The following is a 57,671-nucleotide window of genomic DNA, read 5'->3' as shown; positions in this document are numbered from 1 at the left end:
AGTGCATCCACCCCACAAGCATTACTGCAAATGGCTGATGTAGCAATGTATCGAGCCAAAACAGATGGTCGTGGTATTTTTAAAGTCTATTCTCCTGAAATGGGTAAAAAGATTAGGCGCTATCATTACTTGCTAGAAGAGATGCGTCTTGCTATTGCTAGCAGCAGTTTTCATTTGTCTTTTCAACCTATTGTACATGTAGATGATTGTGCAATTGACTACTTTGAAGCATTAGTTCGCTGGGATCACCCTGTTGAAGGCTCAATCACGCCTGACGAGTTTATCCCCATTGCTGAAGAGTCTAATCTGATACTAGAACTTGGTGATTGGATCATGCTGGAATCATGTAGACAAATGTCTGCTTGGTATAATGCGGGGATGAAGAAAGTGTCTATTTCTGTGAATATATCTGGCGTGCAATTAAAACATTACGATATTTATGAGTGGATCATGGAGAAGCTTGCCAAAACAGGGCTGCCTGCAAAAGCGCTGATGCTTGAAATAACCGAATCAACCTTAATCAAAGCAAGCAACAAGATTATTCAATCGTTAGAAAAACTCAGAAGCGAAGGGATCACTATTGCGATTGATGACTTTGGTACTGGTTTTAGCTCGTTAAGTACCCTTGCAGATTTACCTATCGATGTGATCAAACTCGATAAACTGTTTGTTGCGCAAGCTAACGATAACCTTAAATATAATGAAATCATGCACTCTGTCAGCGAGCTTGGCCGAAAACTCGGTCTTAAAGTTGTCGCCGAAGGAGTTGAAGAACTCGCTCAATTTGAACTAGTTAAATCGATGGGCATAAACAGTGTTCAAGGCTACCTAGTGAGCCACCCTGAGTCGTCTGTTAATGTTGGCCACAAAGTATTGCAAGATAACATTAACTTTATGTCTGTTACTGGAACAGGGGTTTGGAATATACAGCAACCGCTTTAGTAAGTTATACTAAACACATTATTCAAAGCCATTCCCTTGTTAATGTTAAAAAAAAGCTTACTTACAGTTTTTATCTTGTCAGTCACCATCATTGGAATACTGGTTGGCTCTTCTATTTATACCCTTTACAGCAAAAAACGTTTAACTGTGGACCCAAAACTGAGAGAAATCTCCGGTATTGAATTTGATAAGTTCAATCGACTTTGGGCCATTAATGACAGCGGTGACCAACCAAAACTATACCGTCTTAATGAAGATGGCTCTATAGCAAAAGAAATTTTAGTAACCAATGCTAAAAACATTGACTGGGAAGATATGACACAAAACAAATTTGGTCACTTCTTTTTGGGGGACTTTGGCAATAATAAAAACGATAGAAAATGGTTAACCATTTATAAAATAGAAAACCCTATCGATATCAAAAGCGACACCACAGAAGCAGAGATAATCAAGTTCACCTATCCTGAAATGGATGGCAGCCCTATTCAACCAGAACAACGTAATTTTGATTTAGAAGCCTTTGTAGCCCTTGGCCGACACCTCTATTTATTTACTAAAAATCGCACTGAGCCATTTGATGGTATTACAAAAGTGTATAAAGTTGGTGATCATGCAGCTAACTTTGATGCACAATTAATAGATTCGTTTCAAACTTGCACCACAATGGAAAAACTTTGTTGGATCACTTCTGCGGCTCTGAGCCCTGATAGAACCAAGTTAGTTCTACTAGATTCAACCAGCATTTGGTTATTTGAAAATTATCAAGGCGATAAGTTTTTTTCAGGGGATGTATCGCGCATTGACTTAGGCATTGTTACGCAAAAAGAAGCAATCACTTTTTACGATGACAACACAATTGTTTTTACAGATGAAGAATTTAAAGGCATTGGCGGTAATGCCTATGTGATAAAGCTCGATGAAGTCGAAAAGAAAGTCATTCGCAAAGCGCCCAAAACCAATCAATGACTAAGTGCGTTATTTAGAGAGCGCCTTTTCGATATCTACACCTAAAATCAGCACTCCCATGTGCTGATTTTCCTTATCAAATATGGGCACACTAAACTGTACCTGAAAGTGTTTAGTCGACTCATCGAACTCCACTGTATCAATGTAATAGTCATCATCTTGCTGGTACATATTTAAAAATTTGGCTTCATCACCCTGCCAATAGTCTGTTGTGACTTCACTGATAATGACATTTTTACCTTGTTTATCGGTGAGGATTATTTCTGTAATGACACCTTGCATCTGCTTTTGCCATACTTGTAAGAATTGTGAACCTTCAAGTTTTAGGTAGCGCTCTGCCAGTATAGATGTATTGTCACGGACTTGTTGCGCCCACTGATGATCAAGCTGTTCGAGATCTTGCTGCGCGAGTGGTTGCTGATTACTTTTAATTACTGCTTGCTGCACCTGTTCTGAATTCGCTAATTGCTGTATTTTTTCTAAAAGCCCTTGCACTAAAGTAAGTTTTTCAATTTTTGACAATACAAAGGGACTTTGTGAGCAACTACTTATGTGACTGTTAAAGGCATTTAAAAAGTCAGGAAACTCCTCGAGTGTTTTATTTGCTGCAAATAAACCCAAAGGCACATAACGATAGAATGTTTGCGTGTATTCATCTGGCTTTATCTGTAACTGCACAGCATTGAACTCAAACTCTTCTAAATCAAGCAAGATTCTATCTACCCGCTGCTTTTTAAATACTTTTATAAGCTCTTGCGTGGTGTTAACTTCGACTTCAATTTTCCGATTTGTTAATTGATACCAATCAGCCTGATGACTTCCTCTTACGACGCCATAACGAAGTTCGTGTTCGGCTATTGAAGCCGAATCTGCGTGGGTAAACCAGTACCAGTTTTCTAAAAACATCGGGGCAGAAAGCTCACCATACTCTTGCATTTGCGATAACAGGTTTGCGGTAAAGTAACCATCGAGCCGATTCAGCTGCACTTCCCTTTTAGCCCTTAACCAAGGTAACTTCTGCAAGTGAAATGGCACATTGATTTGCTTGAAAATACATTCAACATGCGTAATTGCGTTGTGTGGTGCGTTAATTGGTAAGTTAGTACCTAACTGAAAAGGCTGAGCTACAGTGAGTGACAGCAATAATGAAGCAAGCATCAATACAAGCCTAAATAACTAACGAGTAATAGTTATTATAGACAAAAGAAGCGGTTTTACCTGATTAAGGGTTAACGCTTAAACTTTGTCTCTAAAATCACAGACGACGTTGTTCGCTCTACGCCATCTAAGTTACCAATGTCATCTAATAGGTGACTCAGCTTTTCAAGGTTTTGTGCTTGCACAACAGCAATCAAATCAAATTCACCACTAATTGCGTAGAGCTGTGAAATAGCATCAATTTGCTTTAGTTCAAGATTCGTTTTGGTGGTCAGTTTTTGCTTCACTTTAATCGAAACGTGGGCAGATACCATTTGGCTCAAATAGGCATCACCATAGTCAACGCTATAGCCTTTGATCACCCCTGTTTCTTCTAATTTTAACATTCGGCTTTGAACAGTTGAGCGCGATAAATTAAGCGCTCTCGCTAGGTCAGAAATACTTGCACGCGCGTTGGTTCTTAAGATAGCTAATAGTTTTTCATCTTGTGAAGTTATCACTTTGACTACTCTTTTCGTTAATTTGCTTTTTATTTTAGTCATTTTTCACAAAATAGCACTGCAAATTTAAGTCCCTAACCCAGATAATAAGAAAAATAGATAAGAAAAATAATCTCATCGTGCTTAATTAGGCAGGAACGGCTTAACTGACCTATTTTTTGCAATTTAACTTTTTTCATACTAAGCCAGATTTAGGTGCAATAAATGCAAGTAACAAGAGAACTTTTTAACGACGTAATGGTACCAAACTACAACCCATCAGAGGTAATTCCTGTTCGCGGTGAAGGCTCACGTGTTTGGGATCAAAACGGTAAAGAATTTATCGATTTTGCAGGTGGTATTGCCGTTAATTGTTTAGGCCATTGTCACCCAGCTCTTGTCAATGCCCTAAAAGAGCAAGGCGAAAAAATTTGGCACTTATCAAACGTAATGACAAACGAGCCTGCACTTCGCTTAGCTAAAAAGTTAACTGACGCTACATTTGCAGATAAAGTATATTTTGCAAACTCAGGTGCAGAAGCTAACGAAGCGGCATTAAAATTAGCGCGTCGTTGGGCATTAGATGTACACGGCGAGCAAAAGAACCAAATCATCGCGTTTAACAAAGGTTTCCACGGTCGTACATTCTTCACTGTTACCGTAGGTGGTCAAGCTGCTTACTCAGATGGTTTCGGCCCTAAACCTGCTGCTGTTGATCACTGTGATTATAACGATTTAGCTGCTTTTGAAGCGCTTATCAGTGACAACACATGTGCCGTAATGATGGAACCACTACAAGGTGAAGGCGGTATCATTTCGCCAACGAGCGATTTTATCAAAGGTGTTCGCGCATTATGTGATAAACACAATGCTTTACTTATTTTTGATGAAGTACAAACAGGTGTTGGCCGTACAGGTGATTTATACGCATACCAAGGCTTAGATGTAACACCAGATATCCTAACAACAGCAAAAGCGTTAGGTGGTGGTTTCCCAATTGGTGCGATGATCACAACAGCTAGCATTGCAGAGCATTTAAAAGTAGGCACACATGGTTCTACTTACGGCGGTAACCCACTTGCATGTGCTGTAGCAGAAGCGGCTTTTGATACTGTTAATAGTGAAGAAGTACTTGCAGGTGTTAAAGAGCGTGAACAGCTTTTACGCGATGGCTTTGCAGCAATCAACGAAAAATACGACGTATTTAGTGAAGTACGTGGCAAAGGTCTATTATTAGGTGCAGTTCTTAACAGCAAATTTGAAGGCCGTGCACGTGACTTCCTAGTAGCAAGCACTAAACACGGTTTAATGAGCCTTGTTGCTGGTACAAACGTTGTGCGCTTTACGCCATCTTTAGTGATTCCATTAGAGGATATCAAAGAAGGTTTAGCTCGCTTTGAAAAAGCGGTTGCAGACGTTGTAAACGGTTAATCCTAGTTGGCGCATGCTTTAGCATGCGCCATTGGAGTGCACTTAATGCAAGTATTACGTCCTATAACAGCAAATGATTTTGCTGCGTTAAAACAAATTGCTGTTGAATCTGGTCATGGTTTTACCTCTTTACCGGTTGACGACAATTTACTACAAGAAAAAATTGAACGCGCTGAACGCAGTTTTGCAAAAGATATTAATAAACCACAAGACGAAACCTATTTATTTGTATTAGAAGACAGTGAAACGGGTGACGTTATCGGCACAACAGCTATCGAAGCTGCTGTAGGAATGTCGGTTCCTTTGTATCATTACCACCAAGGTAAAACTGTTCACCATTCACCTACTCTCAACGTATATAACACGGTTGATATTCTGAGTATGTGTAATGACTATACGGGTTGCTCTGAAATTTGTACCTTGTTCTTACGTGAGCAAAACCGCAAAGGCTTAACGGGTCGCTTTTTATCACGTTCTCGCTTTTTATTTATGGCCCAGCACAGCGAACGTTTTGCTGACACCATTATTGCAGAAATGCGCGGTGTAAGTGATGAAGACGGCCATTCACCTTTTTGGCAGTGGTTACAAGAACACTTTTTTAGCATTGAGTTCCCGCAAGCTGATCACTTAGTGGGTTTAGGCGATAAAGTTTTTATCAGCGAGTTAATGCCTAAGTACCCTATCTATGCCAACTTACTGAGCAAAAAAGCACAAGCTGTGATTGGTAAGGTTCATGAAAAAACCAAGCCTGCGCTCAAACTTCTAGAAAAAGAAGGGTTTGAGCACCGTGGTTATGTTGACCTATTCGATGCAGGGCCAACTGTTGAAGCAAAGCTTGGCAATATTCGTAGTGTTCGTGAGTCACAAGTGTGCCCTATCACGATTGGTGAGCTTGCGCATATCAATGAGCAAAGCTCAGATACATTAGCTATCTGCAACCATGGTGTGAATGACTTTAGAGCCACATTTACCAAACATGCTCATTATAACCACGCCAAGCACACCTTAATCATCAGCCAAGAAGTGGCAGATGCACTTAAATTAAAACAAGGGGATGCAGCACGGTTCTTCCGTTTGTAACCACTTAAGGAGTTTAAAATGAGTGTCACAACTCAACTTATCGATAACCAATGGCAAGCTGGCCTTGGTCATGATTTTAGTTCAATCAATCCAAGTAATGGTGAGGTTGTTTGGCAAGGTAAAACAGCCACGGCTGAACAAGTCGCTGATGCAATAAAAGCAGCTCGTAGTGCGCAGCTGGGCTGGGCTGATATGACTCTTGAAGAGCGTATCGTTATTCTTGAAAACTTTGCTGCAGAGCTTAAAGAGCACAGCGAAGAGTTTGCAACGATCATCGCCCGTGAAACAGGTAAACCGCTTTGGGAAACACGTACTGAAGTAGGTGCAATGACGGGTAAAATCGCCATTTCAATTAGAGCCTATAACGAACGTACTGGGACCACAAAAAACCCAATGCCTGGCGCTAAAGCGTTTATTCGTCATAAGCCACATGGTGTTGTTGCGGTGTTTGGTCCTTATAACTTCCCTGGTCACTTACCAAATGGCCATATTGTGCCAGCTATTTTAGCGGGTAATACAGTTGTATTTAAGCCATCAGAACTTACGCCTCATGTTGCTGAGTTCACCTTAAAGCTTTGGCTAAAAGCAGGCTTACCAGCTGGTGTCATCAACCTTGTTCAAGGTGAAGTAGACACAGGTATTGCTCTTGCATCTCACCAAGATATTGATGGCTTATTCTTTACGGGTAGCTCAAATACAGGTCACCTATTACATAAGCAATTTGCAGGTCACCCAGGTAAGATTTTAGCGCTGGAAATGGGTGGTAATAACCCACTGATCGTAAAAGATGTCGCAGATGTAAGTGCGGCTGTTCACGATATTATCCAGTCTGGTTTCATTACTTCTGGCCAACGTTGTACCTGTTCTCGTCGCTTATTCATTGAGAACTCGGCAAATGGCGATGCAATTTTAGAAAAATTAATTGCTGCAACAAAAAATATCAAAGTAGCCGACAGCTTCAGCGAAGATCAACCGTTCATGGGTGCAATGATCAGCGAAAAAGCGGCTTTAGGTATGGTTGCAGCTCAGCAGCAGTTACTTGATATGGGAGCAACCTCTCTTGTCGAACTTAAGCATCTTGAACCGGGTACTGGTTTTGTAAGCCCTGGTATTATTGATGTAACGGCCGTTAAAGATATGCCTGATGAAGAGCACTTTGGTCCTCTTATCAAGGTTTATCGCTACACAGATTTCGATAGCGCGATTAATGAAGCAAATAACACCTCATTTGGTTTATCTGCTGGTTTATTAAGTGATGATAGCGATGACTACCAGCATTTCTTAAAACGTATTCGTGCCGGTATCGTTAACTGGAACCGACCAATTACTGGCGCATCAAGCGCTGCACCATTTGGTGGTATTGGTGCCAGTGGTAACCACAGAGCAAGTGCCTATTACGCTGCTGACTACTGTGCATACCCTGTTGCTTCTGTTGAAGCCGAAAAAGTTAACTTACCACAGACCCTTGCGCCGGGCTTAATTATTGAATAATTGATTGGCGGCTCCGCCGCCTTAATTGAAGGAATTAAACATGCACACAGATGTAAACGCCCTATTTGAAAACTTATGGGACAACTATTTATCAGTTACGCCATCGGCGGTAAAAGTACATGAGTTACTTGGCTCAACACAAAAAGATGACGTGATTAACGATCACATCGCACTGCGTACTTTTAACCATGAAAAAATCGGTTTAGAAAAACTAGCTGCGCACTTTTTAGCAGTAGGCTACAAAGAATGCGGCGAGTACCATTTCGAAGCGAAAAAACTATACGCAAAGCACTTCGAACATTCAGATCCTAAGCAACCTAAAGTTTTCATTTCTGAATTACTTGTTGAGCAATGCTCAGAAGAATTACAAGCTATCGTTAACGACATGGTTGAACAGATTGACGAAGACGCTGTAACAGCGGATAATTTCCTATATTCAGGTACACACTGGCAAGTAAGTTCAGACACTTACAAAAAGCTGCTAGCAGAAAGCGAATACGCTGCATGGATGTCAGCATGGGGTTACCGTGCTAACCACTTTACTGTGAGCATCAATGAATTGGCTAAATTCGATGATATCGAAAGTGTAAACCAAGCACTTAAAGATGCAGGTTTTGCGCTAAATACATCTGGCGGCGAGATCAAAGGTTCACCAGAAGTATTACTTGAGCAATCTTCGACTCTTGCTGATGACAGCGAAGTTGAATTTAGCGATGGTGTTGTTGCCGTACCGAGTTGTTTTTATGAGTTCGCCCTGCGTTATGCAAAACCAGATGGTGAGCTATACACAGGTTTTGTGGCAGCATCAGCTGACAAAATTTTTGAGAGCACCAATGCTCGATAATTAGCACATACCAATTCGCTAAGTACAAATAAGCGAGTTGGTATACAAGGATATGTATGAGACTAATTGCGTTTATCGTAATTCTATTTACCCTAAACACAGCAAAGGCAACAGAAAAACCCAAGCTTACAATTTTGTCTCATGCATATTTTGCCAGCGAAGCAGATAAACTCAGTATTAACCTCCACCTTGCTGCGGTTATCAATCCAGCCCTTGCTGATGAATTCGATATAGACGTCGACTTTACTAATCATGCGCGCTTAATGAAGCGCTTATCTAGTGATGAAGCCAGTTGCACCTTCAACGCAATCAAAACCCCTGAACGGGCAGAGTCCATGGTATTTTCTAAAATACCCACCTATATGCATATGCAGCGTCAAGTCTATGCACTTAAGAGCACCTTAAAGTCAGGTTCTGCGCCTATTTCTGTCAATAAGCTTCTCAAAAACAAAGGTAGTTTTGGCATTATTGGCTCCACCAGCTACCGTGAACTCGATGATGTTTTTGCTAATAAACAATACAACGTTGCGGCTATTTATGGCGAAAATGCATTTTTACAATTAAGTCGACTATTACTCAATAAGCGTATTGATTACATTGTTGCTTACAAACAAGCACTTGAAGCGCACATACCTGCTCATGAACTAAGTCAACTCACATCAAGACGTATTGCTGAATACCCTGAATTTATTAATGGCTTTTTTACCTGCAGTAAAACCACGGCGGGTTATCGTGCCATTGCACTTATCGATGATTATATGAAAAGCGCAGAAATGGCAGCCTATATTCAGCAATTACACAGCCAAAGTAATCACCCTGATGACGCAAATGCCATGCTTGATATTTATTCAAAACGTTATGGAATACGCTTTGAAAACAGTAACTAAGTGACTATTAATTACTGTACAAAATTAATTCAAAAAATATTTAAAAAATACTTGCGCAAATAAAAAAGCAGATCTATTATCTCGCCGCTTCTTGATGATAGCCAATCCGAGTACATTACAAACCCAGTTTGTAGCAAGGCGATAGAGCAACTATCCAAGAGTGTATTTGATTGCACAGAACATACTGTGCGCTTAATAACACTCAACTGACTCGGACTTCCATTTTTTTCCGAGCAGTTGCTTAATTGCCGGAGAGTAAAATGGCTATTTCAACACTTACACAAGACTTAACAATCAAAGTACCTGCAGCATCGGTTGCTGCAAACGAACCAGTAGCACAACCATCAAACCAATTTATTGAACAGCTCGTTGCACAACATGGCGCGCCATTAATGGTGCTTGATTGTGAATCAGTTCGTCATCAATACCGTGCATTAAGCCGTGCGTTACCAGGTGTTGTTTTACACTTTGCATTAAAGCCACTTCCTCATCCTGCGGTTGTTCGTACGCTTTTAGAAGAAGGTGCCAGCTTTGATTTAGCAACCAGCGGTGAAGTTGACTTAGTCGCCAGCCAAGGCGTACCAAGTGACCGTACGATTCACACGCACCCAATCAAACGTGATCGTGATATCCGTGATGCACTTGAATACGGTTGCAATGTGTTTGTGGTAGATAACATCAACGAACTAGAAAAGTTCATTGCATACAAAGACCAGGCTGAGTTACTTGTTCGCTTAAGTTTTCGTAATGCGGAAGCATTCGCTGATTTATCGAAAAAATTTGGTTGTAGTCCAGCAATGGCCGTTGAAATCATTAGCTATGCGCAACAATTAGGTATTCGTATCAAAGGGTTGTCGTTCCATGTTGGCTCGCAAACAGCAAGCCCAGCTAAATATGTCACTGCCATTGCTGCATGTAATCAAGTGATTAACGACGTAGCCGCATTAGGATTACCTGCGCTTAGTACGCTTGATATTGGCGGTGGTTTCCCTGTGCCTTACAACAAAGACGTGCTGCCAATTGAGGAATTTTGTGCGCCAATCAATGATGCCTTAGCACAGTTACCAGAGACAGTTCGCGTAATTGCTGAACCAGGTCGCTTTATTGTAGCCAGTGCTGTAACCAGTGTTGCATCAGTAATGGGTCAAGCAGAACGTGATGGCAAGCCTTGGTACTATTTAGATGATGGAATTTACGGCTCATTCAGTGGTTTATTGTTCGATGAAGCCTCGTACCCTATCGACTCGTTCAAACAATCAAACGAACGTGTTGAGTCAGTATTAGCAGGCCCGACTTGCGATAGCATCGACGTAGTAAGTGAGTCAATCATGCTACCAAAATTAAACAATGGTGATTTAATCATCAGCCGTATGATGGGTGCTTACACATTAGCAACCGCAACAGATTTTAACTTCTTCAAACGTGCAGAAGTTATCGTACTGAATGATGTAGTTCATGTTGACGCACTCACCGGTTAATCGTTTCCTCGACTAAAAGCATGTAAGGCAACATGCTTTAACTCTTAAAATGCAGCTGCTCATTCCAGCTGCATTTTTTTATTTCTTTGTTAAAGAAAAAGTGGTTTGTAATCGTTTTCTAATTGTTCAAACGACAAGTTACCAATAAAACGGCCAAAGCTTAGCCAGGTTGCTAGGCCTCGTAAGTCTTTAAAGTGTGGTGGAATAAATTTAGGGTCTTCAATCACACCTAAATCATGTAATTGCGATATCAGTCTAAAATCATCAATTGAGATTTTACCGACCAATAACAAGTGCAATTGATCAATTCGACCTAACTGAATGGCAACTCGTATAAGGTTATACACCAACACGAAACCTTTGATATAAGCGATATCTTTTGTAAAAGGTAAGCCTGTTGCTGTGCTGCCTCGAAACACCCGCTGAGTAAGTGTATAACTGTCGTCTTTACTCAAACCTTGCGCTACATAATCACGATAAATATCAACAAACTCCGCGCCATCAATAACCTTAGTAATACCTTGAATACGGTTCACTAATTTTGCTAAACGTCGTGGCGTCGACTTTAAGGTAATAATTTCGGTCAATACCGCAAGGCCTTCTTGGGTCACTGTAGAGCTCGGTGTGCCTTTACTTAAACAAGTTAAATATGGCTGAGCATGACCATTTTGCGTGGTTCCGACATGGATCCAGCCTTCATGCACCTCAAGAATATCTAGCTCACGCTGAGAAAACTTAACATCTTGATTAAGTTTAATATTATTTGCACCTGCCGCAGCATCACTCACAATACCGTCACTCAGAATAACCTCAACATCGATGCCCGGCATCGTTTGAGTCACTTGCGATTCTAAAATTTTCACTGCATCTTGCGCATCTATGTTTTTTGGATCATCCGGTAAAATATCCGCATCAAGCATACTCTTTAACGGCTGTTCAAGCATGGTTGCAAGCTCAGAAAGTGAAGGCTCTCCAGCATGGAATAAATCTTTTGGATGACCGAACAGCTCAACAGACAAATCATGAAATTCAGGAGTACCACGATATTCAATCATACTAAGTACTGTTTTATATTCAGTGCACATCTTGCTCATGTATTGGGCAATAGGATTTAGTTGCCCTAACTGGCTGATGATATCGCGATTTAAATCAGAAAACGCGCGGCGCAACTCGCTTGGTACAAAACCAAGATCACGCTGTTGGTAATAGGCTTGATCAACCGATGGGTTCTTTTGGCATTTATGCTTAAAAAACTCTTCTTTGATTTGTTTATCCCAGTTGATCGCATCAAGGATACGAATGGGTGTTTGCAATGCGATTAATCGGTCAGATAACTCGCGTGTTTTTGCTAATAATGCCTTATCTATCATGCTCTAGGCTCACTGTAAAATGAGCCTTGAGCATAGGCTAAATTTGCATAATTACAAAGCAAAATTAAGCGGTTTTGAGCTAAAATTTAGCATGCTTAGAAACTATTTTTCCATCGTTGTAGAGAAGTAAACTGGGTACTGAATTAATGCCATTTTCGATAAATAAATCATTACCATAATCGATAGAAACCGGCATAGTTGCAGCGAATTTATCAACATATTCTTGCACTGCACTTTGATCAGTCCACAGCTGACTCACTTTAACCTCGACATCAATTCCTTGCTCTGCCAGCTTATTAACATGTTGCTGCGCTAGTACACACTGTTTTGCCATTGCAGGGCGCGTGTCGGCTAAGTACCAGTCACACCACGTAGCGGTGAACAGCACGGCTTTTTTACCCTGTTTCGGAATAACCAAAGGAGTCGCTTGGCCTTGCTTTTCGCCTAGTAAACGCGCTTTATCAACTTTGCCATTGTGTGATAACAAACGTAATGTGTTATCAAGCGGTTTATCTGCTTCGTGGCCTTGAAAAATCACCTTTTTATCACTATCAATCAACACATGAAACGGGGTGCCCATAAATTCATAATGTTTAGCAACTTGGGCTGTGTGATCAGTAAATAGTGGCATAGTGAGTGAAAAACGCTCTTTAACCTTAGCAACAGCGTCTGCGTCATCATTAAGGTCAATATTAATAGCCACAAATTGAATTTTATCGCCATATTGCTCATATGCATGCTGAAAATGTGGCATTTGCTCCATACATGGCTTGCACCAAGTCGCCCAAAACTTTAAGTAAACGGGCTTCTTGCCTAAGTAACTGTCAAGTTTAACTATTTTCCCCGCTTCATTTTCTAACATCAGGGGAGCTGTATTTGCTGATATGCTTTTGCTTACAAGCAACAAGCTTGTTAGTAGTATCAGGGGTATAAACTTATATTTCATTGTGTGTCCCTCAAATAAAATCTATCTTAAGTTTAAGGTAAGAGAAAATATTGTAAATTTTCGACATCTGCTATCTAAATATGATTTTAGTGATTTATCGCAAAGTAAGGTTTTAAAAACACACAGCACGTTTAATACCTGCATAAAATAGCACTAAACTTTTTATAGATCTGAAACGTATTACTTCAAAAAGGAGTCATCATGAAAAATGAGCTAGACGGTAAATTAATTCTATCTGTGTATGAAAAAATCATTCAACACGGTGAAGATCATGAAGATGGAAAGCTTTATGAGGGTATTTGCGCTTTTTCGGATATCGATGGTTATACGGTATATCTAAAAGGCAGTGGTGTGTTACTGCGCTTTGGCTTTCATAATACCTATCACCTTGACTATCAACATGAAAAGAACAAAGAAGACTTTTTAAAGAAAGTGCTTTATATCGCAGAACAGGAACTGTAAAGAAGCAATGAAACGACGGGTGAAAGCTGAGTCAAAGCAACAGCAGGCATTTATCAACCAAGTTATTAATGAACTAAAATCTAACCCAGGTAAGTTAGATATTATTCGCGAAAACCTTAGCTACTATCGCGAACAACAGTTCCTCAAGCGTGGCTTTTTGCTTGCTATTGAGCGCTTTGATTGGGTATTTGAAGCAAGTAACGATGTAGAGCAAATCTGTGCGCAAATTTTAGCCAATGATTACATTGGCAAACGTTTGCGCCGCTACCCCTTGCTATATAAGGGCGTATTGGAACGTACCTATTAGATATCCCACCGCTAAAACATGATCTGTTCGGTAAAAAATGCTAGGTTAGCGCCATTTTGAAATAATGAGAACTGGACATGTCAAAAACTATAAACTCTCACAACACTCATGAGGGTGGCAATAATGGGTTGTTTAACCGATTTTTAGCCACCGTTGAATTTTTGGGTAATATGCTACCCCACCCTATCACTTTATTTGCAATGTTCTGCGTTGCCATTATAGTTTTTAGTGGCATTGCCGATTGGTATGGTTTAAGTGCTATCGACCCACGCCCAGAAGGTGCTGCTGGTCGCGATCCTGATGGTGTTATTGAAGTTGTCAGCCTACTTAGCGCCGAAGGCCTTCAGCGCATCGTTACTGGCCTTGTTACAAACTTCACTAGCTTTGCACCACTTGGTACGGTACTGGTTGCTTTATTAGGTGTGAGTGTTGCAGAGCACTCAGGTTTACTCTCTGCTGCTATGCGCGGCATGGTAATGGGCGCATCAAAGCGTTTAGTTACTTTTATGGTGGTGTTTGCTGCGATTTTATCAAATACGGCATCAGAACTTGGCTACGTCGTACTAATTCCATTAGCAGCCATGATATTCCACAGTCTTGGTCGTCACCCTCTTGCCGGTCTTGCTGCGGCATTTGCCGGCGTTTCAGGTGGTTACAGTGCCAACTTATTACTCGGCACCATTGACCCGCTACTTGCAGGTATCACTACACCTGCAGCACAAATGATTGATCCGAACTACCAAGTTGGCGCTGAAGCAAACTGGTATTTCATGATGATTTCAGTATTTCTAATCGCTACTCTAGGTACGTTAGTTACAGAGAAAATCGTTGAACCTCGTCTTGGCAAGTACAACCCAGATGAAGCAAGCAATGATTTGCCAAAGAACGACATTGCAGGGCTAACCGATAAAGAAAAGTCAGGTCTAAAATGGGCGGGCGTTTCTCTGTTAGTGGTTTCATTATTACTTGCTTGGACAATTGTTCCTGAAGATGGCATTTTGCGTAACCCAGAAACAGGCCTTGTTGCACACTCGCCATTTTTAAAAGGCATTGTGGTATTTATCTTTGTAACTTTCGGTATTCCAGGCTTTGTTTACGGCCGAGTTGTTGGCACCATGAAAAACGATAAAGATGTCATCGATGCCATGAGTAAAAGCATGAGCTCGATGGGGATGTACATTGTGCTAGTTTTCTTTGCAGCACAGTTCGTTGCCTTTTTTAAATGGACCAACCTAGGTACGATTTTAGCCATTAACGGTGCAGCTCTTTTGCAAGCATTAAACCTAACAGGCCCTGAAGTATTCGTGCTATTCATTTTAATGTGTGCATTAGTAAACTTAAGCTTAGGCTCTTCATCTGCACAATGGGCTGTCACAGCACCAATCTTTGTGCCAATGTTAATGCTAATAGGCTACGCACCAGAAACCATTCAAGCGGCGTATCGAATTGGTGACTCGGTTACTAACCTTATCACCCCAATGATGAGTTACTTTGGCTTGATACTGGCTGTTGCCACTAAGTATAAGAAAGACATGGGTATTGGTACATTGGTTGCGACCATGCTTCCTTACAGCATGATCTTCTTTGTTGGTTGGGTTGCGTTATTCTATTTATGGGTATTTGTTCTGGGCTTCCCAGTTGGCCCTGAATCACCAATTTATTATCAGCCTTAATCTTCTTAGAGAGGTAAAAAGCCAAGCATTAGCTTGGCTTTTTTGTACCTGAGATTGTTGAAAGCTAACTTTATGACTATTATTAAGACATTAATTTTTATTGTTATTTTATATGAAAAAGCTATTAAAGCTGTGGTTTCTATTGCACGCATTAAGTGTATTTAATTTATATGCCAATCCAACTAAGCAACTTGAAACCGCATTTGCAACATCGTTGGTTTTAACGGATGGGGACAGTATTACCTTAGGTATGGGTGATTTTGACCCACAAACACTGTTTGACCCACAACATAGCAGTAAAGATGAAGACAGTATCGCGCTTAGAAAAAAACTCAGACTCTACAGTATTCCTTATACTTGGCAGCTTGATAAGCCTATTTATCAACACAAACTAAGTTTGACCAGCAGGGTAAGCTATTTGAATCAATCAGATTTCATTTCGCTATTTGATAATGTGGCTGACGACTATATTTCAGAAACTGTATATAACGGCATGATCGGTTTTAATGCCGAAAAAGCACTTGGCTCTAAATGGTCATATCAATTTGGCTTTAATACTCACTACTTACATTACAACAATGACTATGAGTATAACTCTCCCGAGTCTAGGCGTAACTTTAAGCCTTTAACCGAAAATCTTTACACCAACCTAAATAGTAATGCACTGGTGTTAAACCCAAATGCGACCATGATCTATCGCTTACCTAGGCATTGGGGCTATTACGAGTACAAACTTAACTTTAATTATTACTATGGATGGGCACTCTCTCACCCTGATGGGATAAGTAATGCAGCACCCGAAACATGGCGCACACTTAATGGTATAAAAGCTAAATTTAACATGTTCAAAATTGGGCTTTTTGAGCAAGCTTTTTACATTAAAGGACAGCGAATCGATTTAGGCGGCGATAGTCGCGTAGCGTTTGGGACCGATCACTTTTATGAATACGGTATCGGCTTTTTATGGGATAGTAGCAAGTGGACCTCGTGGTTTGACAACTTTGGTATCGGCATCAATATTCACAACGGTAGTAGCCTCGATGGTGCAGCTATTGTCTTGTACTTTAACGAAATTTAATACTATTTTTTAAAGACAAAACTTTTAAACAGACTATATTCTTAGAAATAATCAAAATTCATGGAAGATTTATATGAAACATCACCTCGCAATCGCTTGTTCATTACTTACCTTAACGGCTTGCGATAACCCCCCTGAACAAACAGCTAAAACGCTACCACTGCAAGTAAGTGCAGCAGATACCATTTATTATGGTGGCGATATTCTTACAATGACTGGCCACAAACCCGAATATGCACAAGCAATCGCTACCCAAGGTGAAAAAATCATTTTTGTGGGTGATAAAACTAAAGCACTTGAGCATAAGTTTGGCAAAACAAAGCTGATTGATTTGCAAGGCAAAACCTTAATGCCAGGTTTTGTTGATGGCCATAGCCATGTCTATGGTGTTGGTTTGCAAGCCATGGTAGCCAATGTATTACCTAGCCCAGATGGTGATGCCAATAGTGTTGAGCAAATCGTTAATATTCTTACCGCCGCACAAAATAACCCTGACTACACCACATTTATTGAAAAAACGGGTGCTATTTTAGGCTTTGGTTACGATGATGCTGAGCTTGATAGATACCCAACTAAAATGGACTTAGACCGCGTTAGCACCGAAAAGCCAGTGATCATCATTCATACTTCGGGGCACTTAAGTGTTGCAAACAGTAAAGCCTTAGCCATGGCCGGCATCGACGAAAACACAGACAATCCTGACGGTGGGCTAATTCGTCGTATGGCCAACTCACAAGAACCCAATGGGGTGCTCGAAGAAAACGCGCACTTTGGTTTACTGTTTAAACTCATGCAGTCGTTTGATCCTGACTTACAAGATTTAATGCTGCAAGAAGGGCAAAAACTCTACACAAAATACGGCTACACCACAGCACAAGAAGGCCGAGCAACTCAAGAAGCTTATGATTCGATGGTAAGAGCATCCAAAGCGGATAAGTTTGTCATTGATGTGGTAGCCTATGCCGATATGGCTACCAGCAGCAGTTTTATGGACTCACCCTATAACAGTAAAAACTACACAAATCATTTTCGTATTGGTGGTGTAAAACTTAACTTTGATGGCTCACCACAAGGAAAAACCGCTTGGTTATCTCACCCATACTTAAAAGCACCTGAAGGCCAAGAGCAAGGCTATGCAGGCTACCCTACTTTTAATGATGAACAAGCCTATCAGTATATTGAAACTGCCTTTGCCAATGACTGGCAAGTGATGACTCATGCAAATGGTGATGCCGCTATTGAGCAATTTTTAAATGCTGTTGAAAATGCTAATAACAAGCTTGGTAAAAAAGACCGCCGCCCCGTACTTATTCATGGGCAAACAATTCGTCAAGATCAGGTAAACCGTCTTAAAGAATTAGGCATATTTCCATCGCTCTTCCCAATGCATACCTTTTATTGGGGCGACTGGCATGTAAATTCGGTGCTTGGTCATCCCCGCGCCGATTTTATTTCGCCCACCCATGCAGTTCGCAAACAAGGATTAATGTTCAGTACCCATCATGATGCGCCTGTAGCTCTGCCCAATGCACTGCGTGTATTAGATGCAACGGTTAACCGTACAACTCGTACAGATCAAGTATTAGGCCCAGATCAACGTGTTTCTGTGTATACTGCACTACAAGCAATGACAACATGGCCTGCGTATCAACACTTTGAAGAAAGCTCAAAAGGGCAATTAAAACAAGGGATGCAAGCAGATTTAATTATCCTTGATAACAACCCGTTGAAAATAAAGCCTGCAGAGCTACATAACTTACAAGTGATAGAAACCATTAGCCGTGGTGAAACCGTCTACAGCAAAAATTAAACACTTTTCAAGGAGTAACATGAATAAGTTTATACAATTAGCCTGTGCTGCGCTGCTGTCATTTTCAGCATTAGCAGCACAAACAGCTGCTACGCAACTGGATATTTTGAATCTTAAGGCCCAATCTGAGCATGTGCTAACTTCAGGTCAGCCAAGTCAAACCGATTTTGCCAAGCTAAAACAACTTGGTGTTGAGAACATCATCAACCTTCGCGGTGATAACGGAACGAATTGGTCTGAGCAAGAGTTAGTCACTGAGCTTGGTATGAACTATTACCATATCCCTGTGCAATCTAAAGCTGATATTACCATTGAAAATGCTACGAAACTTCAGGCTTTGCTCAATGAGCACCAACAGCAAACCACCTTACTTCACTGCGCGAGCAGCAACCGTGTTGGCGCTCTTGTTGCGCTATACAATGCCATAACCTTGAAAAAGCCAGTTGATGAAGCTGTTGAGATTGGTAAGCAATGGGGCTTAAAAAGCCTTGAAGGAGTGGTAAGAAGTAAAGTAAACGAAGAAGTTGGTCAGCCATAAGCTGACCAACATACTTGCTTTATATTGCCTTTTTCTGGCTTTCTTGTTGTTTCTTGGCTTCAACTTGCTGGAACATTGAATCAACTAATTCGATGATTTTATCGTTTGCATCAATAAACTTATCTAAACCACCACCCGTACGATAGCTTGCCTGAGCAATTGTTTTAGTTTGGTCAACATTAGTGACCCAAATATTGGCATATGCCATATATAGGGCTAAATCCCAATGCCAGTTAGCAACATAAAATGCAATCGCATCACAACCATCTGTGTTAGCAGCTGAAATGTCTGTTTGATACGCTTGGTGTTTCATTACATAATTGGCAGGGATAACACGCGTTTGCACATTATGTTTTGCAAAACCAGATTGTAGTGATGTTACAACACCTTCTTTAACTGCTTGGTGCTCTGCAATACACACGGTTTTTGGTTTTTCCGCTTCAAAACGACTTACATCTTGTTTCGCTGCACAACCCGCAAGCACGGTCGCTGCAACTGCAACAGCTGATATTTTTGCAATATTCATTATGATTTTCCTTTTTATAATTTTTTTAAAGCTGCCATGCATAGCTTAGCTTAGTGAAGAAGGTACGTTGATCACGCTCAAGGTTCTTCAATGAATCATCTTGATAACCTTTATCAGAATACCCTAAATAAAACAGTGTCTGCGAGTTAATCTTGTACGAATACACTAACTGACTGCCATAATCGCGGTTAGTTTGGCTTACATCAAATCGATAAGCTTCATTGTTTCGATCGACATCTTCAAACTGCAAAACGAGTTTCAGCATCGAGCGCATATTAAATTTATAATAAACACGCAGATCCGTTAAATTTGCAGTATAAACACGTTCATTTTGCTCGTTATCTAAATAGCTGTAGCTGTGCTCTAGTTGCACCTGCCAATGATCGTTTATATCCCATGTCATCTCAGGTTCAATGCGAACCATAGTACCTAAAGCTGCATTACTATAATCAATTTTGCTGCCATATTGAGCATACAATAAAAAGCTAATGTCACGAATGGGTCTAAAACCGCCATAGATATAACCTATGTTTTGATTAAAAAACTCGCCGGCATAAAACTCATTACGATGAATAAAGCCAATTTCTGTTTGCGACTGCATCTTACCTTTAAAGGTAAAAAAGCCATCGTATTCTTCTTCGAGTAGGTCGCCATTTTGCGCCCATGTTTTATCCCACTCAACATTGTAGCTGTACTCTGTGATTGCATCATCAGCATCGCGATACCATGTTTGTCCACCTCCTAGTTGTACTTGCTCGTAATCAACTTTAGCTTGATAACCCAAATCTGAGCGGTATTCTGTACCTATATTTTCGTAGCTAGCATAGACTTCGTAATCACGCTTAGTTCTTGTAAATTCAATGGCATAAGCTTGATCTGATTGATTTTTATCAATGCCATAATAATCAACTAAAAATTCTGAGTTAGTGGTATCTGTGCTTGCTACTTGATACTGCAAACTATCTGATTGATTAAACCAGTAGCTGCCATCTAAAGATAACACCGTATTATGATAATCATCATTTTCACGGTGAGTGCTCATCACACCAATTGTGCCTTTTTGGCCAATATCAAACTGATAACGCCCCGCTACTGCTTGCGTTTTATCTGCTAGATTAGCAAAGCCAGAACCTTGATTCGTCGGAAGTAAGACACTGGTATTCTGATCGTCAGCGTACATAAAGCCATAGCTGTGCGCGCCGGTTTTACCTGTTAACTTTAAACCCACATCAGGTTCAGCAATCATTCGCGTATATAAAAGCTCTAGTTGGCTGGTATCAAAATAAGAGGCGCCATCTAAAAAGAATGGACGCTTTTCAGCATAATAAATTGAGTAAGTAGTATTTACATCAAGCTCAAGTGAATCTGCCTCGACCTGCGAAAAGTCAGGATTAATGGTGGCATTAATAACCGCATCTTGCGTCACCCCCCAACGTAAGTCCAAGCCCGCTTCAGTATCAATATCACCATTTTGCCAATCACCCGGCACTGTATCTTTGGTATCATGGCGAAGCGCCGTTAAAGTGGGCGTAAGCTGAATGTTTTGGCTCTCTGTCATGTTGGCAAAGCCTGTGAGTTTATCAAACTGGCAAAAGCTACATTTTACATCTCGGTCAAAACCAACATTCGACATTTGATAATACACATCACGCGGATAATTTCGCCAAACGGCAAAACTCCAGGTTAACTCTGTTTGATCTTTTGGAAAGCGTAGTGCAGTGAATGGAATACGCATTTCAACCACATAACCGTCGTCGGTAATTTGCCCTGCACTGTCCCAAATGGCATCCCATGATGGATCTTCCACCCAATCATCAATATCCGTCATGCGCATATCGCCTTGCGCACCAAGAGGGTTTACATAAAACTCATAGCCGGTTCGTTCATCATTGAAGGTATCAATCATCAAAGCAACATTGTCGTCTTGCCAAAGCGTATCACGATCTCGAAGGGCGGCACGAATTTGCGAAGGGTCATTATCTTTTGCAATAAAACCAACATACAAGTATTTACCATCTTCATACATGTAGGCATCGGTTTGTACGAGCGGCGTGCCTTTTTCGGTTGGCTCATTCTGATATTTTAATGGTACTTTTGTGGCGTATTGCCAATGCGACTCATCCATCACACCATCAACGCTAATAGACTCTTTAATATGGGCAAGGGAGAACTCTGCTTTATCAAATGCATTGGCAGAAAAAGGCATACAGGCAACACTAAGTAAAAAAGTAGGGGCGACTATTTTATTTATTATTCTTTTTATGTACTGCATAAACATCCATTTAGACACTGACGCGTTAGAAACGCTACTTGACTGATTTCAAAGCGATTGTAATTCAGTAAGGTACATTTGTTAATCTAATTTTCGGTTTTATGTCATAAAATTTAACAAAATACTCCATTTGTACTACTAACAGGGCCAAAAAAGCCCCATTGCCAAACAGCAATGGGGCTTTTTTATACGTTTGTTATCGGAATTTATTACTTTTTAAGGCTTAATTTATTGCCTTTCAAAGATTTGCGAACATTTGCGATTCGTGAACGGTTCTTTGCACGCGCTTCACCCGTTGCCTGACCCGAAGCCTTATTTGTACGGCTACGACGTAAATGCGACGGCTTTTTACCAATTTTATCAATCAGTACTTCACGGCTGCTTACTTCGTAACCTGGTAAAACAACACGCTTGATGCGCTGTCCGATTAGCTTTTCGATATCGAATAAAGTGTTTTCTTCCTCACGGCTCACAAACGAAATTGCTTGACCCGGCTTACCAGCACGACCTGTACGGCCGATACGATGCACGTAGTCTTCTGCAAGCCAAGGTAGATCGATGTTGATCACACGTGGCAACCCTTCAATATCAATACCACGAGCAGCTACTTCAGTTGCGACCAGCACGCGAACTTTACCTTCTTTAAACTCGCGTAAAGCGCGGCGGCGGTTACCTTGGGTTTTATCACCATGACAAACAACAGCAGGAATCCCGTCAAGATTAAGCTCTTTTACAAGCTCATCAGCGGTTTCTTTCATGTTTACGAAAACAAGTACCTGCTGCCAGTTTTTCTTACCAATCAATTCAGATAAAAGCTCTTGCTTACGGCGCTCTTCAACTGGATAAACAACATGTTGCACTGTTTCTGCAGTACTGTTTGTTTGATCAACACGAATGATTTCAGGCTGCTTTAGTACTTTACTCGCAAATTGTTTAATTGCCGCCGGGAAAGTGGCAGAGAACAATAAGATTTGACGCGCTTCATCACAACCATTAATAACAATTTGCATATCGTTGATAAAGCCCATGTCTAGCATACGGTCAGCTTCATCAAGCACTAAATGCTTAACATTAGCTAAGCTGATGTTACCTAAACGCAGATGATCAAGTAAGCGCCCTGGCGTTGCAACCACGATGTCGACACCTGCTTTCAAATCGTTAGCTTGACCCGCTAGATTGATACCACCAAACAAGCACACTGTTTTGAGTTCGGTGTATTTTGCAAACGCTTTAAAATTATTAGCAATTTGCTCAGCTAATTCGCGGGTAGGTGCAAGCACTAATGCACTTGGTGCATTATTTTCACTAACCGCTGACTCTGATAATTTTTGGATAAGTGGTAAAGCAAATGCAGCGGTTTTACCCGTGCCTGTTTGCGCACTAACAAGTACGTCTTTGCCTTTTCTTACCGCAGGAATTGCACTACGTTGAACGGGAGTAAGCGTTTCGAAATTAAGCTCTTCTAATGCCTGTAAAAGCTCAGAAGAAAAACTAAATGATTTAAAATTCATGCTGTATAACCTGCGGCCATCATATCAAGGGTCGCAAATTATACAGAAAAAAAATGACTTTAGTTAGTTATAACTTAACTAAAGTGCCTTTTAATGCCACGCCAGCAACAAATGTGCCCGCACCACATTGATATTCGGTTTGGCTAACGAACTCACGTTTTTTGTAGTACGACTGAATATTTACAACTGCATTCATGCCTTCACGAACAGCACGCTCTTGTAATGCTTTTAAAGCACTAAGCATTACCCACTCACACGCTTCTCGGTCAGTTTTATTAAATGCGTTGGTTTTCTTGTTGGTGATCACTTCACCATAATTGGTTTTAATGCTGTTATGACTTTGATCAGCGAAATACAGCGGAATATCTAACAGCGCTTGTTTCGCTTTGGTGGTTTCAAGTAATGCTTGTACAGGTAGCGTTTGTATATCATCACGTGCAAAACTGTTTGTTGAAAACAAACAAGCCGCTAAAACACTGGCAAGGGTCAATAATTTCATTTAAAAATTCCTTCTATAAAATTTCCATGCAACACCAAAACCAACCGAAACATTATAATCTTGCTTCACGAGTGGGCTTGCATCTTGTTGACTGTTAGCAAGGTGGTGATATTTAACAAAACCACCTAACCAATACTTTAGTGTGTCAAAATGTACCCCAATTGATACATCAGCGCCAGAAAAACCTGAACGACTTGAGTATGCTTGGCGAGTTTCATTGCTATGTAAGTCACTCACTCCATAGTAGTAATCAAGGTATTTATCGCTAGCAAAGTTGATATTGCCACGAAACGCTAATGAAAATTGTGAATCCGCATTTTCGATGATCGGCACTCGATAATACACACTTGGCCCATAACGCCAGCCAATATCATCAATACCTGAGAAATCTGTCGCAATGGCTTTGCGTGCAAACAGGCTTAAATACAAATGCTGTTTAGCGTTTGGTGCACCTATTAGGTAGTAATTAAGTGAAGGCCCTAATTCAAACACCCAATCTAGATCATCCATACCTTCTCGGGCTTTGTTGTCTTCACTGTCAACTGCAAGACCTACGTTGGCAGATAAATCTAAATGGAGATTTTCTTGTTGCCACAAAAAGCCAGTGAAGTTATTACGGTCGATGGCCATTTTATCGCTTTGATAACGAAAATAAGGCACAGGCAATAGGTATTGCTCACTTTCATCTGAACCTAAATAATGCGGGATATCTGCATAAAAAAGGCCTGCACCGAACTCCATTTTTGCAGTGCCCTTTTCTACACTGTCTTGTGCAGCATAAGCATTAAAAGTTAGAATAAATAAAATACTTATGATGCAGCGCTTGATCATGCTTGCCACTTTTTAAAAATTAACGAGGTATTGATGCCTCCAAACGCAAAGTTATTACTCATAATGTAATCCGTCTGCATTTCACGGCCATTGCCCTTGATATAGTCTAAATCAGCACACTCAGGATCGACATCCGTTAAATTGATAGTAGGTGCAAACCAACCATCATTCATCATATTGATACTTGCCCATGCCTCAATGGCGCCACACGCTCCTAAGGTATGACCTAAATAACTCTTTAATGAGCTAATAGGTTTCTTGCCAAGGGCATTGAAAGTCGCCAGAGACTCCGCAATATCACCCCGATCTGTTGACGTACCATGGGCATTCACATAGCCAATTTGGTCGGCAGTAAGCTGTGCATCATTAAGTGCCATTTCGATAGCCACTTGCATAGTTTCTGCGGTAGGTTGCGTCACATGTTGACCATCTGAGTTACAACCAAAACCGACCAGCTCCGCATAAATGGTCGCGCCACGGGCTAGGGCATGCTCATACTCTTCTAAAATGAGCGTGCCTGCACCTTCACCAATAACCAGACCATCACGATTTTGATCGAATGGTCGTGGCGTGCTTTTCGCAGCATCATTTTTTGTGCTCGTCGCGTATAAGGTGTCAAATACCGCAGCTTCTGTGATGCATAACTCTTCTGCGCCACCAGCCACCATGGCTTTTTGGCGACCATACTTAATCGCTTCATAAGCATAACCAATACCTTGCGAGCCTGATGTGCACGCAGAGCTGGTAGTGATCACCCGACCTTTTAAGCCAAAAAAGACACCCACATTCACAGGCGCTGTATGCGCCATCATCTGGATGTAACTGGTGGCCGTTACGCCTGTCATTTCGCCGGTTTCCATCATTTTTGCAAAAGCCAATAATGGTGGCGTTGACCCCGTTGATGAGCCAAAAGCAATACCAGTAGAGCCGTCGGTTAGACTTGAGTGCTCTAATAGCCCAGCTTCTTCTAGAGCAAGCTCTGTAGTACGGGTCGACATCATAGCAACACGCCCCATTGAGCGAACTTGTTTACGCTTATAATGGCTTGGTTTACTAAAATGAGTAACAGGTGCTGCTAGTCGAGTGTTTAGTTCTGGCGCCACATCCCAGTCAGTCATGTACTGGACGGCATTTTCACCTTTTTGCAAAGCGGTTTTAAATTCACCCCAGGTATCACCTAATGCAGTAATGGCAGACATGCCTGTAACAACAACGCGCTTCATTACACCATACCGCCATTCACAGAAATAACTTGGCGAGTGATATACGCGGCGTCATCTGAACATAAAAACGACACAGTACCCGCGACTTCACTAACCGAACCCATACGTTTTAATGGGATCATTTTTAGCATTTCATCAACCGGTAAATCGTCTGTCATTTCGGTTTCGATTAGCCCTGGAGCTACGCAGTTAACGGTGATCTTACGTTTTGCAAGCTCAAGCGAAAGCGCTTTGGTCGCACCAATAATGCCCGCTTTAGCGGCACTGTAGTTAACTTGCCCGCGATTACCGGCAATCCCTGACACTGACGCCATAGTGACAATACGGCCACCTTTACGACCTTGCACCATTGGCATCACCGTTGGATGAACCACATTATAAAAACCGTCAAGGCCAGTACGGATCACTTTATCCCAATCATCACCTTGCATCGCTGGGAACGCCATATCATTCGTGATACCTGCATTACAGATCACCCCATAATACGCACCGTGCTCGGCAATATCAGCTTCAATTTGTTGTTTTGCAAGCTCTCTATCGCAAACATCAAATTGCAATAAGCTAGCATGACGACCAAGCGCACTGATTTCTTCACAGGTTTGCTCTGCTTCAGCCACACCACTGCGACAATGAACAGCAATATCAAAGCCATCGTTAGCTAATCTAAGTGCGATTGCTTTGCCAATACCACGGCTTGAGCCGGTGACTAAAATACGTTTTGTCATTGATTTTCTCTTATAAACTGCATTGGGTCTTGTGGTTGAAACACATTAATTTTTGCTTCTGCTAAGCATGTTTCATCGCTATGTATTTGACACTCAAATACACTTAACCCTGATTCTTCTTGATATAATTTTGTCACCGAGACTTTAAGCGTTTGCTCGTTTTTAAATACCGGTGCATAGGTTTTATATTTGCGCGTACCAATTAAAAAACCGATTTGTACTTCATTTCCTTTGTCTTTTGCCAGCGCACCCGCATAAGCTGCGATAGTTTGCGCCATATATTCACAACCAATATAACTGGCAACCCCATTTAAGCTCTCGTCATAAAACGGGCTTTGTGAACTAATATCCACTTCACAGCAACCTGACTCTTCGCTGTAACTAGATAGGCGATTGAGCAATATCATTGGCTCACTATGAGGGACTACTTGCTCAATTTTATAGTGATTCATTTAGATGTCCTAGTACTACACTGACATTATTGCCGCCAAAGGCAAACGAATTTGATAAACAGGTGTTAATTTCTGCCGTTTCTGGTTGTGTTATTAAGCCAATTTCAACCAATGATTCGTCTTTTGCAACCTGATTGCATACTAATTGATTAAACTCTGGGTAAGCCAAATAAAGCCAACATAAGCCCGCTTCTAAGGCACCTGCAGCGCCTAGAGTGTGGCCGGTCAAATGTTTAGAAGAGCTCACTTTAGTATCTTTGCCAAATACCTCACTGATTGCCAGAGATTCCATCGCATCATTTTGCGGTGTGGCTGTTCCATGGGCATTAATGTAGTCGATATCTGAAGGCGTTAAATTCGCGTCTTGCAACGCCGTTGTCATAGCAGCAATTGCGCCAGAACCGTCTGCAATCGGTGCTGAAATATGGTGGGCGTCGGAGCTTTCACCACCACCTAAAAAGGCAATGCTCTGTTTTGTATGCTGCTCTTTACTCATAACAAATAATGCTGCGGCTTCACCAATATTGATGCCTGCTCTGTCGCCACTAAACGGCTTACAAATTTCATCGCTGATAGACGATAACGAATCAAAGCCATTAATAGTGAGTTGGCACAAGCTATCTACCCCCCCACAAATTACCACATCGGCTAAATCGGCACTGAGTAAGGCGCGCGCACTAATAAGCGCCTTGGCACTTGAACTACACGCAGTTGAAATGCTGTAACTTGGCCCCTTCGCAGCGAGTTTTTTGGCAATATAATTGGCAGGTGCGACGAGCGCTTGGTCGTAATAATCAAACTCCTCTGGCCACTTTCCCTTAGCTGCATGGGCAATTCGACCTCTTTCACCTTCTTGAATTGCAGCAGTACTAGTACCAATCACCACAGCAATACGGCTGCTCGGAATGTCTATGTTTGCTAATGTGTCAGCAATTTGCCCCAGCGCTAAATCGATTAGCTGATAAAATCGCATTGATGCTGTTAATGGCAGTTCATTAACCAACCCCACAAAAGTTGGGCGCTGCTCAAATGCAAGCGACGTCACCTCTGTGAGTGTTTGTTTAGGTTGTAAGCTGATACTTTGCATTGTTTGTTGATGACCAACCCCCAATGCACTAACAATACCTAAGTCGTTAAGCCAAAATGGCATAATCAATTAACCCTTTGAAATTTAATTTTGTAATCTCGCTGAAAGTTTACAAGTTCTGTTGCACCGTCTAAATAGCGAATTTCACTAATTAACTGTTCACCTTGATATAAACGCCGTGTCGAGCCTTGTTCAACCAAGTTCAAACCATAAAGTTGCGAGTTCAGCACAGTAACCGGCCAGTGTACTAGCATGATATCAGCAAGAATATAGCGAGGATCAACCGCGTTGATAGGGAGCATTTTTTCGCTTTTAATCGGCCCTAGTGGCGCTTTTTCTAACTGAAAGATTGGCATACCTTGAGCCGTCATAACAGCCAAGTTAATACCCGTTTCACTGTTTAAACTCAGCTGCGCTAGTAATGTATGCTGCTCATCGCCATGGTGTACTTCAAGTACTTGCTGCCAATTATCGGCAACTAATGACGGCGGTGAATCAAGCAAATAAATCCCTGCATTTGGCGCTAAATCAACACCCGTTTTTACTGCAAATTCACTGGCGCAACTTGCCACTAATATGCTCAAAGATAAGAGCAAAGAGCGTGTTAGTCGCGACATAATTCAACCAGTGTATTTAAGCGTTTGTTGCTTTGTTTTACAAATGGGTTTTGTAAATCCCATGCATAACCAGCAAGAATAGCACTGATCATCTCGCGCACTTGTTGGTTTTTCTCACTGTAAAAAATCACGTCCTGAAATGAGCCATCATACCAAGCACTGACGTAGGTTCTAAAGCAATTAACCCCTTGTTGCAAAGGCTCACTGTAATCGTTTTTGAAATCAACTTGCTCACCACGTAAGTAGCTATCTACTATAGGAGCAACCAATGAAGCTGATTTTAATGCAATCGTCACCCCAGATGAAAACACCGGATCTAAAAACTCACCGGCATTACCAAGTAGTGCAAAATGCTCACCATACAAGCTCGACACATTAGCCGAATAGCCTTTAATAGCACGCGCTTCACCAATTGCTTCATGATTGGCTAATAACTCACTTAAATAGCTATCTTGTTCGATAAATTCATTTAAACCAGCGAGTGGTTGTTTATCATTAAGTTGCTCTGGTTTACCAACGACACCAATGCTTGCCGTACCATCACTAAATGGGATCAGCCAATACCAAATATCTTTATGCTCTGGATGAACATTAATTAAGATTTTTTCGCGGTCAAACTGGGTATCGCTAATATTATCTTTAAAATGGCTGAAAAAAGCCCAACGTACTGGGAAATTTGATGCTGACTCTAAATCAAGTAAGCGAGGTAATACCCTGCCAAAACCACTAGCATCAAGTACAAAACGCCCTTTAATTTGATAGCGTTGCTGGTTTTCATCCGTAACATCAAGTAAAGCGCCATCCTCACAATTGGTAAACGCTAACACGCTATGTTGGTATCGAATTTCAGCCCCCTGCTGCATGGCACCATCGGCTAAGCATTTATCAAAGTCAGCGCGTTTTACCTGAAAAGTCGTGCCAGGGCCTTCGCTAAATTTCTCGGTAAAATCGATTGTTGTGTGGTCGCCCCGACGCTGAAACGCCGCACCATTTTTAAACTGAAACCCAAGTGATTGTGCCTGTGCTTGCACCGCTTGCTCAAGGCCTGCTTCTGCTAAAAAGCTCATGCACTGGGGTAATAAGCTTTCACCAATCGAAAAACGCGGAAAGGTTTGCTGCTCTAACACCACTACATGCCAACCTTTTTTCACCAGTAAACTGGCAGCCACGGCACCTGAAGGGCCAGCACCAATAATAACAACATCAGCCTGTTGAACTTGATTATTCACCTATTATTTTTCCTTATTTTTAGGTAATGCAATACTGAGCGGCGCCAGGATATAGATACAAACTAGCCCCACTAATACCGTTAATCCGAAACTGAAAATGGCCGGTGTTTTCGAAACGGCCAACATGCCAAATACCCACATCGATGATGCCGCTGACAAGCTAATTGCGAGTACATTGCTCGAGCTTAAATTATTGACCTGATAAAACACCAAGTAATCGATTGCCAACGCTAATATCAATAAACAGCCTAATAAATTAAAAATCGACAGCTGAGATTGCAGCGCACTGCATAGTAGCAGTACAGCCGCGGTTGTTAGTACAAGCACTAGCGTTTGTTTACACGCCGTTTTAAAACCAAATTTAACGCTAAAGAGTAATAACGCAAAGGTCACCGCGATGGCCAGTGTCACCAGTAACGAATTTGAGTAATGACTTAAACCTTCACTTATCATCGCGACTTTATCGTAAACAATTAAATCTGGGTAAGCGTTGGCTAAATCCATCAGCTCGGATTTATTTACACCTGTTACCATAAACCAGCTTGCGGTTAGTGTGTTGTTTGAGATCACTTGGTTAGCGATTAACGGCGCTAACGGTGAATTAAGTGCCGCGTTTAAATCAAGCATTGATGTTGGGAGCTCAACGGGCGTCCCTGTCATTTGGCTAACCACACTCATCGCTTGCTGGGCCGAATGCAGTTGATCGTAGTTTTGCTGTTGTAATTGTTTACTAGGCACTAAGTCACTAAGCATCAAGGCACGGCCATTAAGACCGCGAATAGTTGCTTTTAATGCTTCTTGCTCTACTAATAACTGCTGCGCATTATCAGCAAATAAAATCATGATTTGGCCATTATCTTTACCTAATAAAGACATATGCAACGCTTCGTTTTGCATTAAATCAGCAGGACTTGCATTTAACAGCTTTACATCATCATTAATCACAGGGGGTTTTAGTAAGGCAAAAACACTCAATAACACTAACGTCAGCATACTGAGTGCGACGCGATAATGCGTTAATCGTTTTAAATAACCACTTAAGCAGTTAGCTAATTGATGCGCAGCAGTGTTAATGGTTAAACCAGCTTGCCAATAAGGCAGTAAAATTCGTGTGCAAAGCCAAGCTGTAACTAGCCCTGCAACAACGAACACGCCCACTTGACTGAGTAACTGCACGGGTGAGAAAAACAAACTCGCGTAACCGAGTGTGGTGGTTAGTAACGACAACAACAGTGCCAGTTTAAGCCCTTGGCTAAAACCTTGTGGCTGCTCAGTTAAATCAAGCATGCCATGAAATGCATAATCAATGGCGATACCAATCAGCGTCACTGCAAACACCATGGTTAATACATGGACTTGACTAAAAATACTGATCAGCGCAATGGTGCCACCAATAGCGGCGCTTATCACGGTTACAGAGGCCAGCCACAATGCATTTATCGAGCGAAACACCCACACCACCATCACAATAAGCGCCAGCAAGCTCACCGAACCAAACAAGGTCATTTCAAATTTGGCTTGCTGCGCATTTGCTGCGGTGTGAAATAAAGCACCGGCATAGCGAATTTGTGTATCTGGATAGCGGCCTTCAAGCTCAGCGATATAGGCAACTATCTCATTGCTCAACGCTATTGATTGATTTATTGAAAAGGCATTGTCAGCACTTTGCACAAATAACATTAAATACTCATCACCTTGATAGTTAATGTTAATTCGGCCATCTTGCAGCTCAAATTGCTGCATGTGTGTCATTGCCTCAGATAAGAACCCTGCTGTAGCAAGTGTTGGGTCTTGGTTGATAGTACTTGAAACAAAAGGATCAGCGACTTTACTCAACTGACTAAAGTAATACTGTTGAAAGCGATTAGCATCGCCAATAGCTTGTTTATATTCCTCGGAGACTAAATGCCCGGCGTACTGACCGTAAAATGCTGCCAATTGGGAGATTTCAGGTAACTTAAAACGAGGCTCAATGTGTTTACTCGCCAGCCACTGATGTAAATCATCATAAGCTTTTACTGCATTCTCACCCCGAAAAGAAAAGCTCAACTGCTGTTTATTAGCTGAAAAAAAGTGTTCTTCGACTTGCTGTAAACGCGGTTCTGACTTTGGCAACAAAGCCAAAATATCATTATTCAACGTCGGCTGTTTTAGAATAAAAACAACCACTAAGGCGCTAACTAATAGGCTTAGCCAAGCAAGCGTTAGGCCCCATGCTTTCACTGTTTATGCTCATTTTGAGGATAAGCAAAGCGTAACACAGTAAAGTTACCATTTGCTTCTTGAAGACGCACACGGCTCACTTGTTCTGCTGCTACACATAATTCGAACTGACTAAATAGCTGCTTTAGCAAGTTATCTTTAGGCAATAAAGTCTGACAACCGGGCTCTGCATGCTCTGTCATCGTAAATTGCTCAGCAAGTGCCACTTCATCATGCTTTAAAATTGCTTGCAGTAAATTAACGTAAGGCTCTGCACCTTTTTGTAGCTGCGGCTTATCTTGGTCATCCAGGGTATATACTTGCCCTTGCTTGATTAATAGCGTGCTTTTAACCGGAGATTCAACTTGCCAAGTGAGGCTATCTTCAGCAAGTTCAAACGAACCTGTTGATATAAAAGGCTTACTAAACCCTTTAAAATGCTTTTCTTGGCTAAATGTGCCTTGCTCTGTTACTGCGCTTGATGCAAACACAGGAAAAAAAACGAGCACACTCAGTAACAACACGCTTAATCGCATTAAATCACCTTTTGAAGTTTTTCATGGAGTACAGGCGGCGAAACAAACTGCATTTCTTTTTTCTCTATATCAACCGCAACTTGGATAGTCGTTGCTTTGGTTAACTTTTTACCTGTAGCGCAATCAGTGATTACGTAATCGATACGTAATCGTGTTTCATATTCTTTTAAGTACGCATCAACGCGGATTTTTTGTGTAAACAATGCTGAGCCGACGTACTTAATATGCATGTCAATAATCGGCCACGCATAGCCAGACTCTTGCATTTGCACATAATCATAATCAAACAAACGCAGTAATTCGCAGCGCGCGACTTCTAAATAGCGCGGGTAATTACCATGCCATACCACATTCATTGGATCGCAATCATGAAAAGGAATTTCAATCTCAACATGAGTACTCAACAACGAGCCACGACTATGCATATAAACTCCAACGTTTTGTTTGAATAGCGTCTACCGTAAAGCGAAGAACAGCCTCTAGAGGACGGTCTTCATCAAGCAGCGGGAAAAACTCGCTAATGTCTTGATACATACTTTGTACATCACTAGTTAAACTAGCGAATTCAAGCTCACCGCTATTAATACGTAAACGCAAACCTTGAATACTCGCAAGCAAAGTACTTGCAACCACTTGCTCAGTTAGCTGCAATATACGCAAACAATCTCGTGCAGCGATAGTTCCCATGCTCACTTTATCTTGGTTGTGACACTCGGTTGAACGAGAAAACACACTTGCTGGCATGGTCAGTTTTAATGCTTCGGCCGTGTATGCACTGGCGCCAATTTGGACCGCTTTAAAACCATGGTTAATGTAGCGACGCTCATCATTACTCGCCGATAGATTAGAAGGCAAACCATTGTTATAGCGCGTATCAACTAAGGATGCGATTTGTCTGTCTGCTAAGTCGGCTAAATTAGCAACAGCGGTTTTCATGCTATCCATTACCATTGCAATATGACCACCATAGAAGTGACCACCATGCAATACGTGCTCACCTTCGCCATCGATGATTGGATTATCATTTGCCGAATTTAGTTCATTTTCAATCATTTGCCTAAACCACGGCAAACTATCTTGCAGCACACCAATAACATGTGGAGCACAGCGAATTGAATACCTATCTTGTAAGCGGTCAGCATTACGAGGGTGTTCTACATGATTTAGATCACCACGGATCCATGCAGCTACTTGCTGTTGTCCTGGATGTGGCTTCACTGAAAACAAAATATCATCAAAGTGATGACTGTTACCTTTTAATGCAAGGCTTGCAAGGGCTGTTATGCGGCTAGTCAATTTAGCTAAGTAATCTGCTCTATCATAAGCAAGGCATGCCAAAGCTGTCATCACGGCAGTGCCATTCATGACTGCCAGCCCTTCTTTCGGGCGTAGCTTTAATGGCTGTAAGCCTAGTTCTTGCATCACTTCTAGACTGTTTTTAATTTCGCCTTTGTAATACACATCTCGCTCACCAACCATAGCACCGGCTACATACGAAAGCGGCGTTAAATCACCACTGGCTCCTACAGACCCCTCTTGCGGGATCACCGGTACAATATTGTGATTTAAAAAGTCACGTAATAAATTCAACATCTCCCAGCTAACGCCAGAATACCCTTGTGAAAGCGAAGTTAAACGAGTCGCTAAAATAGCGCGCCCTTGGGCTTGATTAAACACATCGCCAAGGCCGCAACCATGAAAACGAGTAAGATGCAGTGGTAACTCATTGACTAAATCAAGTGGCACTTTTACGGTTACTGAATCGCCATAACCTGTGGTAACGCCATATATCACGCCATCATCTTCAAGCAACTTATCTAAAAACGCCACGGCGCTGTCTATTTTATTAGCAAATTGACGGTCTGATGTTAACGCAACAGCACCTTGCTCTAATGCAATATGAACAATATCTTCGATTGATAAACGCTGTTTGCCAAAAACGGTAGTCGAGTGCTCTGACACCTTAGTTCTCCTTGTTTTGACTACGAGACACTTGCTCGTCATTTTGCCAAAAATCATAAAAATTAAACCATTGATACGGATAGGCCGCAGCATAAAAACTGAGCCTTTGCGCATAATCGCTAACAATTTGTTGTAATGTTTGTTGCCTCGTTTTACGCGGTAAAACGAGTTTGTCGGCGTATTTTTCAAAAATCACGCGGTAAAATGTTTCGCCATTGGGCTTTTTATCTTTTAAACAAAACAGATGAAACACCGGGCAATCTAACAGCGCAGCTAAAATAAATGGCCCTTGTGAAAAGGGGGCTGGCTTACCTAAAAAGTCAGCTTCGATAACTCTTCCTGCGGTGGTGGTACTGGTTCTATCACCGACTATCACCACAATTTCACCCTGCTCGACTTTCTCTTTGAGCATAATTGCCATATCTGGGCCAAGATCGGTTACTTGAATGAGGTTTACTGCAACATCCGGATTAATACTTTTCAGTAATTTATTAAATTCTACAGCATGATGCGTAAACACCAATACATTGATTTTTTTACTGTTTCGGTGTTGGCTAAGGGCTCTACATACCTCTAAGTTACCAAGGTGTGAGCCGATAAAAATAGCCCCTTGCTGTTGCTCATCAAGTTGTTTAAACAGCGCTTCGTTGGTGTAAAGAATATTATGTTGCTGAATTCGTCCAAGCCATGCATCTATTTTGTCAAAGGCGCTGTCAGCGAAGCAGCGAAAATGACGAAAGCTATCGCGCCAAGTAACTGCTTTACTATTGCCATTCACTTTACGCGCTTGGGTTAAGAATGCATGTGACGCTTGGCGGGCAGTTTTGCCAGTTAAAAACAAATAAAACACCACCGGAAACAACACCAACCACAAGCCTTTTCGACCAAATACGCGATAACATACGAGCAATATTTGCATGCCTAAGCGATTGCCACGTTCTTGCATTTTTGACCAATGTTTTACAGCCATTAGCCTGCCACCTTACGCCAAAGCAGCTTAGGTGAGCGTAGCAACATGCCAAAGAATAAACGCGTATGCAGCCACGAAATTCCCACGTTATCGTGTAAGGCTCGAAAATGAGATACGCCATTTTCAGGGTAAATGACCTGGGTTGGCAAAAACGTGACTTTAACACCTTGCCAATAAAGCCTGACTAAAATTTCAATATCAAAGTCCATGCGCTTGCCAAGCGTTTGCTTAGCCATTAATTGTTCAACGGCTGCTAAGGGGTAAACCCGAAAACCACACATTGAATCAACAATATCAAAGCTGAGCGTTTCTACCCAAACCCAAAAATGGGTGATGTAACGACTTAAATAACGGTGCTTAGGCACTGAGCTATCATAAATAGGACAACCACTGATCACCTTGTTAGGTGATGCATTACTTAGTTCAATCAACTTACTAATATCTGCTAACGAATGCTGGCCGTCAGCATCAACCTGAATGGCATGGCTGAACCCTTGCTGATAGGCAGCCATCAACCCAGTTTGAACTGCCCCACCCTTACCTTGATTTTGAGCATGGCTTATCAAGGTTAAAAAATCGTACTTAGCGTTAAGCGTTGCAAATACTTGTTTGGCATCAGCGTCACTGCCATCATCAACCATGATTATCGGCAGCTGTAGCTCTTTTAGCTCATCGAGTACAGCAGCAATAGCATGGGTGTGATTGTAATTAGGAATAACAATACAAAACTGGTTCATGGCTTAATCACAAAATACAATTCGACCAGACGCATGCTGGCCTTTTTCTGATTGATAGCTAAACAAACATTTGCCTTTTGCATTGCGCTCAAGGGTGAGGTTTACCGTCATATCAGGGGTTGTTACTACCTGAAACTTTAACACTTCTAAATCTTGTACTAGTTTGCCAAAACCCAAATATTGCTGAGCATATTTTACTGCCCAATCCAGCTGTACTACGCCTGCTAAAATTGGCGCATCTGGAAAGTGGCCGCGAAAATAATCTAAATCAGCCGCAATGGTTAACGCTAAACTCACGCTAGTTTCTGTTTGTGATAAAACGGCCACCTCTGGGGTCACGTTATTCAGGCTTGGCAAAATACTGCTCCAATGTTTTTAAACTTAATTTAGCTTGGCTGTTAAAAGGAAGTGCATCGATGTAGCGCCATTTACGTGGTAAGCAAATACGTTCAAAGCGGTTTGAGAGGTGTGCTTGTAAAGCGCGGTTAATTGCCAATTTACCCTGTTGTTCAAGCTCTTTATTAGCTTCTTCACTGAGTACAACCACCGCACCAATTTGCACGCGCTTAGCTGGAATAACCACCACTTTTGCTTCTTTTATCCAGTCGTGACTTTGCAGATAACTCTCAAGCTCATCTAGGTTTAAACGTTTTTCTTCAATTTTTATCGTTCTGTCTATACGGCCCAACAGTTTAAATTGACCATTTTTATGAACGAGTGCTCTATCGTCTAAAGGGAAATTCGATTGCTCTAAAATCGCAGAATCTAGCATCAAGCGCCCTTCATGATTCAGCGATAAAAAATTACCATTAAACGGCTGCCATGGTACATCAACCGCCGCCTGTGTAACTTGTCGATAAGCAATACCGCCGGTTTCGGTACTACCAAATACTTGGGTAGCCGGGCGAGCTAACTGGTTAAATAAAGTTTCGGCATGTTCATTGTTGAGTGGTCCGCCAGAGGAAAATAACCACTTAATTTTGTCGCGTTCAGGAATTAACACATTATCAGCACATAAACGACCAAGTTGCGCAGGGCTTGAAACGAGCGCTGCATAACGAATATTTTTTAGTCTTTGCGCAATATGTTCAGGATACTGAATTTGTTCACTATCAATTATATGGCCTTTCGCCAACGGCCAAAGTAAACGAAATAATAAGCCGTAAATATGTTGATGCGAAACGGTTGCTAAAAACGTAAACTGGCTGGGTAAGTCAAATGACATTGAAAGTACTGCAAGCTCTCGATTTAATACCCGCCACGGTTTCACTATCGGTTTAGATTGTCCTGATGAGCCTGACGTATAAAATATAACCGCTGTGTTTGTTGGCCATTGTAAACGGTTAGTTTGCAAAGGCGTGTGACCAAGACTTTGCTCAAGGTTAGTAAATAGCACATCATCATTGATATTGGTCGCATCGCCGGCAAAAAAAGCAGACTGTGCTAGCAATAAACTTAAGGTTTCGTGCTGACCATTAGGTGGCAAAATAACATTATAACCACTACACGCTAAGGCAAATAAGCGCACTGCAAATTGGTAGGTATCAGGATGGAATAACACCACATGGCTGCCAGCTTTAAGCGCTGTGAGCTTACTTTGATAAGCCGCAATATCAGCAAAAAACTGTGTTTGTGTTATTGGCTGCCCTGCAACAACAAATGCAGCGTCTGGGTGAAATTTCAGGTTACTCGCTACCATTACTTTTAACCTTTTGTCTTACAAGCCATTCCACAAGGCCTAAGAGAGCAATCAAAATATAGGCTATTAATCCGTTGTACAGAGTCCATGTCTGTAACGAAGTAAATAGGCTAGTGTATAACGCAATACTGCCATTAATAATAAAAAACGCGCACCATACTTTAGTAACTTGGCGCGTGTAATTAACCCCTTTCTCATCAAGATCAGGCTCTTTAATTCGAGCAAAACTTTCAATGACTGTTGGGCCACTTTTCAACGAATAAGCAAAGGTTATGGCCATTACTGTATTTATAATGACTGGGTAAAGCTTTAAGCCCAGATCACTGTTAAAAAACTGCGTTGTTGCTAAAGCGATAATAGCCAAAATAGAGGCTGGCTTTATCCATGGCATAGATGTCAGTAACTTCTTGCTAAGTAAAAGCCTTAAACCTAACAATACCATCAATACCAAGCTCACTTGCCTTAATGAGATATGCTGTAATCCAAAATACACAATAAATGGGTATAAAGATAAGCATACTAAGAGCAATGTTGTGGTTATCGCTTTGAGCATAGTAATGTTTATGAAACGAGTTTTTCTACTTCGTTTACAACATCTTGCACAGTACGCACTTGCTTAAATGCATCTGGCTCAATTTTCTTACCAGTGATTTCGCGTAGTTTTACAACTAAGTCAACAGCATCAATGCTATCAAGATCTAGGTCTTGATACAGGTGCGCATCTAGGCTGATATCATCAGCATCGATCTCAAATTCATCTACTAAAATGCCCTGTAAAACGTTGTAAATGTCAGCAGCGGTTTTCATGCTTATTCCTACTTCTAAGTCTGTATTATGATTGGTGTTGGTTAATAAATTCTGCCAGTGCATCTACCGATGCAAAATGGGCTTTTGTTTGTTCTGAGTTTGCGTCAATCTTAACGTTAAACTCTTTTTTAATGGCTAAGCCAAGCTCAAGCGCATCGATGCTATCTAGGCCTAAACCATCAACAAACAAAGGTTGGTCATTTTCAATATCATCCACGGTAATATCTTCAAGATCTAAGCTGCTAATGATTAATTGTTTTATTTTGTTCTTTAGTTCAGTCATAGGTGCCTGAGTTCCTCTGAAAAGTAATGTTGCAAATCACGGGTTAATTGTCGTGCTTGCATGGCGGGTTGTTCATTATTAAATGTGTCGTTAAACGTAAATGGGTCAGTGGCAAAGCGCATCTCAAAATGCGCTTTTGTTGCAGCAACGCAATACCATGGTGTGCCTTTGGTCAAAGTGCTGGGCTTCATACTAATCAGCACTGAGGTAATTGGAGCTTTACAACGCGCAGCAATATTCGCAGCGCCACGCTTAAATTTTAGCTGTTCACCTGGGGTTGTGCGGGTGCCTTCAGGAAAGATTATCAGATTATTTCCAGCAGCGAGAGATGCTTCACAATCATTCAGTAACTCTTGCGGGTCTTCATTACTAATATAACCTGTGCCTTTAATTACACCGCGCATAAATGGATTTTTAAATAAGTGTGCTTTGACCACGCAGTCAGCATTTTTAATCACAGATATCAGCACCACAACATCAATTAATGAAGGGTGATTGGCAAGAACTAATTGCCCTCTCAGGTCATGAAATTTCTGTTTATCTTGCACAGAAAAATGGATAGCACCGGTGTAATGCATTAAGGCAACAAAGAATTTAAAACTATAGTGAACCGTTAAACGGGCTTTTTGCTTACGTTTCGCTTGGCAAGGTTCAAATAAACGTTGTAGAGGCAAAACCAGCAAGGTGAGTACAATACCGCCAAAACCAAATACAGAAAAACAAAACCCGGTTGCCAGTACCCGCCAAATTTTATTCAACTTAATGTAAACGTTAGTCGCCATGGTACTGTAGCATCCAAGCTGATTGTTGATGCGAAAGCAGCGATTGTGATCCTTTGCTTGTTAAAGCAGCTGCTAATTGCAAACTCAGTGGTAAACACGAGTCACTTTGAGTATGTTCTGATTCAGGTAGTTTTGTTAATTCAAAATACGGCTTACCGGTCTGCGCTGTTGATAATACGAACGATACACTATGAGCAATTTGTTGCTCGTCGCTAAATGGTAAGTACTCATCTGGTAATACACTTTCGGCATGAGCAATCAAAATCTGCTGTTCAATACCACTATGAACACGCGCAAAACCATCTATCATGGCAGAAATAATGCTGTCTTGGTCACCAGCAATAGCATTCATCGGGGCTTTGTTTTTTGCAATAATCGAGAACAACCCAGTGACAGCATTATGCACACTCAGACCAAATGCGGTCGGAGAAAGAGGTTCTTGTTCAACAAGTGAATGTAACAATTGCGCTGTTTTTGGTAAGTCGCCATGACGCGATGAAAAATTAACAGCTAGCTGCTGATACTCACCTTGCGCTTGATGCATAGTATGAAGCGCCATTTTCATAAATGGGCTTAAGCGGCGGCGCTGCATCGGTGCAACCCAGCTTAAATCAAGGTCAGCAAGATTGAGATGGCTTAATTCTGCTATTTGTTGCTCGGGTGCAACCCATAAACTCAAATTCTCAACAACAAATTTCACAAATATTATTCTTATAACGCCAAACGATTGCTAATTTTACCTATTAGCTACAAAAAAGTAAAACAATGGTGCTTAATTACAGCCGCAATTAAGCACTCATTCATTTTTATCGTAAAATAACGTCTTTTTCGGTTAAAAGTTGTGCTTTTTCACCTACTATATCAGCAACATCGAGTTCGTTAATGTAACCTAAACCGATTTCTTGCTGAGCACTTGTTAGTGGCACATAAGGAAGACGGAACACAGGATTTACCGCGCCTGTCATCATAAGTGCCGTATTGATTGCAATTGGATTAGGCTCGCAGAATAACCAGCCCATAAGTGGTTGTAGTTTTGCATTAAGTGCATCATTTTGCTCATCCATTAACTGACGGAATAAGCCTGGAATAATATTAGATGTAACCGAGATAACACCGTGGGCTTTATGAATGTGTCTTGCATCATGCGCTTCATCGTCATTACCTGACCAACAAGCAATACCTTGCTGTTCATAATGAGCAATACGCTCATTGCCACCGCACTCTTTTACACCGATAAAGTTTTCGTGCTTCGCGAGTGGCTCAATGATATCGGGTGTTAAGTCTTGGCCTGTACGACCTGCTACGTTGTAGATAAACGCAGGACCAATATCAAGTAAACGATTAAAGTGCTCTTTCACACCCGCCAGCGACGTACGTCCGTAATAAGGGTTAATTTGTAGCGCTGCATCCATACCGGTGGCAAAACCATACTCGGTTGCTTTAATCGCTTCTCGCGTATTGTTGCTACCTGTATTACCGACAATTAATAAACGGTCAGAGAATTTGCTAACACTGTGAGCAATTAGCATTAAGTGTTCTTCCCAATTCATTAATTGCCCTTCACCTGTGGTACCACCGACAATAATGCCATCAACACCAGCTGCAATTTGCTGTTCAACAAGGTCGTCATAACATGCAAGATCAATTTCACCATTGGTTAAATAAGGTGTTTTTATAGCGGTGATCAAACTTGCTTGTTTAATTGTTTCTAGGTTGCGCATAACTTTTTTAATGTTTGGAAAATTTGCGCTAGTTGTATCACAAACACAGGCATTTTCCGAGTAGTGTGCTGCAATAAATAAAAATACTTGAGAAAAAATCAAAGTTAAGCCAAAATCAAATACTGTATAAATTAACAGTATTTATTGTGAGTATTTGATAATGCAACTTTCAAAATTTTTGGCAACCTACTTTTATACCACCGAAGAGCTGTGCCATACCCTCTCAATTGATGAGGAAACGCTATCGGCATGGCAACAAAGTAGTTTATTTCCAAAGCCGAGTTATTGTTTGCAGAGTCAATTAGAATGCAGTTCGTATTCGGGCATTTATCAATGCGAAGAATATCAAGACTATTACCCTCGTGGTGCCACTAGTTGGGGGCAATTAATTATCAAACATGACATAAGCTCATCCTGCCAAGCGTTTAATTATTTTGCTCAGCAATATTCAAATCAACTCAGTAAGCTTGCTGAGCAAGGCTTTGCTATCGATGAAGAATTATTTGGCAGTGAAATTGACGAGCACTTACAGCAAGTTTGGCAGCAGTTTTTATGCAGTAAATACGGTGTGCTAACACAAAATGGCTTAGTTGAAGAAGCCGTACAGCTCGATGTGGCTAAGTTATTGATTGATGATATTACTGAACTACGCACTAAAACAGGTTTAAGCGTGGAAGAGCGCCAAAGCTTACATAAGGCGCTCAAATTAATGAACCGCGCGTTAAGTCATGGTACGGGCAACGAAGGTAAAAACACCTTACGCCATCGTTATATTGATGACGTAGTGGCAAAGTACGATCTATCGGTAAAATAACCTCTCATTTTTGCGCTTAAAATGAAGCGAAACTGAATGATCGCACAAAGTTACAACAGTGTTTATTTTGTTATAAATAGGTTAATACAATTTGCTACCTTTGTTTTGTAGGTTTTCATCTGCTTGATCGATAGATTGGTCTGGTTGAGTTATTGCTCTTGTCATATTTGTTATTTTAACAGCTAGCAATAACTCCTTTCTTCCAAACTAATTACATCAAAATAAAGGATGAAAAGATGAAACCTTTTCCAAGGCTTGGTCGCTTAAAGGCGACCTACTTAGCCATGCTCGGCTTATCGATTGCCCAACCAGCAACCGCAGAAGAATCATTTGTTACACAACAAAGTAAAGCGGATGCCCTTACATTCACTTTGATCACTGGGGACAAAGTATCGGCTGTTGTCAATAAAGACGGCAAGCTAGGCGGCATTCGATTAGTGAATGCAGATGGTTCAGATACATTCACCAGTATCTTTAAACGTGGTAACAACACCTATGTTGTTCCAAACCATGCTCAAGCCTTAGTTGATTCAAATGCGATCGATTTAGAGTTATTTAACATTAATAAGTTATATGAATCGGGTTACGATGATGCATCAACCGACGCGCTCCCCGTCATTGTTGAATACCGCGACGGCACCCTTGCAGGATCTGCAGTCCCAGCAACGCTTGCTGGTATGTCATTAACCGGTGAAATTGAGCTAATCGACAGCGCCGCATTTGCAATCAACAAAGACAAAGCAGCGCAAACTTGGCAAACCCTGGTTGCACAAGCTGACGTTGAAGGTATTTGGCTTGATGCTGTCGTTCATGCTCACAAGGTTACCCAGTCAGAAACACTGACTCCAACAGTCTCACTAACCGGCGCATATGGTGAGTCAGCGATTAACTATAATGGCGAAGGTATTAAAGTTGCCGTACTTGATACAGGCTACGACACCGAGCACCCAGACTTACTAGGTCGTGTCATTGCATCACGTGATTTTACGTATTCGAGCAACGGTGTAGATGACTTAAATGGTCATGGAACTCATACAGCCTCAACCGTTGCAGGCAATGGCCATGAGTCAGCAGGCAAATGGGTCGGTGTGGCACCAGCCGCCGATTTAATTATCGGTAAAGTACTTGGTAATACTGGAGGAGGATCAACCTACGGTATTTTAAATGGCATGCAATGGGCGGTGCTTTCAGAACAAGCTGACATTGTAAATATGTCATTGGGTGGCACAGCAACAATCTGTAGTGGCCCATTGGTTGAGATGGTTGAAGCGCTTAGCGATAAGGCTTTATTTGTTATCTCTGCGGGCAATAGCTTTACCCGTGAAACGATTGGTTCACCGGGCTGCGCGCCAAGTGCATTAACCGTGGGTGCTATTGATCGTGATGGCAATACGGCGTCGTTCTCTTCACGCGGTCCATCGCCAGATGGCCACTCAGCAAAACCAGATATTGCCTCGCAAGGTGTCTCTGTGGTTGCCGCGGCTTCTGGTGGCTTAGGTGATACGGCCTACCGCGTGTATTCAGGTACATCAATGGCTGCCCCGCATGTTGCCGGTGGTGCTGCAATTGTAATGCAAGCTCGCCAAAACCTTACGCCAAAAGAAATTAAAGACGTGCTTACATCATCTGTATTTAGTAGTGATTCTCACGTCCTTGAGCAAGGTGCCGGTGCCATGAATATCGACCGTGCCATTGACCAAGCTATTGTGGCCCCTGCAAACCGTGAACTTGGCTACTTTGATAATGCCAATAGTGCATTTACCGAAACACAGATCACGTTAACAAACACCTCTGATGAAAATATTAAATTAAAATTGAAATTAGATTTAATCGGTGAAGATGGCAAAACACAATTACCGGCGACCTTGGCAGGGTTAGATGTTAAATCTGTGACAATCCCAGCCAAAGGTGTTGCTCAAGTCCCTATGTGGATTGACCCTAGTGTGGCACTTAATAACAGTGCTTATGGTGCAATTACAGGTCGTATCACAGGCAAAACCGTTGGCAATACCGACCAACAAGTGACTGTGCCAGTGTCATTTTGGATTGACCAACCTCATGTTAATTTAACTGTTAACCTGACTGATCGCTGGGGTAATCAAGCAGGCTCTCCATCTAAGCTTTACTTAATAAATGAAGAAGATGATTGGGGCAGTCTTGTTAGGCTCACTGGCGGTAAAGCCAATATCGATGTACCTGCTGGTTACTATACGTTGATTGCTAACATTATGACTTACGATAATCCGCAAACCAGCTCTGGTTTAGTAGAATCAGCGGCACAAATGGCTGTATTAAATCGTAAGATTGATGGCAAAACAGAGATTAACTTTGATGCACGTAACGCTCAGCCTGTTACCTTTAAAGCTGACCAGCCTCTTGATCCACAAGGTTATTCGTTTGGCTTTACTTACGCGATTGACGATCAAGAAGTTGCGAAGCTTGCAGCTATCGAAATGGCTCCTGATTACGTAAATGATATGTTTGCATGGTCACAAGGTCATGACGATCGTTTTCGCTCATTTATCACCACCCGCGCGGTAGCTCCAGAAACAACCGTCACAATGCAAAACGGGGTTGAACTTGATTACATCAAACAAGGTTTAGCACTGTCTTTTCACGGTGAGGGCTCTGCAGAAGTCGTGCCAGTAGGTGATGCTGGCTACAGCACTGATTGGAGTCAATTTGAGTTAGACGGCAAAATTGCGCTTATTGCTAACCCTAATTACCTCACGTCTTACATGGTCGGTAATGCGATGAAAAATGGCGCCAGTGGTGTGATCTTTTATCGTCCTGGTCGTGGCGGCCGATATAAAGGGGCAATCACAGGCACACCAAAAGTCCCCGTGATTGGTATTAGTACCGAACAAGGTGAAGCCTTAATGGCAGAAATCGAGGCTGGCAACAATATCGTTAGCTGGTCTGGTATTGCGGCTGAACGCTCACCTTATGCTTATTCAATAAACCATATTGTTGATGGCCGAATTCAATCTGGGCAAATCAATATTGCTGAACATAAAATGCATAAAATAAGTGCGTCTTATCACTCGCAAAATGACGAGCGCCCTGCATGGACTGATGTTATGGCAATGACCAACAGTACCGGGGAGTTCTACTCAACAGGTAGCTCACAGTTAATTATGTTGCCTCATCAACGTGATGAATATTACACAGCAAGTGCAAAAAATGCATGGACGAATGTCGTTATGCCAAACTATAAAATTCAAAGTGGTGGCGCTTATTTTGATGGTCCACGCGCTATGACTGAAGGTGCTGAACAAAACACCACTTGGTTTAAAGGTCCACGCGCTGGTAGCCTAGGCAGCAGTGGCTCGGCGATTATTAGCCGCGATACCAATGTTCTTTACTTTAATCTTGCCTCGTTTGGCGATGCCGCAAACCATGATGGTATTTTTGGCTTTATGGGTAGCTCAGCCTTTGGTTTAAAAGTAAATGGTGAAGCTGCATCTCCATATCAAGGTACATTAACCCTTGAGCCGGGCTCTCATCAAATTACCTTGGAAATGCGTTCTTATGCCCGTGGTGTTGGTGAGCGCTCTCCAATAAATGATAAGCTAGGTTCTCTTTACCAAGGTTTCTATACATTTACGGCTGACGAGCAGCAACAAGGTGTTCAGCCAATTTTAGTGCCTATGGTTGATTTACCTGTTGATATTAACAACAGCATGAAAGCGGGTGAAGCGGCTCAAGTTAAGTTAACGGGTTTACTTGACGGTGTAGGTGAAGTGGCGCTGGCAGATGTACAGTTCCAATATGCGTACGGCCAAGAATGTACGATTGCTAACGTGCCTGCTTATATCTATTGCCCAGTATCAACGAAGTTCTCAAGCGAAAACTGGTTAGATGCACAAGTTGAACACATTGACGGAGAATGGGTCGCGACTATCCCCAATACTGGCAACGTCGGTGACTTTGTCCATATTCGTACGATTGTTTCTGATTATGGTTCAAGCCAAGCAGAGCAAATTACCATGCGAGCTTACATGTTAGATTAATTAGTTAGCGCTAATCAGCAAAGCCGCCTTCGGGTGGCTTTTTTAATGTAAAAACAACATGATCAAGTATTAAGAATCTAAATGCTCGTACTGACCACGATACACTTCGAAAGTCTTCACAACGGTGTGTTGCTCTTTACTTAGATTATCAAACCAGGTATCGAAACGCTCATCATCATCTTGTTCACTCAGTGCTAAATACTGTGCCAACAACTCAATAATATCGTTGTGAGTACACGACAAGGTGTCTACATGACTAGCTAAAACAGAATGGTCTTTATCGCGAAGCGTGTTCATTACATTTTGATCTAGTTCTTCACGGCTAGTTTTATCATTCACTTCCATATCCCTCTTTAAAATAAGCACGCATACCTAGTTATAACAGCCTTATCGACAATATCCAGCTTTTTAAATCTAACTGCTTATTGATTGCTCAGCTTGTACAAAATTAAGACAAACCAATATAAATAAGAATCATTTTTATCTTGACCCAAACAGTCAACCACCCTACAATTGCTACATTATCACATAACAAATAGGTGCATTATGAAGCCAAATATCCACCCTGATTACCAGCAAGTCGCGTTTCATGATACAGCGGCAGACAGCTATTTTATTATTGGTTCGACAATCAAAACTTCGCGCACGATTGAACTTGAGGGAAGAACCTACCCTTATGTGCCAATTGACGTATCAAGCGATTCACACCCGTTTTATACCGGTAAGCAAAAAGCCGTTGCAAGCGATGGCCGTGTTGCTGCGTTTAATCGTCGTTTCAAAAACTTAGCTAGCAAATAGTTGCTATAAGGAAAGAACATGAAAGTATTAAGTTCATTAAAAAGCGCGAAGAACCGCCCGGGCTGCCAAACCGTAAAGCGTAAAGGTCGTGTCTATGTTATTAATAAAGACAATCCGCGCTTTAAAGCTGTTCAAGGTAAAAAGAAAAAGCGTTAAAAAAGGTGCCTAGGCACCTTTTTTAAATTAAAGTAATTTTAACTCAATAACTTACTTACCAAATAACAACTCCCAAAAACCTGGCGGCTCATGTAGCTCATGGTATTTCTTACGTAGCTCATCAATAGATTTAAGCGGCGCTTTTGCAGCTTCAAGGCCACGGGTCGTTGCAAGTTGCTTAGCTTGCTTTGCTTGATTTATAACTTTATCAAGCCCTTCTAAAGACGCCGTTTTATGCTGTTTAAAATCAGCTGTTTTGGCAGTCTCTAACAACTCAATAAATTCATCGATAGCGGTATTAAAGGTAGCTAAATCAGTTGCTCGCACTGAGTTTTTATAAGCAAGCCCCATGTTTTTCATATTGGCCTCAAGGTCAATATCGGAGGCGGCACTCAAACTAGAAAAAAACAGCAAAAAAATGACAAGAATTAATTTCATAAGATACTCATGTGTAAAACCTTGTCGCCATTATAAACCGAAAAATGTCACTGGCCTAATACATGAGCTTCTCTTAATTTTCACTAAAATAGTACTATCTAGAAAGCGCATCAAAGAACAATAATTATCATTTATATTACATCAATAATAAATGGTGACAGCACTAACTTAAAACCATATAAATTCATAAGATATTGTAATAGAAAAGCTTATTTATACTACAAATTGCTACGAAGTTTTTATTTGCATAAAATAGGAACAATGATAAAGTGCATCACGTTAACAATTAGAACACTTAGTTAACACCCCAACTCAGGGATAAAACAATAAAGTAACAGGTGAAACAATGATAAAAAATAATTATTTAGGTGCTAGCATAAAGCTTGCTCTATGCTCATCGGCACTTGCCATTTCTAGCCAATCGTTAGCTGCTGAAGAAGAAGGCGCAAAATCAATTGACCGTATCGAAGTAACAGGGTCACGCATTTTACGTGAAGGTGCTATTGCCCCTGCTCCAGTTACAGTGATAAGCGGTGAAGACTTAGTTAATACTGGCGCGGTTAATATTGGTGAGGCACTAAATAAATTACCAGCACTTGGTAATACTTATTCACTATCAAACTCAGGCCGTTTTATCGGTACTGCGGGCCTTAACATTCTTGATTTGCGTAATATGGGCACAGCTCGTACACTTGTTCTTGTCGATGGCAAACGCCATGTTTCAAGTTCTGCTGGTACTCAATCAGTTGACACCAATACAATTCCAAGTGTTTGGGTAGAGCGTGTTGAAATTATCACCGGTGGTGCATCAGCTGTATACGGTGCCGATGCTGTAACAGGCGTAGTTAACTTTATTCTTAAAAAGAATATCGAAGGCTTAAGTGTTAGTGTTACCAAAGGTGCCTCTGAACTAAGTGATTACAAAAACGAAAAAGCAACGTTTTCATACGGTACAAACTTTGATAATGACCGCGGTAATGTTGCCTTTGCTGTTGAATACTCAGGCCAAAATACATTAAATGCGCTTGATCACCCGTGGACTGATGGCTCTTTCTTTAGCTTGCGTAACCCAGCTCAAAATGAAGAGAACAAAGACGATCCAAATTTCCCTGATAAAATTTACACACCAAATGCTGGCTATTATGCGATTAATAATGCAGGTGTTTTTGCATCAAGCAATGGCTATGTTAACTCATTCAACCCAGATGGCAGCCTTCGTGACATTTATATAGGTGACCGAGTAGATGGTCTTGCATGTGCTGACTGTGATTCATTTAACCTTGCTCAATTCAATGAAATTCAGCCAGAGTTTGAGCGCTACAACGTAAACTTTAAAGTAAACTATGACGTTGCAGACGATATGAATGCGTACTTCGAAGCAAAATATGTAAACAGCGAAGGCGAAAGCATTGGCCAGCCAGCATTTTTCTTCTTTAACCCTAATAACAGCATCAAGATTGACAACCCATACCTTGACTCAAGCGTTAAAGATCTAATGGAACAAGAAGGTGTTAGCTCAATCATGGTTAACCGTATGATGACAGATTTAGGTCGTCGTATTGAAAACAACACACGTGAAACAACCCGCTTTGTTGCAGGCTTAAGAGGCACAGTATTCAATGACTGGGAATTAGATGCATCAGTTGTTCATGGCCAAACTGACTTAGAGCGTATTAATGGCGCTAACATGATTATGGCAAACTACTACAATGCTCTTGACGCAGTTGATGATGGCGAAGGTAATGTTGTTTGTCGTAGTGAAGAAGCGCGCGCTGAAGGTTGCGTACCAGTAAACATCATGGGCTTTGGCGCACCAAGTCAAGAAGCGATTGATTACATTAATACAGTATCAACAGGTACTTCTGAAATTACTCAAACAGTAGTAACAGCATCACTTGCAAACTCAGCAATTTATGAATTACCAGCAGGCTATGTTGGTTTTGCTGCCGGTGTTGAATACCGTAAAGAAGAAAGTGAAACTAAAGAGCCTGATAACGCAGTAGGAACGTTCTTTAACGCACTTGGTGAAGACAAAGGTGATTTTGATGTAAACGAGATTTACTTTGAAGCATCAATCCCGCTACTAGCTGACTTGCCACTTGTTCAAGACTTAGTACTAGATACAGCGGTACGTTATGCTGACTATAGCACTATTGGCGATGCAACAAGCTGGAAAGTTGGTTTAGATTGGACTGTGAACGATCAATTACGTGTTCGTGCAACACAATCTGAAGCACTACGTGCGCCAAACATTGGCGAAATTTTCGGTGCAGCGAGCCAAACATTCTACAACGTTGATGACCCTTGTTTAGCAGATAACCTAGATGATTTACAAAACTCAGAAGTTCGCCGTGCAAACTGTGCAGCATTAGGTGTTCCTGCTGGTTTTGAATCAGATTACGATTCACAAACGCTTGAAGGTTTAGTAAGCGGTAACAAAGATGTTAAAGGTGAAGAGTCAACCAGTACTACAATTGGTTTAGTTTACCAGCCATCATTCCTAGAAAACTCAGTTGTTACAATCGACTATTGGAAAATTGAATTAGAAGACGCAATTACAACGATTGCTTCTCAAGAAATTCTTGACCGTTGTGTTGACGCTGAAGGCGGTATTAATAACCAATACTGTAATCTAATCACACGTGATAGCAGCTCACATGAAATTACACTTATCCAAAACTCGGTATTAAACGTTTCTGGACAAGAAGTATCAGGTGTTGACTTTGAGTTAGGTTATGACTTTGATGCTCTAGAAGGCAACTTCTCTACACGCTTAATTGGTACTTACCTAATTGAACGTAAAGAGTTCCCATTCCAAGACGAACCTGAAGATTACATCGAGTACGCAGGTACAACGGGTGAAGCTAAATGGCAAGCTAACTTAACTATCTCTTATAAGCGTGATGGTTTCTTTGCAACCTTTGATACACGTTACCTAGATGAAGTAAGCCTTTACACAGACCAAGAATTAGAAGATAACCCGAATCCAAACAGCTTAATGAAGTTTGGTAGCTATGTTATTTCTGACGCAACCGTTGGTTATAACTTCGAAAGCGGCTTTGGTGTGAAAGTAGGTGTTGATAACATCTTTAACCGAGAGCTTCCATTCGGTACAAGAGGCACAGGTTCAGGTAGTGCAAGTTACGACAACATCGGTCGTTTCGGCTACTTAAGACTATCTTACGATTTCTAATCGTTAAAATTTGATTCTCTTGGGGCTGCACTTTTGTGCAGCCCTTTTTCTATCAGATATAAAAACTATCCTATTCCAATCATTTACTTAAAACCTGACAATTCACGCTATACTCTACCCTATCGGCCTTTTAACTTAATAAGACTATGCTCAAAACGGTATTTTTCATTATCTGTCTATTTTGCTTACCGAGTGTTTTTGCCAAGCAAAGTATTATTTTTATAAATCCAGGTCATGCTGATACCAATGTCACAGGCCCTTTTTGGTTTGAAGTATCGCAGTTGATGCGGGACGCTTCCAAAGACTTTGATCTCGATTTAACGATTCATTATGCCAACCGAAATCATATTGAAATGAAGTCATTAGTGGCTAATGCGATTAAAGCAAAGCCAGATATGCTGATTTTAGTTGATGAGAAAAGTGTGCTTACCCAACAACTTTTAAGCTTAAAGCACATCTCTACGCCCATCTATTTTTTACTTAACCGCCCATCAGAACAAGAACTAAACCGTTTGATTGATCATGGTATTAATATCGCAGGTAGCGTTGTGCCCGATAACAAACAAGCGGGTCAATTATTAGCTGAAAAACTGATTGAAAAAGCTCAGCACACGGCAAATATTCTCGCGATTAATGGTGATTACACCACCCATGCAGCACTTAATAGAGAGCAAGGTTTAGAGCAAAGTGTTCAAACGCATGATAATGCTAATATCACCGCTAAAACAGTTGCCAACTGGTCAGCAACACAAGCGTATCGCCAGAGTCTTGGCTACTTTAGCCATCAATCTAACATCAATATGGTTTGGGCTGCCAATGATGCCATGGCATTAGGGGCGATTGCTGCGCTTGATGAGTTAAATAAACGCAAAGATGTATTGGTTGGCGCAATAAATTGGCCACTCAGAGTTGTGGCAGAAAAAATAGACGTCACTATCGGCGGTCATGTCACACTAGGAGCTTTAGCTATAGTAAATGTTCATGATCTACTCAATAATTACGCAACCGGAACTATGCATCATGAAGTGGCCATTTTCAGCCAACATAGCGAACAAACGCTTAAGCTAGTTGAACAAATTCACAGTGATAACTTAGCAATTAACTTTCGCGTTTTCAGTAATGCGAATAAAAATGCCCTTCCCTTCAGTGTTGAATCACTTCTTTTAGAGGCAACCAATAGCAAACTGTAAAGGGCATTTACATTATTTATTACTGAGCCAAACTGCTTGATATGGGGTTAGCGACATTGTTTGTGTTTGCTCAGTAATTTGCTCACCGCTAATTAAATCTCGCCATTGCTCGGTACCAATCAAATTTAAGTCGGCAAGCGTAAGCGTTTGCGGCTCGTCACTAATGTTATAAACACAAAACATACTTTGCGAACGGTTGATACTTTGTCGCCAAAAACCAAAGAGCCCTTCGCTTAAATGTAACGTATATTGCGTCGCATTAGGGTGAAATGCACTTTGCGCCTTACGAATAGCCATTAGGTTTTTCATCGCTTTAAACACAGTACGATGATGGGCATTTTCATTACTCAGCTTTGCTAGTAAATCTGACTCTTGCCAGCGGTGTCGGTTAATCGCTCGGTTATGTTGGCTGTTTTCAAAGCGTTCATAATCATTGGTGGTACCGAGTAAGCTATGAATATACAAACCTGGAATACCTTCAAGCGCAAACATAATGGCATGCGCACATAAAAAGCGTGCAACACCCCATTTATCTGGGCCTTTATGGGTACCTTGCAACGCATCAAATAAGGCAATGTTTAACTCATAAGGTGTATTGGTGCCATCTGGGGCGGTACGTAATGAGACTTTACCACCATATTTAGCCGTAGTATTGACCATTTCGGCAATTTCACTTTGCTCCAACAAGCCTTCAACGGGGCGCAAGCCAATACCATCATGTGAAGCTATAAAGTTAAAGTATGCCGTCCCTTCTTGAGGAGGTGGCATACTCATCATCCAATGTTTTAATGCGGTACTGTCGCCACTGAGTAAGGTATGTAATAACAGCGGTGGTAATGAAAAGTTGTAAATACAATGCGCTTCGTTGGCATTACCAAAGTACGATAGGTTTTCGCGGTTCGGGATATTAGTTTCTGTGATAATAATCACATTAGGCTCAAAATGCTCAATAAGGGTGCGAAGCAGCCTGATCACTTCGTGCGTCTCAGGCAGGTTAATGCAGCGGGTATTGAGTTTTTTCCATAAAAAAGCCACCGCATCAAGGCGAAATATACGCACACCGTTATCTAAATAATGACGAATAATGCTGACAAATTCATTGAGTACATCTGGGTTAGCAAAATCAAAGTCGACTTGGTCATGACTAAAGGTACACCACACATGTTGCAAACCGTCTTTAGTTTCAACCGCCTGTAAAAGGGGTGATGTTCTCGGGCGAACAACTTGCACAAGGTCATCACTCTGGCTTGCCGTTTTAAAATACCCTTTTCCCGGCTCTTTGCCCTGAATAAAGTTTTCAAACCAAACGCTGCGGCTAGAGCAATGGTTGATCACCAAATCTGCCATCAACCTAACATCCGCTGAAATATCACGGATATGTTGCCAACTACCTAACGCTTCATTCACTTGCACATAATTCATTACCGCGAAGCCTTCATCTGAGCTATATGGGTAAAACGGCAAGATGTGCAGTGCATTAAGTTCAGGTAAGCATTGGTTTTTTACAAAGCGATGTAACGTTTGCAAAGGCGGCTCTTCAGGCTTAGCAACGGCTTCATCCGTATTAGCATGACGAATAATCGAATCACCATAGGCAATTAAAATCATATCTTGCTCATCCCAACGGTTTTTATGCGGCGTTGGGTCTCGAACAGGATCATCACCTAACATGGTATCGATTAATCTATCTGCGAGTTGTTCAAGCGTTGTTGATAGCTCAACCTCGCCGTAGATGCAGCTTAAATGCTGAATAACCCTTTGTTGCAAAAGCTCTAAAGTCACGTGCCTTCCCCGTTAAATATATTCTTTGTTATCAAGCTCTACGGCTTCTTCTAAGCGAGCAAACACCTCTGGCATTGCCGAAGCTACTCGATTCCAACTCGGCACAAAGGGTGCTTCCATTGGATTTTCTAAAAAGTGCTGACCTGCATTCATAATATTTTGAGCAAACATTTCAACGGCTTTTTCTTCATGATGAATATCAAGTGTTAAGCCATTCATTAACGCATCGTTGTGATAAGTCTCAATAAAATCGAGTGCAATACGGTAATAGGTTGCCTTTAATGAGCGAATCGTTTCTGTCGTAAAAGTCACCCCTTGGGTAGCCAGCTTCCTAAATAAAGCTTTGGTGATATCAATCGACATTTTCGACAAGCCCGCCGCTTGGTTTTCTAGCGATAAGTCTTGGTGTTTGTGATCATAGTTATCAGCAATATCTACCTGACATAAACGGTTATGCGAGTAATTACGATACATCTCTGATAGCACGCCAATTTCTAAGCCCCAGTCACTTGGAATACGAATATCATTAAGTACATCGCGACGGAATGAAAACTCACCCGCTAGCGGGTAACGAAACGAATCCATATATTCTAAATAATCGTTGCTGCCTAATATTGTTTTGAATGAACGCAATAACGGCGTTACTAGCAAACGTGACACGCGACCATTAATTTTGCCCTCAGCGGTTCGCGGGTAAAACCCTTTACAAAATTCATAGTTAAAACGAGGATGAGCAACAGGGTAAATTAAACGTGCTAATAGCGCTCTGTCGTAAGTCAAAATATCACAGTCATGCAGTGCAATTGACTCTACTTTTGAGGTTGCCAACTTATAGCCCATGCAATACCAAACATTGCGACCTTTACCTAGTTCTCGTGGCGCAACGCCCAATTTTTGTAGTTCTTTATCAAGAGCTTGTAAACGCGGGCCATCATTCCAAAGTACCTTATGAGGCTGATCAAGCTCCGCAAAAAACTGCAGTGCATGGCGATATTGGCTTTCATCAGCGCGATCTAGGCCTATGGTAATTTGCGATAAATAAGGCACATGTTTCAGCTCAGCAATAATATTTTGCAGAGCGGGTCCTTCTAACTCACTGTAAAGCGAAGGCAAAATCAGGCCCATTGGGCGTTGTTTTGAAAAGCCCAACAACTCTTTTTCTAGTTCTTCTACTGGGCGGTCAGCAATATTGTGTAAGGTCGTGATAATGCCATTTTGATAAAAATCAGCCATGAGATTGCTCCTGTTTTGCTGCAAAACGCGCTTTGATGATAGTTAACGCAGAAACTTCTTGAACCCAACCTGCTGGGGCTGGTTTTTCGCTGAGCTGCCATGCTTTTTGTAATATTTGTGATTGTACTTGGCTGCCAGGGTTATTGATTAAAATAGCGGTGTCGGCCGCTTTTAGCATGGCTACATCGTTTTGACTGTCGCCAAGCGCTATCACAGTAAATGGATTGCGATAGGCTTTTTTGAACTGATTTAACAGCCACTTTTGTGCAAGTCCTTTATTGTTACCTTTGGTTAAATGGATAAAACGCCCGCCAACAAGCACTTCGTAGCCTGCTTGGCTCATTGCATCTATCAAGCCCTGCTTTTCTTCATCACTGCCCGAAAAACAAACCGGATCTGAGTACTGTCTTTGTAGCGCCAATTCACTTTTATCGACGGGGAGTCCTGTTAACTCGGCTATTTCTTGTGCACTAAATTGGCTAAATAAGCGTACACAATGACTAAATTGGCTTGCATATTGTTTAAGATCTTCATGCAATTTATCGGTACTTTGCGTCATGGCAAAGCGCCAATAACCTTTATATTCATCACAGCCAATCGGCTTTACTTTGAAATAGTCTTTCGGGATATAAACAGCCGCACCATTTTCCACAATAAAGGGCTGGTGATGATCCAAACCTTTTTGAATATCAGTGACTTCAGCAAAGGTTTTGCTGGTGTTAAAAATCACATTGACACCGGTATCATTCAACTTTGCCAAAAATGGTTTGATCACCTCACATTCGTAACTATCGTGATCGAGCAATGTGCCGTCTAAGTCAGTAAAAATAAGTGGCTGAGCAATCTGGTCAGCGAGAAGTTCCATCTTGGTGATATCACGCTCAGTATCGAGCAATAGTAACGCATCCACGCTGTGCGCAAGAGTGGCTAAATTTTCCCGCGTAATACGCTCAAAATGAGAGATAAAACGCTTTAAACTCACTTCATCAAACGTGCCCTGCCCCTGGCCTTTTTTGGCAATTAGTTTATGCTCTTGCTCTAAGCGCCACGCATACACATCTTCAAATGAAGGCGCTTTTAACATAATGGTGTAATCGGCCATTGCGAATACATTTTGATATTCATTCGCTAAGCAACTATTTACGCAGCGACGCCAAATGCCGTCGGCATCTTCTAGTTGCTCTAATTCATTTACCGGAGCTTGCAGTTGATAAGGCTGCTGAGGAGTACTGGCTACACACCAGCCTTCAAAAAACACGATATCAATCGGCTTTTGATTACTAGACCACTGGTCTTTTGGCACCGGTTCATCAGTTAGTTTATCAAATTGAGGTAATGGCACACCCACGTTACCTGCCAACAAAGCTGATAAGGTTTGTTCCATTAATTGCGTATCATGCGTACCTGGTACACCACGACTCGCAAACAAAGGATGAACATCTTTAGCAAGCTCATTGCGTGCATCACGACTTAAATAAAAGTCATCGATTGATAATGACACGCTATTAAATTCGGTATTGCTATTAACCCAGGTCACTAAGAAATCAGCAAGGGTCGTTTTACCTGACCCTTGGCAGCCGTTAATCGCCACCAGCATAGGTTGGCCGGTCATTTTTGCGCTTAAGATATCGTGCGCGAGGGGTATAAAAAAATGCTCACTTAAGTATTGATACTTGAGTGGTAACTGATGCTTCGCTAAAAACGGGGTAATATCCACAACATTTGCCTCTTGCATAATCGCTCCTACCAGTATGACATAGAGATAAATGCAGTTAGTAGACCAGTTTTATAATTCCTTATTTTTTAAATGGTTACAAAAAAAGCGCATATTTAATGCGCTTTTTTGGTGCAATATTCAAGCAGTTTTTAAGTTCTAATCAGCTTGTTGCACTGCTTTGGGGAGAACAGCATTTAAGATAATCCCCAAAATTGCGCATAAGCTCACACCTTGCAAACTAAACTCATCACCACCGATATGCATGCCACCAATACCAAACACTAAAATCAGTGCGATGATAGTCAAGTTGCGAGGCGCGGTAAGATCTTCACCTGATTTAACTAAGGTATTTAAACCAACAACGGCGATTGAGCCAAATAGTAAAATCATGATGCCGCCCATCACAGGAACCGGAATAGTTTGTAAACCCGCGCCCATTTTTGCCACAAACGCAAGCACAATAGCGATGATTGCGGTCCAAAGCATCACACGAGGGTTGAAGTTACGTGTAAGCATTACCGCCCCCGTTACCTCAGAGTACGTTGTATTCGGTGGACCACCAAAAACCGATGCCGCAGAGGTTGCTAAGCCATCTCCCAGTAAAGTGCGGTGTAAACCCGGTTTCTTTAAATAGTCTTTACCTGTTACTTGGCTAATAGCCATCATGTCGCCAATATGTTCAATTGCTGGCGCAATGGCCACAGGCACCATAAATAAAATAGCCTG

55 protein-coding genes (2 of these 55 only partly in view) are annotated in these 57,671 nt (G+C 41.5%); 20 read left to right on the top strand and 35 right to left on the bottom strand.

From position 1 onward, the window contains the following. Both AN213_RS13215 and AN213_RS13210 read left to right on the top strand, forming a co-directional pair. On the top strand, positions 1-942 hold the final stretch of the coding sequence (locus AN213_RS13215) for a bifunctional diguanylate cyclase/phosphodiesterase (RefSeq protein ID WP_055021078.1). Its footprint begins 981 nt before the window's first position; the window shows 942 of its 1,923 coding nt (coding positions 982-1,923); its start codon lies beyond the left edge, outside the window; its stop codon occupies positions 940-942. Positions 943-984: 42 nt separating this feature from the next. Beyond that, positions 985-1,908 (top strand): hypothetical protein, encoded by a 924-nt coding sequence (locus AN213_RS13210; RefSeq protein WP_054562388.1) that lies wholly within the window; start codon positions 985-987, stop codon positions 1,906-1,908. 9 nt (positions 1,909-1,917) lie between these two features. Here AN213_RS13210 and AN213_RS13205 read toward each other — a convergent pair whose 3' ends face one another. Continuing rightward, entirely contained in the window at positions 1,918-3,066 is a 1,149-nt protein-coding gene (locus tag AN213_RS13205; RefSeq protein ID WP_055198818.1) for a hypothetical protein, read from the bottom strand. A 71-nt stretch (positions 3,067-3,137) separates the two neighbouring features. Then, entirely contained in the window at positions 3,138-3,566 is a 429-nt protein-coding gene (locus AN213_RS13200) for an Lrp/AsnC family transcriptional regulator (RefSeq protein ID WP_054554593.1), read from the bottom strand. Positions 3,567-3,770: 204 nt separating this feature from the next. Here AN213_RS13200 and AN213_RS13195 point away from each other — a divergent pair, with 204 nt between their 5' ends. The 6 genes from AN213_RS13195 to AN213_RS13170 all read left to right on the top strand — a co-directional run bounded on the left by AN213_RS13195 (position 3,771) and on the right by AN213_RS13170 (position 10,756). Further along, the gene (locus AN213_RS13195) at positions 3,771-4,976 is read left to right on the top strand and encodes an aspartate aminotransferase family protein (protein ID WP_054562390.1); all 1,206 of its coding nucleotides are present in this window, start codon (positions 3,771-3,773) and stop codon (positions 4,974-4,976) included. Between the two features lie 45 nt (positions 4,977-5,021). Next, the gene (gene astA, locus AN213_RS13190) at positions 5,022-6,056 is read left to right on the top strand and encodes an arginine N-succinyltransferase (protein ID WP_054562391.1); all 1,035 of its coding nucleotides are present in this window, start codon (positions 5,022-5,024) and stop codon (positions 6,054-6,056) included. 18 nt (positions 6,057-6,074) lie between these two features. Further along, positions 6,075-7,547, top strand: a complete 1,473-nt coding sequence (gene astD / locus AN213_RS13185; protein ID WP_055198817.1) for a succinylglutamate-semialdehyde dehydrogenase — start codon at positions 6,075-6,077, stop codon at positions 7,545-7,547. Positions 7,548-7,587: 40 nt separating this feature from the next. Then, complete coding sequence (locus tag AN213_RS13180; protein ID WP_055021080.1) at positions 7,588-8,391, top strand: DUF1338 domain-containing protein; 804 nt, start codon at positions 7,588-7,590, stop codon at positions 8,389-8,391. A gap of 56 nt (positions 8,392-8,447) precedes the next feature. Further along, a complete protein-coding gene (locus AN213_RS13175; RefSeq protein ID WP_055198816.1) occupies positions 8,448-9,278 on the top strand; it encodes a hypothetical protein in 831 nt (276 codons plus the stop codon). A gap of 260 nt (positions 9,279-9,538) precedes the next feature. Further along, positions 9,539-10,756, top strand: a complete 1,218-nt coding sequence (locus tag AN213_RS13170) for a type III PLP-dependent enzyme (RefSeq protein ID WP_055198815.1) — start codon at positions 9,539-9,541, stop codon at positions 10,754-10,756. An 89-nt stretch (positions 10,757-10,845) separates the two neighbouring features. Here AN213_RS13170 and AN213_RS13165 read toward each other — a convergent pair whose 3' ends face one another. Both AN213_RS13165 and AN213_RS13160 read right to left on the bottom strand, forming a co-directional pair. Next, on the bottom strand, positions 10,846-12,126 hold the full coding sequence (locus AN213_RS13165) for a flavohemoglobin expression-modulating QEGLA motif protein (protein ID WP_055198814.1): 1,281 nt from the start codon (positions 12,124-12,126) through the stop codon (positions 10,846-10,848). 79 nt (positions 12,127-12,205) lie between these two features. After that, a complete protein-coding gene (locus tag AN213_RS13160; protein WP_055198813.1) occupies positions 12,206-12,988 on the bottom strand; it encodes a thioredoxin family protein in 783 nt (260 codons plus the stop codon). Positions 12,989-13,273: 285 nt separating this feature from the next. Here AN213_RS13160 and AN213_RS13155 point away from each other — a divergent pair, with 285 nt between their 5' ends. From AN213_RS13155 to AN213_RS13130, 6 genes are all read left to right on the top strand, one after another. Continuing rightward, positions 13,274-13,534: a DUF3081 domain-containing protein gene (locus AN213_RS13155; protein ID WP_054554528.1), complete on the top strand. Its 261-nt coding sequence runs from the start codon at positions 13,274-13,276 to the stop codon at positions 13,532-13,534. A gap of 7 nt (positions 13,535-13,541) precedes the next feature. Continuing rightward, the gene (locus AN213_RS13150; protein WP_055198812.1) at positions 13,542-13,841 is read left to right on the top strand and encodes a hypothetical protein; all 300 of its coding nucleotides are present in this window, start codon (positions 13,542-13,544) and stop codon (positions 13,839-13,841) included. Between the two features lie 77 nt (positions 13,842-13,918). After that, positions 13,919-15,514: an AbgT family transporter gene (locus AN213_RS13145; RefSeq protein WP_054562399.1), complete on the top strand. Its 1,596-nt coding sequence runs from the start codon at positions 13,919-13,921 to the stop codon at positions 15,512-15,514. Positions 15,515-15,626: 112 nt separating this feature from the next. Further along, entirely contained in the window at positions 15,627-16,592 is a 966-nt protein-coding gene (locus AN213_RS13140; RefSeq protein ID WP_055198811.1) for a Solitary outer membrane autotransporter beta-barrel domain, read from the top strand. Between the two features lie 73 nt (positions 16,593-16,665). Beyond that, complete coding sequence (locus tag AN213_RS13135) at positions 16,666-18,402, top strand: amidohydrolase (RefSeq protein ID WP_055198810.1); 1,737 nt, start codon at positions 16,666-16,668, stop codon at positions 18,400-18,402. A 19-nt stretch (positions 18,403-18,421) separates the two neighbouring features. Further along, a complete protein-coding gene (locus AN213_RS13130) occupies positions 18,422-18,940 on the top strand; it encodes a protein tyrosine phosphatase family protein (protein ID WP_055198809.1) in 519 nt (172 codons plus the stop codon). Positions 18,941-18,959: 19 nt separating this feature from the next. Here AN213_RS13130 and AN213_RS13125 read toward each other — a convergent pair whose 3' ends face one another. The 25 genes from AN213_RS13125 to dapA form a co-directional block, all read right to left on the bottom strand. After that, the gene (locus AN213_RS13125) at positions 18,960-19,466 is read right to left on the bottom strand and encodes an Sbal_3080 family lipoprotein (RefSeq protein WP_055021089.1); all 507 of its coding nucleotides are present in this window, start codon (positions 19,464-19,466) and stop codon (positions 18,960-18,962) included. Positions 19,467-19,491: 25 nt separating this feature from the next. Continuing rightward, entirely contained in the window at positions 19,492-21,738 is a 2,247-nt protein-coding gene (locus AN213_RS13120) for a carbohydrate binding family 9 domain-containing protein (RefSeq protein ID WP_055198808.1), read from the bottom strand. Between the two features lie 209 nt (positions 21,739-21,947). Beyond that, positions 21,948-23,249 (bottom strand): DEAD/DEAH box helicase, encoded by a 1,302-nt coding sequence (locus tag AN213_RS13115; protein WP_054562405.1) that lies wholly within the window; start codon positions 23,247-23,249, stop codon positions 21,948-21,950. 67 nt (positions 23,250-23,316) lie between these two features. Continuing rightward, entirely contained in the window at positions 23,317-23,748 is a 432-nt protein-coding gene (locus AN213_RS13110) for a hypothetical protein (protein ID WP_055198807.1), read from the bottom strand. Then, entirely contained in the window at positions 23,749-24,579 is an 831-nt protein-coding gene (locus tag AN213_RS13105; protein ID WP_055198806.1) for a MipA/OmpV family protein, read from the bottom strand. Beyond that, the gene (locus AN213_RS13100) at positions 24,576-25,802 is read right to left on the bottom strand and encodes a beta-ketoacyl-ACP synthase (RefSeq protein WP_054562408.1); all 1,227 of its coding nucleotides are present in this window, start codon (positions 25,800-25,802) and stop codon (positions 24,576-24,578) included. The genes AN213_RS13105 and AN213_RS13100 overlap by 4 nt, the downstream gene beginning before the upstream one ends. Then, positions 25,802-26,527, bottom strand: a complete 726-nt coding sequence (gene fabG / locus AN213_RS13095; protein ID WP_054562409.1) for a 3-oxoacyl-ACP reductase FabG — start codon at positions 26,525-26,527, stop codon at positions 25,802-25,804. Before fabG ends, AN213_RS13100 begins: the two co-directional genes overlap by 1 nt. Beyond that, a complete protein-coding gene (locus tag AN213_RS13090) occupies positions 26,524-26,979 on the bottom strand; it encodes a hotdog family protein (RefSeq protein WP_054554542.1) in 456 nt (151 codons plus the stop codon). Before AN213_RS13090 ends, fabG begins: the two co-directional genes overlap by 4 nt. Further along, the gene (locus tag AN213_RS13085) at positions 26,966-28,129 is read right to left on the bottom strand and encodes a beta-ketoacyl-ACP synthase (RefSeq protein ID WP_055198805.1); all 1,164 of its coding nucleotides are present in this window, start codon (positions 28,127-28,129) and stop codon (positions 26,966-26,968) included. Before AN213_RS13085 ends, AN213_RS13090 begins: the two co-directional genes overlap by 14 nt. A gap of 2 nt (positions 28,130-28,131) precedes the next feature. Further along, the gene (locus tag AN213_RS13080; RefSeq protein ID WP_055198804.1) at positions 28,132-28,683 is read right to left on the bottom strand and encodes a DUF3261 domain-containing protein; all 552 of its coding nucleotides are present in this window, start codon (positions 28,681-28,683) and stop codon (positions 28,132-28,134) included. After that, complete coding sequence (locus AN213_RS13075; RefSeq protein WP_055198803.1) at positions 28,671-29,912, bottom strand: NAD(P)/FAD-dependent oxidoreductase; 1,242 nt, start codon at positions 29,910-29,912, stop codon at positions 28,671-28,673. The genes AN213_RS13080 and AN213_RS13075 overlap by 13 nt, the downstream gene beginning before the upstream one ends. Before the next feature lie 3 nt (positions 29,913-29,915). Next, positions 29,916-32,135, bottom strand: coding sequence for an MMPL family transporter (locus tag AN213_RS13070; RefSeq protein WP_055198802.1), 2,220 nt, complete (start codon positions 32,133-32,135; stop codon positions 29,916-29,918). After that, positions 32,132-32,650: an outer membrane lipoprotein carrier protein LolA gene (locus AN213_RS13065; protein ID WP_054562415.1), complete on the bottom strand. Its 519-nt coding sequence runs from the start codon at positions 32,648-32,650 to the stop codon at positions 32,132-32,134. The genes AN213_RS13070 and AN213_RS13065 overlap by 4 nt, the downstream gene beginning before the upstream one ends. Continuing rightward, the gene (locus tag AN213_RS13060) at positions 32,650-33,075 is read right to left on the bottom strand and encodes a thioesterase family protein (protein WP_054554548.1); all 426 of its coding nucleotides are present in this window, start codon (positions 33,073-33,075) and stop codon (positions 32,650-32,652) included. The genes AN213_RS13065 and AN213_RS13060 overlap by 1 nt, the downstream gene beginning before the upstream one ends. Further along, positions 33,068-34,612 carry a histidine ammonia-lyase gene (hutH, locus tag AN213_RS13055; RefSeq protein ID WP_173637079.1) on the bottom strand — a complete coding sequence of 515 codons (1,545 nt, stop codon included), beginning with the start codon at positions 34,610-34,612 and terminating at the stop codon, positions 33,068-33,070. The genes AN213_RS13060 and hutH overlap by 8 nt, the downstream gene beginning before the upstream one ends. Position 34,613: 1 nt before the next feature. Continuing rightward, the gene (locus AN213_RS13050) at positions 34,614-35,582 is read right to left on the bottom strand and encodes an acyltransferase (protein ID WP_054562416.1); all 969 of its coding nucleotides are present in this window, start codon (positions 35,580-35,582) and stop codon (positions 34,614-34,616) included. Further along, positions 35,582-36,319 (bottom strand): glycosyltransferase family 2 protein, encoded by a 738-nt coding sequence (locus AN213_RS13045; RefSeq protein ID WP_054562417.1) that lies wholly within the window; start codon positions 36,317-36,319, stop codon positions 35,582-35,584. The genes AN213_RS13050 and AN213_RS13045 overlap by 1 nt, the downstream gene beginning before the upstream one ends. 3 nt (positions 36,320-36,322) lie before the next feature. Next, on the bottom strand, positions 36,323-36,676 hold the full coding sequence (locus tag AN213_RS13040) for a thioester dehydrase (protein ID WP_054562418.1): 354 nt from the start codon (positions 36,674-36,676) through the stop codon (positions 36,323-36,325). Then, positions 36,660-38,018 (bottom strand): class I adenylate-forming enzyme family protein, encoded by a 1,359-nt coding sequence (locus AN213_RS13035; RefSeq protein WP_054562419.1) that lies wholly within the window; start codon positions 38,016-38,018, stop codon positions 36,660-36,662. Before AN213_RS13035 ends, AN213_RS13040 begins: the two co-directional genes overlap by 17 nt. Beyond that, positions 38,005-38,571, bottom strand: a complete 567-nt coding sequence (locus tag AN213_RS13030) for a hypothetical protein (RefSeq protein ID WP_054562420.1) — start codon at positions 38,569-38,571, stop codon at positions 38,005-38,007. Before AN213_RS13030 ends, AN213_RS13035 begins: the two co-directional genes overlap by 14 nt. A gap of 8 nt (positions 38,572-38,579) precedes the next feature. Beyond that, a complete protein-coding gene (locus tag AN213_RS13025) occupies positions 38,580-38,825 on the bottom strand; it encodes an acyl carrier protein (protein WP_054554554.1) in 246 nt (81 codons plus the stop codon). 25 nt (positions 38,826-38,850) lie between these two features. Then, entirely contained in the window at positions 38,851-39,108 is a 258-nt protein-coding gene (locus AN213_RS13020) for a phosphopantetheine-binding protein (protein ID WP_054554555.1), read from the bottom strand. Beyond that, positions 39,105-39,890, bottom strand: coding sequence for a 1-acyl-sn-glycerol-3-phosphate acyltransferase (locus AN213_RS13015; protein WP_054562421.1), 786 nt, complete (start codon positions 39,888-39,890; stop codon positions 39,105-39,107). Before AN213_RS13015 ends, AN213_RS13020 begins: the two co-directional genes overlap by 4 nt. After that, complete coding sequence (locus tag AN213_RS13010) at positions 39,880-40,590, bottom strand: beta-ketoacyl synthase chain length factor (RefSeq protein ID WP_054562422.1); 711 nt, start codon at positions 40,588-40,590, stop codon at positions 39,880-39,882. The genes AN213_RS13015 and AN213_RS13010 overlap by 11 nt, the downstream gene beginning before the upstream one ends. A 106-nt stretch (positions 40,591-40,696) precedes the next feature. Continuing rightward, positions 40,697-41,611 carry a 4-hydroxy-tetrahydrodipicolinate synthase gene (gene dapA, locus AN213_RS13005; RefSeq protein ID WP_054562639.1) on the bottom strand — a complete coding sequence of 305 codons (915 nt, stop codon included), beginning with the start codon at positions 41,609-41,611 and terminating at the stop codon, positions 40,697-40,699. A 160-nt stretch (positions 41,612-41,771) separates the two neighbouring features. Between dapA and AN213_RS13000 the strand changes: the two genes are divergently transcribed. Both AN213_RS13000 and AN213_RS12995 read left to right on the top strand, forming a co-directional pair. Next, positions 41,772-42,425 (top strand): DUF6058 family natural product biosynthesis protein, encoded by a 654-nt coding sequence (locus tag AN213_RS13000; RefSeq protein WP_054562423.1) that lies wholly within the window; start codon positions 41,772-41,774, stop codon positions 42,423-42,425. 236 nt (positions 42,426-42,661) lie between these two features. Then, a complete protein-coding gene (locus AN213_RS12995) occupies positions 42,662-46,438 on the top strand; it encodes a S8 family serine peptidase (RefSeq protein ID WP_055198801.1) in 3,777 nt (1,258 codons plus the stop codon). Positions 46,439-46,507: 69 nt separating this feature from the next. Here AN213_RS12995 and AN213_RS12990 read toward each other — a convergent pair whose 3' ends face one another. Beyond that, on the bottom strand, positions 46,508-46,735 hold the full coding sequence (locus tag AN213_RS12990; protein ID WP_408002938.1) for a hypothetical protein: 228 nt from the start codon (positions 46,733-46,735) through the stop codon (positions 46,508-46,510). A 249-nt stretch (positions 46,736-46,984) separates the two neighbouring features. On the opposite strand from AN213_RS12990, the gene AN213_RS12985 reads away from it, so the two are divergent. Continuing rightward, positions 46,985-47,236: a type B 50S ribosomal protein L31 gene (locus tag AN213_RS12985; protein ID WP_054562425.1), complete on the top strand. Its 252-nt coding sequence runs from the start codon at positions 46,985-46,987 to the stop codon at positions 47,234-47,236. Between the two features lie 18 nt (positions 47,237-47,254). Next, positions 47,255-47,392 carry a type B 50S ribosomal protein L36 gene (gene ykgO / locus AN213_RS12980; protein ID WP_054562426.1) on the top strand — a complete coding sequence of 46 codons (138 nt, stop codon included), beginning with the start codon at positions 47,255-47,257 and terminating at the stop codon, positions 47,390-47,392. A gap of 51 nt (positions 47,393-47,443) precedes the next feature. On the opposite strand, the gene AN213_RS12975 is transcribed toward ykgO, so the two are convergent. Beyond that, a complete protein-coding gene (locus AN213_RS12975) occupies positions 47,444-47,830 on the bottom strand; it encodes a cytochrome b562 (RefSeq protein ID WP_054562427.1) in 387 nt (128 codons plus the stop codon). Between the two features lie 346 nt (positions 47,831-48,176). Between AN213_RS12975 and AN213_RS12970 the strand changes: the two genes are divergently transcribed. Both AN213_RS12970 and AN213_RS12965 read left to right on the top strand, forming a co-directional pair. Then, positions 48,177-51,023 carry a TonB-dependent receptor domain-containing protein gene (locus AN213_RS12970; protein ID WP_055198800.1) on the top strand — a complete coding sequence of 949 codons (2,847 nt, stop codon included), beginning with the start codon at positions 48,177-48,179 and terminating at the stop codon, positions 51,021-51,023. Positions 51,024-51,169: 146 nt separating this feature from the next. After that, positions 51,170-52,213, top strand: coding sequence for an ABC transporter substrate-binding protein (locus tag AN213_RS12965; protein ID WP_055198799.1), 1,044 nt, complete (start codon positions 51,170-51,172; stop codon positions 52,211-52,213). 12 nt (positions 52,214-52,225) lie between these two features. Here the strand turns inward: AN213_RS12965 and AN213_RS12960 are convergent, their stop codons facing one another. The 4 genes from AN213_RS12960 to AN213_RS12945 form a co-directional block, all read right to left on the bottom strand. Then, on the bottom strand, positions 52,226-53,995 hold the full coding sequence (locus AN213_RS12960) for a sugar phosphorylase (protein ID WP_054562433.1): 1,770 nt from the start codon (positions 53,993-53,995) through the stop codon (positions 52,226-52,228). Positions 53,996-54,007: 12 nt separating this feature from the next. After that, positions 54,008-55,228: a hypothetical protein gene (locus AN213_RS12955; protein WP_054562434.1), complete on the bottom strand. Its 1,221-nt coding sequence runs from the start codon at positions 55,226-55,228 to the stop codon at positions 54,008-54,010. Beyond that, positions 55,221-56,963, bottom strand: a complete 1,743-nt coding sequence (locus tag AN213_RS12950) for an HAD-IIB family hydrolase (RefSeq protein WP_055198798.1) — start codon at positions 56,961-56,963, stop codon at positions 55,221-55,223. Before AN213_RS12950 ends, AN213_RS12955 begins: the two co-directional genes overlap by 8 nt. A 138-nt stretch (positions 56,964-57,101) precedes the next feature. Then, on the bottom strand, positions 57,102-57,671 hold the final stretch of the coding sequence (locus tag AN213_RS12945; protein ID WP_054562436.1) for a uracil-xanthine permease family protein. Its footprint extends 669 nt past the window's final position; 570 of the gene's 1,239 nt are visible here — the last part of the coding sequence; the start codon falls outside the window, past its right edge; its stop codon occupies positions 57,102-57,104.

Origin of the sequence: Pseudoalteromonas sp. P1-8 (assembly GCF_001399985.1) — a bacterium.
Lineage (GTDB): Bacteria > Pseudomonadota > Gammaproteobacteria > Enterobacterales > Alteromonadaceae > Pseudoalteromonas.
Note: the sequence above shows the minus strand (reverse complement) of the source record. Positions and strands in the feature narration are given on the sequence as shown.

Coding starts and splice junctions, on each gene's coding strand:
- AN213_RS13065 (WP_054562415.1), bottom strand. CDS start 32,650: ATGCGATTAAGCGTGTTGTTACTGAGTGTGCTCGTTTTTTTTCCTGTG.
- AN213_RS12965 (WP_055198799.1), top strand. CDS start 51,170: ATGCTCAAAACGGTATTTTTCATTATCTGTCTATTTTGCTTACCGAGT.
- AN213_RS12975 (WP_054562427.1), bottom strand. CDS start 47,830: ATGAAATTAATTCTTGTCATTTTTTTGCTGTTTTTTTCTAGTTTGAGT.
- AN213_RS13145 (WP_054562399.1), top strand. CDS start 13,919: ATGTCAAAAACTATAAACTCTCACAACACTCATGAGGGTGGCAATAAT.
- AN213_RS13085 (WP_055198805.1), bottom strand. CDS start 28,129: ATGCCATTTTGGCTTAACGACTTAGGTATTGTTAGTGCATTGGGGGTT.
- AN213_RS12955 (WP_054562434.1), bottom strand. CDS start 55,228: ATGGCTGATTTTTATCAAAATGGCATTATCACGACCTTACACAATATT.
- AN213_RS13020 (WP_054554555.1), bottom strand. CDS start 39,108: ATGACTGAACTAAAGAACAAAATAAAACAATTAATCATTAGCAGCTTA.
- AN213_RS13060 (WP_054554548.1), bottom strand. CDS start 33,075: ATGCATAGTCGTGGCTCGTTGTTGAGTACTCATGTTGAGATTGAAATT.
- astD (WP_055198817.1), top strand. CDS start 6,075: ATGAGTGTCACAACTCAACTTATCGATAACCAATGGCAAGCTGGCCTT.
- AN213_RS13175 (WP_055198816.1), top strand. CDS start 8,448: ATGAGACTAATTGCGTTTATCGTAATTCTATTTACCCTAAACACAGCA.
- AN213_RS13160 (WP_055198813.1), bottom strand. CDS start 12,988: ATGTTAGAAAATGAAGCGGGGAAAATAGTTAAACTTGACAGTTACTTA.
- AN213_RS13180 (WP_055021080.1), top strand. CDS start 7,588: ATGCACACAGATGTAAACGCCCTATTTGAAAACTTATGGGACAACTAT.
- AN213_RS13035 (WP_054562419.1), bottom strand. CDS start 38,018: ATGGTAGCGAGTAACCTGAAATTTCACCCAGACGCTGCATTTGTTGTT.
- AN213_RS13025 (WP_054554554.1), bottom strand. CDS start 38,825: ATGAAAACCGCTGCTGACATTTACAACGTTTTACAGGGCATTTTAGTA.
- AN213_RS13210 (WP_054562388.1), top strand. CDS start 985: ATGTTAAAAAAAAGCTTACTTACAGTTTTTATCTTGTCAGTCACCATC.
- AN213_RS13195 (WP_054562390.1), top strand. CDS start 3,771: ATGCAAGTAACAAGAGAACTTTTTAACGACGTAATGGTACCAAACTAC.
- AN213_RS13120 (WP_055198808.1), bottom strand. CDS start 21,738: ATGCAGTACATAAAAAGAATAATAAATAAAATAGTCGCCCCTACTTTT.
- AN213_RS13050 (WP_054562416.1), bottom strand. CDS start 35,582: ATGGCTGTAAAACATTGGTCAAAAATGCAAGAACGTGGCAATCGCTTA.
- dapA (WP_054562639.1), bottom strand. CDS start 41,611: ATGCGCAACCTAGAAACAATTAAACAAGCAAGTTTGATCACCGCTATA.
- AN213_RS12950 (WP_055198798.1), bottom strand. CDS start 56,963: ATGCAAGAGGCAAATGTTGTGGATATTACCCCGTTTTTAGCGAAGCAT.
- AN213_RS13150 (WP_055198812.1), top strand. CDS start 13,542: ATGAAACGACGGGTGAAAGCTGAGTCAAAGCAACAGCAGGCATTTATC.
- AN213_RS12970 (WP_055198800.1), top strand. CDS start 48,177: ATGATAAAAAATAATTATTTAGGTGCTAGCATAAAGCTTGCTCTATGC.
- AN213_RS13140 (WP_055198811.1), top strand. CDS start 15,627: ATGAAAAAGCTATTAAAGCTGTGGTTTCTATTGCACGCATTAAGTGTA.
- AN213_RS13205 (WP_055198818.1), bottom strand. CDS start 3,066: ATGCTTGCTTCATTATTGCTGTCACTCACTGTAGCTCAGCCTTTTCAG.
- AN213_RS13100 (WP_054562408.1), bottom strand. CDS start 25,802: ATGAAGCGCGTTGTTGTTACAGGCATGTCTGCCATTACTGCATTAGGT.
- AN213_RS13135 (WP_055198810.1), top strand. CDS start 16,666: ATGAAACATCACCTCGCAATCGCTTGTTCATTACTTACCTTAACGGCT.
- AN213_RS13105 (WP_055198806.1), bottom strand. CDS start 24,579: ATGATCAAGCGCTGCATCATAAGTATTTTATTTATTCTAACTTTTAAT.
- AN213_RS12990 (WP_408002938.1), bottom strand. CDS start 46,735: ATGAACACGCTTCGCGATAAAGACCATTCTGTTTTAGCTAGTCATGTA.
- AN213_RS13015 (WP_054562421.1), bottom strand. CDS start 39,890: ATGGCGACTAACGTTTACATTAAGTTGAATAAAATTTGGCGGGTACTG.
- AN213_RS13045 (WP_054562417.1), bottom strand. CDS start 36,319: ATGAACCAGTTTTGTATTGTTATTCCTAATTACAATCACACCCATGCT.
- AN213_RS13090 (WP_054554542.1), bottom strand. CDS start 26,979: ATGAATCACTATAAAATTGAGCAAGTAGTCCCTCATAGTGAGCCAATG.
- AN213_RS13170 (WP_055198815.1), top strand. CDS start 9,539: ATGGCTATTTCAACACTTACACAAGACTTAACAATCAAAGTACCTGCA.
- AN213_RS13165 (WP_055198814.1), bottom strand. CDS start 12,126: ATGATAGATAAGGCATTATTAGCAAAAACACGCGAGTTATCTGACCGA.
- AN213_RS13030 (WP_054562420.1), bottom strand. CDS start 38,571: ATGCTCAAAGCGATAACCACAACATTGCTCTTAGTATGCTTATCTTTA.
- AN213_RS13000 (WP_054562423.1), top strand. CDS start 41,772: ATGCAACTTTCAAAATTTTTGGCAACCTACTTTTATACCACCGAAGAG.
- AN213_RS12995 (WP_055198801.1), top strand. CDS start 42,662: ATGAAACCTTTTCCAAGGCTTGGTCGCTTAAAGGCGACCTACTTAGCC.
- AN213_RS13110 (WP_055198807.1), bottom strand. CDS start 23,748: ATGAAATTATTGACCCTTGCCAGTGTTTTAGCGGCTTGTTTGTTTTCA.
- AN213_RS12985 (WP_054562425.1), top strand. CDS start 46,985: ATGAAGCCAAATATCCACCCTGATTACCAGCAAGTCGCGTTTCATGAT.
- AN213_RS13130 (WP_055198809.1), top strand. CDS start 18,422: ATGAATAAGTTTATACAATTAGCCTGTGCTGCGCTGCTGTCATTTTCA.
- AN213_RS13080 (WP_055198804.1), bottom strand. CDS start 28,683: ATGTCGCGACTAACACGCTCTTTGCTCTTATCTTTGAGCATATTAGTG.
- astA (WP_054562391.1), top strand. CDS start 5,022: ATGCAAGTATTACGTCCTATAACAGCAAATGATTTTGCTGCGTTAAAA.
- AN213_RS13125 (WP_055021089.1), bottom strand. CDS start 19,466: ATGAATATTGCAAAAATATCAGCTGTTGCAGTTGCAGCGACCGTGCTT.
- ykgO (WP_054562426.1), top strand. CDS start 47,255: ATGAAAGTATTAAGTTCATTAAAAAGCGCGAAGAACCGCCCGGGCTGC.
- fabG (WP_054562409.1), bottom strand. CDS start 26,527: ATGACAAAACGTATTTTAGTCACCGGCTCAAGCCGTGGTATTGGCAAA.
- AN213_RS13115 (WP_054562405.1), bottom strand. CDS start 23,249: ATGAATTTTAAATCATTTAGTTTTTCTTCTGAGCTTTTACAGGCATTA.
- AN213_RS13155 (WP_054554528.1), top strand. CDS start 13,274: ATGAAAAATGAGCTAGACGGTAAATTAATTCTATCTGTGTATGAAAAA.